Genomic DNA, 57,671 nt, shown 5'->3' on the forward strand with positions numbered 1-57,671 from the left:
CTTTGTTGCCCTCGCGAATCACCTTGTTTTCAGTCATCACGTTGACGCCATCTTTCTCAGCCATTGCGATGGTTTCTGCAAACATGGAGTCATCACGAGTCCATATTTTGTCTGGTTTCACTTTACTGCGATGCACAATCATACAGTCATGCGGTTCAGCAAAAGTTGGCCCATCATGAACCAGTTTCATTTCATCGCCAGAGATATCGATGAGCTGATCGTTTTCGGGGCGTAGTGGCCCTACTGGTAGGAAGCGGTCTTTAGAGAATTTACAAAGTGATACTAACCACTTACCATCGGCATCACGAGTTTCACCTTGTGATGTATGGTTGTGGCCTGGTTGGTAATGAACATCCAATTTTTGGCGAATGTAATTCACTTTTTCGCCGTTGTGCGCTTTGATTGCGTCTTCCACGTTCCACTTAGCAATTTGGCTATCTAGGAATAGAGTGGTGTATGCATTGCCTTTATTATCAAACGCGGTATGCAGAGGACCGAGGCCAAGCTCTGGCTCAGCAACAATAGTGTCGCGTGGTTTGATTTTATCAGCGAACAGGTCATCCAACTTATCAATGGCAATAACCGACACCGTTGGTGATAACTTACCATTGGCAACAAAGTACTTACCGTCAGATGACGTGTTCATACCGTGTGGAGACTTAGGCACAGGGATGTAGCGAGTTAATTCAGAACCTTTGCGTCCATCAAGAACCGGTACATCGTTACCGTTATATGTTTTGAATTCGCCAGCTTTTAATGCAGCTTCACAACGAGCAAGGTTAAATATAACCACATGATCACGCTCTGCTGTGATCATTTCACCCAAGTTCATGCCCATTTCTGAGTTGTAACAAGTAGAGGCAAAGTATTTACCGTCGTAGTCCGCATCGGTGTTATCAAGGTTACCATCTACCATGACTTGGAAAGCCATTTCCATGTTTTCAGCATCAATGACATTGTATAGGGAACGATAACTTCCGACGTCTTCTAGACTGGCTTTACCATCGTTGTTCATTGGAATTTCGAATTCACTATTACACATAACGTATTTGGTGTACGGCACTTTTTGAACTCGTAAACCATGAATGGCTTGCACGTTAGGAATGGTAAGCATTTTGTCTGTTTTCATTACATTACAGCGAATTCGAGCCACACGACTGTTCGCTTTATCGTTGATGAAAACGTACTTACCGTTGTAGTGGCCATCCGTCATACTCATGTGAGGGTGATGTGAATCGCCACAAAGAATATGAGCACTGTCGCCTTTAATGCGCTTACTTTCGTTTGTGAGGCCCCAGCCTGTTGCGCTGTCGGTGTTAAAAACGGGAATACGCATTAATTCGCGCATAGAAGGGACACCAAGGATACGCACTTCACCCGAGTGACCACCACTCCAGAATCCGTAGTATTCATCTTGCTCGCCAGGATGGATGAAAGGGCTGTTTTTTATTTCAGAAGCCTGTGCTTTCGCCATGGAAGCAAACATCGCAGCTGTCATTGGTGCGGCCGCCACACCCAAACCAACAGCAGCACTTTTGCCGAAAAACTTACGCCTTTCCGTGTTTACCGGTGTGTTATCGTCTTCAAGCTTGTTCTTGTCATCACTCATGGTAAATCTCCATTTTACGTTTCTGTACACTGATGGTTTAGTTAACAAACGTGTTATTCAATGGGCTAGTAACTCGTGAACCGTCACTTAAGCCATTTCATATTTCTGTTACGGGGATCTCAGTGCTCTCTTGTTTACGCTTTTTACGTGCCAATTTTTTTAATGGTGGGCACTTGCCATCGTTGTAATAGGTGATTTGACAATCCAAACAATAGTGACACTCACGCATGTTAATGACGCCATCAGGCTGTATGGCTTGGATTTCGCATTCTTTTGCACAGGTTTTGCATGGGGAACCACATTCAGGGCGACGTTTCAGCCAGTCGAATAGGCGTACGCTATTGGATACAGATAGCGCAGCCCCAAGTGGGCAAAGATAACGGCAGAATGTTTTACGATTAAACAAATTGATGACCAATAAGAATACAGCCCAGAGAATGAACGGCCATTCACGATCGAATTTGAGTAAAAAGGTGGTTTTAAACGGCTCGATTTCCGCAAACTGTTCGGCCAGCGCCAGTGAATCGAGTGAAATACCAAACAAAGCCAATAAAATAAGATACTTAATTGCCCACAGCCTCTCGTGAACGGCCCAAGGTAGCTCGTATTGCGGGATCTTAATATAACGGGCGAATTGGTTAATGAGTTCTTGCAGTGCGCCGAAAGGGCATAGCCAACCGCAGTATACGGCTCGTCCCCACAACAACATGGTTACGGCAGCCGCGCACCATAAGATGAAGATGATAGGATCGAGTAAGAACAAATCCCATGAAAAGCCTTTAACCATGGATTGTAAGAAAGTGAAGACATTCACAACCGATAGTTGGCCGCCCCACACCCAACCGATGAAGACAACGGTAACCACAAGGAAGCCGTGTCTTAGGCGATGCATGAAGGTAGGGTGTTTAACTAATACATCTTGGAAAAATAGGATTAACAGCAGTACACCTATTAACGCTAATAAGATATTTATCTTGATGAGATTTTCATCCCATACCTGTTCGGTTAAGCTTAATTCTGGAGGTAGGATGATAGGCTCTGGTGTGTCTACGTAGTGTTCCAGAATGTCGTATCCACCTTTAAAACTGGTAAATACACTGTCAATTGGACCGGTTTGTCTGCGTACAAGCAGCTCGAGTTGCCAGCTAGCCCCAGGATCAAATTCGTGATGGGCTTGGACTCTGAATACCGACATTTCTTTGAATCTCGGTGCATCACTAACGAACAAGTCTGAAATTCTGTTGTGGTCTAGATCTCGAAAGGAGGTTTCGTTATCGTTTTGGTGGATTTGGATACGATCAAAGATCCCGCCACGCACATAGCCAGACCCTTTGTAAGAATAACCATTACCGAATACCGCAATAAGATGTTCGCCAGTTTTAAGCTGCTTCATTTGCCATTCGTACTCGGCATCACCAAACAGGTTTTTGCCTATTGTCGGTATGTCAGCAAGCGTGTAGTAAACTTCGGCAAACATATCGTTCTTTTCTGAATTAGGCACGGTATCGACATTTTCACCGTCTGTGCCGTCAAATGCTTTTTGCACGGTATCATTAGTTAAATACAGTTTTCTGATTGAGCCATCGCCCGTTAAATCTAACCAGCTTTTGGGCTCAAAGACGTCTTTTTTTATCGTGGATATCGGCTGAATGACGTTGCTTTCTCGCTTAATGATACCAAGTGATTCAGCTGCCTTATTCGCGGCTTTTGTTATTGCGACATTCATAACCATGACAGTTACTGTCGCACCAGATAAGCCGTCGATAGGGACATAACCTTGATTAGGTTTCCCGCCAACTTTAATACGGTCTTTAACTGAAAGCCCAACGTATTGGTCACTGAAGTCCCATAGCTTCTGTTCCGGTATTCCCGCCAATATGATGGGTTCGTGATGCTCGAGTACTTTCGATGTTATGTATTCGCCTTCAGGGCTGATGGCAACCAGCATGTTGACTGGCTCGCCTGAGTAGGCTGGAATTCGTGCAATGTCATCGGTTTCGAAAGCGTAGCCAAGTACTGTTTCATCTTTCTTTATTACCCAAAGGAGTGGATCACCTTGTTTATCGGAAATTGTGGTGAGATCTGGAAAGGCATCATGAATCAGTGGAATAGGGTCTTTCGGAGGGCTTACAAACAGCGCATGGCTAGAAAAAGAAACAAGCAATAATAGACTTGTAAAAAATAGGGATATTGGTTGGGCTAATTTGTTTAATATCAAGCTCACTTTTACGCCTATTCTTTCCATTTTCAGCTCCATGCAAGGCACGACAAATACGTGTCTTAAGCGTAGAGGTTTGAATTTATCTCGAATTGATTTGTGTCAATTTATTGATAATGACATGTTTCATAAATGTGATGGCGACAGGGTATTGACGAATACTACCCTAAAGAGGGATGGGTTGGGTGAGGTAGAACTGGGAGTTAACGGCGTAGCTAGGAGATCGAAAGCGAGAAGGATGCCGTAATCCATTGAGTCAATCTTGTTTAATTTATCTGATGAGCCAACACCACCATATATTTATCAATTATTTGAACTTGGTCAGGACTCTGAGTTTTAAAGTGTGAACTGTCGAACACATCTAGATTTTGACGCTTCTGTTTTTTAGTTTTGGATGTTTATTATGTATGATAATAACACATAACGAGGTTGAAAAATGAAACAAGTTCTTATTCTTACAGGCTCACTGTTGCTTGCTCTCCCCGCTGCTGCAGACATCGCAAACAACGGTGTATCTTACCCTGTACCTGCCGATAAATTTGACATGCGCAATTGGAAAATTACCATCCCATCAGACATAAACCAAGATGGTCGTGTTGATGAGATCGAAGGCGTTGCAATGATGAGTTATTCGCACGCAGACTTTTTCCACTTGAATAAAGATGGGAACTTGGTGTTTGAAGTGCATAACAAAGCCATCACGACTAAGAATTCTAAAAACGCTCGTTCTGAATTGCGTCAAATGGCACGTGGTGCAGATTTTTCAATTGGCACGCACGACAACTTGAACAACTGGGCGCTGTCTAGCCACCCTGATGCGAAGACATTCAGCGCTGTTGGCGGTGTTCTAGAAGCAACTCTTAAAGTAGATCATGTTTCTTTGCATGCTAAGCACCCAGAAAAATACCCAGCTCACTCCGTCGTTGTTGGTCAAATCCACGCAGACAAAGATAACGCGCAAATCAAAGCCAAAACAGGTTTTGGGCACGGTAATGAGCCGATTAAAGTCTTCTACAAAAAATTCCCTGGTCATGAAATGGGTTCAGTTTTCTGGAACTACGAGCGCAACCTAGAGAAAAACGATCCTAACCGTGCAGACATTGCATACCCAGTTTGGGGTAACACGTGGGAAAACCAAGCAGAACCAGGTAAAGCGGGTATTGCTCTTGGTGAAGAGTTCAGCTACCGCATTGAAGTGAAAGGCACAATGATGCTATTGACCTTTGAAACCGAGCGACACGATACCGTTAAATATGAAATCGATCTGAGCAAGGGCATTGATAGCAAAGATTACCCAGCAGGCTACGCAAAAGATTCTTTTTACTTTAAAGCCGGCGCTTACGGGCAGTGTAGTGTTCAAGACTCTCACCCAGTGTGGGGCCCTGGTTGTGAAGGTACAGGTGATTTCGCGATTGATAAAAAGAATGGCGATTACAACAGCGTAACTTTCTCTGAACTTAAGCTAAACGTTAAGTAGTAGATCAACAAGGTATCAGTCCTCTGAAACATAGCTAAACAGTAAGCCTTTCATCAGCACTTTGCGCGGTGAAAGGCTTTATTGTATCTGTTATCAAATATTGGTGAATTGACGACAATGTTCAATTTATCGCTCATCGATGTATTATTTTCTAGTAAGGAATAGGCACTAACCTTTACGGGCTTATGACTATTCAATATCGCTATTTGTCTTACAATTAAGCATTAAAACCCCACACTGTACAGTTCGCATTGTACCTGAAAACGCATTCGTTGGTTTTTCCTTACATCGCTTTAGTCGGCAATTATCGTCTTGGGTCTAGTCTAAAAAGAAGCTTGGGTAAGTGTAAATAGGGTGCATAACCAATACATGGGTCTACAATTTCTATAAATGGTAGTGAACACCGCACAGACAGGAATTATCTAGATGAAGCGTTCTATGTATAGGTCTATTCAACGCAACCAGGTTGGTTTACGTGCCTTGTTGTACATAAAGCTTAGAGCTGCTGCCGTATTATTTCTACTTTTTCCATTAGCAGGCTATTCTCAAGAACCGGGAAAACTGACGTGTTATAGCACCGTTTTTTCTCCTTTTGTTATTGAAGATAATGGAGAGATCAAAGGCATCGATGTCGATGTTATCAAAGAAGTCGGACGAAGATTACATCTCGATATTTCCTTTGCTCTAAAACCCTGGAAGAGGCTAGAGCAAGATGTGAAAGACGGGACGGTAAGCTGTGTCGCTGCCTACTTTAGAACTGAAGAGCGACGGGAATACATGGATTTTACCAATGTTCCGTTACATATTACCTCATATACGTTATTTACCAACAAAGCCGAGGTTAAAGCGTTTAAGACGTTTAAAGACCTCAAAGGTTGGGCTATTGGTGTGAACAGAGGCTTTAAAACCACTCCTGAGTTTGAATCCGCGATGAGTCATGGCTTGATTACAAAACACGATGTTAAGTCTGACGAACAAAGTGTAAAGATGGTGTCGTCAAACAGGTTAGATGCCATGTTAACGAATTACCATGTTGGGCTCTATAATATCAAAAAGCTTGGAGCATCTGATGTCAGGCCATTGTTGCCATCGATTCGTTCGACACCCGCGTATTTGGTCTTTTCCAAGAAACAGAATCTAGCCCATTTGGTGCCTAAATTTGATGAAGTCCTATTTTCGGTTATTCAAGACGGCACCTATCAAAGAATCGTTGACCAATATTTGCAAACCGAATAAGGCCGATAACACGCCCAAGCGACTCTATAGTTCGTTGATGTGCCCTTTAGACTCATCGGTTTATCTAGGCTTTCCAGTACCCTGAAAAGTAGGATTTGTCACTGTTGTAGTTACGGTTTTTCTGGATGTATTGGCGGATACCTTTTACTTGCTGAGCGTTTGCAGCGACAAAAATAGCAGGATTAGGCGACTGCCACGTGATGGATTCAAGCTCTTCTAACAGTTTTGGTTGAGATGGGTCACTGTTAATTACCCATTTGAGATTAATCCCTATTGGTATTTTCACTTCCTGTCTATCTGCAAGTGAGGGAACCTGCACAAGTACTTGCCCTTGAGCGCTTTCGGGTAGTTTTTCCAAAATTGCGGCGAGCGCAGGTAGGGCGGTCAGGTCGGCAATTAATAGATGCCAGTCGGCTAAATAGTCGGGATATTTGGCTTTTCCTGGGCCTGCGATGCCTAAGTAATCGCCGATTTGGGCATTGCTAGCCCAACCTGTTGCTAACCCTTGATGATCATTCACAGCAAAATCGAGGGTAAGCTGTTTGGTGATGTCATCGAAAGCTCTAATGGTGTAAGAACGCATTCTTTTCTTCATGCCAAAACTAAAGCCAAGTTTAGGTTTTATTTGACCTGGAGAGGGTAAGACTATCTTAACGTGTGCACTTTCTTGGCCTACCGGGAAGTCATTGAGATCTGATCCTGACAATATAATTCGTCGCATATGAGGTGATAGGTCAATGATATTGTGGACTTGTGTCATTCGCATATTAAAACCCATAGGATTTCCTCTCTGTGTTCAAATTGTGATATAGTTGATGTTGTCATCTATATTTGCGTTAATAGATGATATTATCAACTATTATTTTGGATGAGTATATGAATGACCGAAACATCATGGAGTCACTGTTTAAGCTGATGTATGCCGTTAAGACTGAGCTTTCAGAACAGCTTTCTGCAAGCGGTGTTAGCGTTGCGCCAATGCACATAAAACTATTAAAAATGCTGAGCGTCAAAGCGCCGTGTACAGCTCAGAACCTTGCGGAGTCGTTGAGCCGAGATAAAGCTCAAATAACTCGGCTTGTTCAAGATTTATTGGCGGCACAACTGATCGAACGCACTCCGAATCCGGAAGATAAACGCAGTCAACTGTTGAATTTGAGGCAAGAAGCGTTAGACGTTCTTAAAACGATGGACACCATTGAAAATCGGATAATGGATCGTATGTCTAGCGAGGTTAGTGACGAAGACAAGCAACTGTTTATTATGCTTGCTAATAAGTTTAAGGGTAATCTACGCCCGAATGAGAAATCGCCTTTTCTGTAGGGCTTAGGGAACGGCAGGTTTAAGAAAAACGAAGGTATAGGAGTTTAATGCATATTGTTGAGAGCTTTTCTTTGCTTTAGAAACGGTGAAAGCCCGATGTTGGTAGCATCGGGCTTTCGAATTTTCTAGATTCTCGGATGGTAAGGCCGATAGTCTTATATGCAAAAGATAGGGTTTCTATCTTTGTAAATTCTTTTGGGTAAAAGAATTATACGCGGATGAAATCCATGTGCTCAACTTTTGGCTTGAACGCGTGACGTTGAACGTCTTGTGGCTTAACCTTAACTTCTGCGCCATCAATCACAAGAGTGATTGTTTCGTAGAACTCAGGCTTATCCATTTGCGTGATAACTTCAGAGTGAGTTAACGCGATAGATACAGGTGCTGCTTCACCACCGTAAACAACTGCTGGGAATTGGCCAGCGTGACGTAGGCGGCGGCTCGCACCCTTACCTAGTTCAGTACGTACTACTGCTTCAAATTTCATTGTATTTACTCTCAAAATAGTAAAATTAAACTTCATTACTAACGTAGCGACCCAGTTAGCAATGCGTGGTTCACAATCTTCATTGGTAGTGGAGATTGGAACGAGCGCGGATACTATCACTCAATCCTAACTAGAGCAAGAGTTTCAGCCCGAATCCGCACCAAAATTAGTATTTTTCTGCCCCCTTGCTAATTACTCCCTAATGAAAGCCTGAATCGGTTAGATTACAAACAGTTATTGGCGTTTAAAGTCCGGGGTTTCAGCGGCGATTTTTTGCAATTAAGGCCAAATTATTAGGTCTATTTATGAGTTTGAAGCGTTAATATTGCCTTTAGGCCGCCTCGTTCATTTGAATCTAGATCCAGAGAACCTCGGTAGCTGTGTGCCATTTCGCATACGATATTAAGCCCCAGGCCTGTTCCTGGAGTGCTTTCATCTAAGCGAACACCACGTTTTAATACTTCACGATAGTTGGAAGCATCGATGCCAGGGCCATCATCTTCAATGACTAACTGAACCTGTCTATTGTCGATTGGTTTCGAATGAACTCGGATCTGACTGCGAGCCCATTTATATCCATTTTCGAGTAAATTACCGAGCATTTCGTCTAGGTCGGCTTTTTCAACCGCTACCTGCAAGTCGGTGTCGATTTCATTGATCAGTATGATGTCACGGTGTGCATAAACCTTATCAAAAGCCAACGAGATGGCATCTACCCGCTCACTTGGCAAACTGCTTACCGATAGAATGTTCATCGAACCAGCCATTCGAGCTCGGCCTAAGTGGTAGTCGATGTGCTGTTGCAGTTCCATCAATGGTGGACACATTTTATTTTGCTGATCAGATGGTAACTGAGACACTTCATTTTTTAGAACTGAAATGGGTGTTTTTAACGCATGAGACAAGTTACCGGCATGGTTTCGCGCTCTTGCTAATAGCTCTTGATAGTGGAAGAGTAAGGCGTTGAGATCGGTTAACAGTGGTTGAATTTCTTTTGGGTAATCGCCGTCTAATTGATTTTGCTTGCCGTCTTTAAGTAAATTGAGCTCTCGCTGCATTTTTCCCAGAGGCCTAAGTGACCAAGTGACTTGGAAGCCTATTAAGATAAGCACTCCAGCAAATAGTAAGCTAAGTATCAGCCAGAGTTGACCTGTTAGCGCGTCTAGTGTGTGATCTAGTGCTTCATCATTGGTGCCAATGGTGATGGTGATGGGCTTAGAGAAATCAGGTAAATAAATATCACGCTGGATAGAAATCAGCTTTTCTCCATTGGCACCAATTGCACTGTGAAAACGTTTAAACTTGATGACTTGATCCCATAGTGAGCGCGAGCGCAGTACTTGATGCTCGGAACTCGCCATCCAATAGAGGCCACTGTACGGCTGTGAAAAGCGGGGATCTGATAATCGATAGGGCATAACGAGCTGCCCAGTGTCGGAAACATCAAGGTTCGCGGTAAGCTCATCCATGGCAAGACTTAGCTGGCTTTTTATATCATCTTCCAAGTAGGTTTTAATAAGATTAGGGATGAGCAGACCCGCAATCAAAATCATGACGCCTAGCCATAAAGCGGCGGCGGCAAGAAGTCGATTACGTAGGCTGAGGTGCTTGGCAAATTTGGGCCTAATCGGCATTGAGTCGGTATCCTAGTCCACGAACGGTGGCAATGATCTTTGGGGCTATTTTTTTACGGATACGGCCAATGAACACTTCGATGGTATTTGAATCACGATCAAAGTCCTGCTTGTAAATATGTTCAACCAATTCTGTTCTAGAGATGACCTTGTCTGCGTTATGCATAAAGTAAGCAACTACCTTGTATTCTAGTGCAGTAAGGCTGACTGCTTGACCTTGCCAAAGTACTTTGGAGGTACGGGTATCCAAGCTTAAATCACCGACTTGCATTACAGGAGACGCGTTACCCGAAGCTCGTCTCAGTTGAGCACGAATACGGGCAATGAGTTCAACGGTTTCAAACGGTTTGGTTAGGTAATCGTCTGCACCGGCATTTAAGCCCTCTACACGCTGAGACAGCGTATCGCGTGCGCTCAAGATGATAACAGGTGTATTGATGTTTTCATCGCGGATACCTTTTAGCACCGTTAACCCATCTATCTTTGGTAAACCAAGATCCAACACGATGACGTCCCAAACTTCTGAAGTCGCTCGATACAATGCATCGATGCCATCTTGCGAAAGTTCAGGCACCCAACCGGCTTGTTCTAGGGTGTCCATGATTTGTTGTCCTAGGCGTTGATCGTCTTCTACTACTAGTACTTTCATTTGAATTACCGTTATTTCTTAATGACGCTGTTTAGGTTACGGCCACGCAATTCCATTAACTCTAATGTGGTCGCGTTGTATTCAGCTCGTATGACGCTATCTTCATGCATGAGTTTCAGTTCGTAAACCCACTCATCATCGTCTTCTTCGAGTTCGACTTTTATGACTCGGCCGTTGAGTTGTGCACCGATGGTGGCATACAGTGCTGAAAATGGCTGAATCTTTCCATCTTTCACTGCTTCATACACTTCGTCTTGGTCTTCATCTATTTCAATGCGAGTTCCGTTAGCTGGAACATCGACCACAAGCTTTTCAGCGTCAGATTGAGCTAAAACGGATCCAGATAGGCCGAGCCCTAAAGCACCTATCGATAGTGCTGTTATAATTGATTTGCGAAACATGCAGTTACCTATAAGGCTTAATGTTTTAAAAATTATAATCAAGCTTGTATGAATATAAAGTGAATCAGCGGTTAATTTAGCTCATCGTCAAAAATTTTATCGCGCATTTTCCAAAATCGACCGACTTTTCTGGCGATAACAAATTGAGGCAGCCGAAATCGATGTTGGTTGTTGACGACTTTCGTTGGGCTTGTTGCGTCAAATGGTCGGTGTTTGTCGGCAAGGTGAGGGCGAACAAATTGATTTAAGAAACTTTGTTTTTGCTTTTTGGTGGTGAGTGACCAAAATTGATGCACTTGCGCGTCGTTATCGCCTTTATAGGTCACTTTTAATTGGGTTTTACTTTTATCGTCTTTAAAAACGCTTAACACCATATCGGTGCATTCAAAGACTAATGCATCTTTTAGGTTTAATGCTTCTTTGAGTTTCTTGTCAGGGTCTACCAAGGTAGCGTCGCATTCGTGGCATATCCGCGCGGCAATGTCGTTGTCTGCGCCGCATTCATTACAGTACTTAGCTCTGAACCTGTAGTTACAATGTTCACGTACGCCGTCTTCATCTTCAAAATAGCCTTGGCACTTACGTCCAAAGTGCTCGATTAGGAAACCATTGCTATCGAGTTTGCCCCAAAAATTATTATTGTAGCCACAGGCAGGGCAGGGAATGGTGATGATTTCACTGTCACTATCTGGTTTTGGGTTGCCAACTTCAGGCTGATATAGATCGTAGCTGTTGCCCGCGTAATCCAGAACTAAACACTCTTTCTTACCGTCTGAAAGTCGTAAGCCACGGCCGACTATTTGTTGGTATAAGCTAACGGACTCTGTAGGGCGTAAAATTGCTATCAAATCGACGTGTGGTGCGTCAAACCCCGTGGTTAATACGGAAACGTTGACCAGATATTTGATCTCGCGGTTTTTAAAGGCATTAATGATGCGATCACGCTCTAGGGTATGCGTATCGCCAATCACTAACGCTGATTCAGTTTCTGGTAGTAAGCCTAATATCTCTTGAGCGTGCCGAACGGTAGCGGCAAAGATCATAATGCCTTTGCACGCTTTGGCGTAATTGAGGATTTGCTCGACAATTTGCGGTGTCGCTCTTTTAGACTGCTCAATCACCATGTCCATTTCGGATTCTTTATAGCGGCCAGTGTTGGTTGGTTTGATTTGTGAGAAATCGTAGCTCAATACGGGAGCATCAATTAATTTAGCCGGCGTTAGGAAGCCTTCATCGAGAAGATAATGAATAGGCAACTCAAAAATACAATCTCGAAAGAAGCGTTTCTCTTCACTGCGAACCATACCTCTGGTGTGGTATTGATAGATCCATCCCATGCCTAGGCGATACGGAGTAGCGGTTAATCCTAATACTTTGATGCCTGAGTTGATTGATTGCAAATGACTGATGACTTTGCGATAACTGCTTTTTTCATCGTCTGGTACCCGGTGGCATTCATCGATGACTAGTAAAGAAAATTGATTGGCGAAAGAGTCCAAATTTCGCACAACGGATTGAACCGATGCAAACACAACTTGTTGATCGGTTTCTTTTCGTCCGAGTCCTGCAGAAAATACCGAGCCTTTTAAGTCATAACTTTCATATTTGGCGTGATTTTGTTCTACCAGTTCTTTTACGTGAGCCATGACGAGCACGCGGCCTTTAGCTAAACGCGCAAGCTCCGCAATTACAAGGCTTTTTCCGGCACCTGTGGGCAAAACAATCACCGCTGGAGTGCTGTTTTTTCGGAAGTAATGAATCACCGCTTTAACAGAATCGGCTTGGTACGGGCGAAGAGTAAACATAAAAAGTGTGAAAAGGCTCAACTAATGTGACGAAGCCCTCTATAATAGCGCACTTAGCATTGTGAGGTATTCATGCGTTTAGACAAATTTTTATGTGACTCCCTTGGAGCAACACGACGAGAAGCAACTCGCATCATCAAAAGTGGTGATGTAACAGTAAATGGCGAAAAGAAAAAATCTGGTTCATTTCAGGTAACTGATGAATGCGAAGTGCAGTGGCAAGAGCGTGTTATTGCTAAGCAAGGGCCAAAATTCATCATGTTATTTAAGCCCGATGGCTTTGTTTGTTCTCATGAAGACGGTTCAAACCCAACGGCATTTACTTTATTAGACGAAGTTAAGATGGAGAATTTACATTTTGCAGGTCGTCTAGATGTGGATACGACAGGTTTGGTACTCATTACGGATGACGGTAAGTGGTCTCACCGCATTACGTCTCCTAAGCATAAGTGTGAAAAAACGTATCGCGTTTGGCTTGCTGATCCAGTGAAACCGGAGTATGTTGATCAGTTCCTGCAGGGTATTGAACTGCGAAGTGAAAAAGAACCAACACTTCCTGCTCATCTCGAAGTAATCGACGACCACCAAGTTTTACTTACCATCCATGAGGGTAAGTACCATCAAGTTAAACGCATGTTTGCTGCACTTGGCAACAAAGTAGAAGAACTTCATCGTGAACGCATAGGCGCCATTGAACTGGATGAGTCATTGGAACCGGGCGAATACCGATACCTTACTCAAGAAGAAATCGATTCGGTTTGGAAAAAATAGCCGGTCTATTTTGTTGAACCCTGCACTTTTTTCGTCTCATTTTTGTTAGGAGTGTTATGCCGACTCGACAACCCCCTCAGTTAGGCTGGGTACTGTTCTTTGTATTGGGTGCCATTGGTGCCCTAACACCACTCGCTATTGATATGTATCTTCCTGCAATGCCCTCGATCGCAAAAGATCTGGGTGTGACAGCAGGTGAAGTGCAAATAACTTTAACGGCTTATACGGCAGGTTTTGCCATTGGTCAGCTACTACATGGTCCACTGGCAGACAGTTATGGACGGCGGCCTGTACTCATTATTGGCGTCGTGTTATTTGCGATAGCCTCAATGGTGAGCGCCACCACGACCGGCATAGATTCATTGACCTGGATCCGTGCTGCGCAAGGTTTTGCAGGGGCTGCAGCGGCAGTGGTCATTCAAGCTGTTGTTAGAGATATGTTCGATCGCGAAGATTTTGCCCGAGCTATGTCGTTCGTGACCTTGGTTATGACGGTTGCACCGCTAGTCGCACCGATGATCGGCGGCCACTTAGCCATTTGGTTTGGTTGGCGTTCAATCTTTTGGGTGCTTGCCATTTTCTCGGCGGTTGTTATTGCCGCAGTGATGTGGAAGATTCCAGAGACTCTAGCCGAAGAAAACCGACAACCGCTTAGGGTGCGTTCTACCTTTACCAACTATTTTAAGTTGTTATCTAACCCGGTTGCGATGGGGCTGATATTGTCTAGTTCGTTCTCGTTCGCGGGTATGTTTGCCTTTTTGACCGCAGGCGCGTTTGTCTACATCGGTTTGTATGGCGTAAGCCCTGACGAGTTTGGTTATCTGTTCGGTCTTAATGTGGTTTGTTTGATTGGCATGACTAGTTTAAATGGTCGAATTGTCAAAAAAATGGGCTCACACTGGATGCTGCGCTTCGGGTTGTTTTTACAACTTCTCGCGGGTGTTGGGTTAGTAGTAGGTTGGGTACTTGATTTAGGGCTGTGGGGCATTGTTCCATTTGTTATGCTTTTTGTGGGGACTATTTCTACAATTGGCAGTAACAGTATGGCGCTACTATTGAGTGGATATCCGACCATGGCAGGTACGGCGTCGTCTTTAGCAGGTACGTTGCGTTTTGGTACCGGTTCAATAATTGGGGCAGTAGTGGCGGTGATGCCAAGTGATAGTGCTGCACCTATGGTTTTTGTTATGAGTTTATGTGCGCTTCTATCAGCGCTGTTTTATTGGTTGTTAGGAAGAAAAGCATAATGTCGACATACTACGTTGAAATCCAGAAAGCGGTGAATTCTGCGCTCGAAGAAATGGCCGCAGAGCACCAAAAAGGCCGTTTAATTAATGCGGCAGCGAGTAATACGCACTTTTTGGTTCGTTGGGTGACGAAATCTCTTAAGAGTCATAGGTTTGACCGATGTATTGTTCCTGACCTCACTCGTTGGCAGAAGTCTGGGCGCAGCAAAGGTACTGACGTTGGTTTACAAACCACGTTTGAAAATATTTCTGCGCTATACAATCAGTTAGTACCGCTCGATCAGCCTGTTAAACCCGTTATCGACAAAGAAATCGATGCATTTCTAGACTTTATGGATGAACAAAATTGGTCTGTTTCTACCGAGTTTGAGCTGACTGGCAAGGGCAAAGTTCAGATCTTAACAGAGGGAGATAGCTCTCTGGTATTGTGCGCTGAACAATGTGACAGCTGTTTTGATGGTGGCGAAGAGCTTGTGAAACCAATGAGTTGGTATGTTCGTGGCAATCATGCGGAGTTCGTTCGTTTGGCGGTAGAGCAAGGCTATTTGGTGCATAAAGTAACGGACTACAAATCTATCGTGAAATATCACGGTGAGTATTTGGTTTTCCCTAATAACCATGCCAATCAGTTAGCGGAAATCCCAATCGGCTTTTCTAAAAAAGCGTAGACTTAGGTTTTTTAAACCCCATATATTTCGAAAAGCTCGCACTTTGCGAGCTTTTGTTGTTTAGACACAAATCCCCCGTGTTGCTTGTCAAAGCAAGCCAATTAGAATTTCGCCTCTCGCTCTTAGCTCTTATCCGCCTTTTTAACAATGGCCTTTACCATTCCTTTGAATATAAACAAGTGGGCAGGCATCATTGCAAACCAGTATAGCAATCCGGCAAACCCTTTAGGGTGCCACCATGCAGTCACGTTCAGCTCACGTGTGTTTCCGTGATCAGTAATGGTGAACTCGAGCCGGCCTAACCCTGGCCCCTTCATGCCGAAAAGCAATGAGATGAAACGATGAGTTTGGCAATGAATGACTTTCCATGAATCGATGAAATCACCGGTTTTTAGTTCGGCATCTACAGGCCGGCGTCTTATTGGTTTCCCGCCACCAAAGAAGATATCCAGCCATTCTCTTGTACGCCATAACCCATTGGCAAAAAAGTACCCTTCTTTCTTACTTCCAAGTTGAGCAATGACATCCCATAGCTGTTCTTTCGTTAATGTCGTTTCAATGGATGCGCCTGTCTGCTTAGGGTAGTAACCAAAGCCTGCTTGCCAGCGAGTGAGCGCAGCCGGATCAAAGCCCCAGACATTACTTTTTATATATTCTCCATCATTCGCTACGGTCTGTTCTACAACTTGTTGGTAAGGGATCAATGTTTGCGGGTAATGCATAGATATGGGGTTTATATCCGCAACGTAGTCATGCTCTAGCCCTGAAAGCAACGCTCGGCCTATATTTGAAGGGACGGATGTGATTAAACCTAACCACTGAGATGCCCAGTAAGGGGTCAGTAGAGAACTAGATATGATTTTTTTATTCTTCCCTGTTACCTGGCAAATTATCTCAAATTGTTGGCGATAGGTTAGGGTATCTGGCCCGCCAACTTCGAATATTCGGTCAGAGGCGGGGATCTCATTGACCAGTAAGAGCAAGTAAGCGTTCAAATTTTCCAAAGCGATAGGGTTTGCTTTCGATTCAATGGACTTTGGGGCAATAATAATAGGTAAGTTATAGACGAAATCTCGCATGATTTCAAAAGCAGCGGAGCCCGGGCCAATGATGATACCTGCCCTCAGCTCAGTAACGGGCACAAGAGACTCTCTGAGTACTTTTCCGGTCATTTTTCTTGCTAGTATATGCTCGGAACTTTCGCCTGTCGGCTGAATAGCGCTGAGATAGATCAGATGTTGGAGCTTACTTTTAGTTACGGCGTCACGAAAGTTCTTGGCTAACGATAATTCATATTCAACAAAATCGTGTCCATTCGCCATCCCGTGAACCAAAAAGAAGGCACAATCCATGTCCTGAACGCACAAGTCGGTCTCTACTGGGTCGGCTAAATCGAGGTGTCTAAGCGTTAAATTTGGGTGAGGAGAGGTGCGTAGGTGTAAATAATCTATATGGCGCGCCGCGGCAGTGACGTGGAATCCTTGCGCCAATAATAATGGGATCAGCTGAGAGCCAACGTATCCAGAAGCGCCAACAATCAGTACACGTTTTATCGTCATTTTATCTTGCTCCATTCCCGAGTATTTCTTTAGCCTTTATAGAACCTTAATCCATTGATTGATATGATGCTAGTTACATTTGATATTTGCGGTAAGACTTGTTTACAGAGCATCAAGTTCACACCACGGATGGAAAGGAGTTTAAATGACATCTGTAATTCAACAAGTCTTTCACCATACCAAAGGCGACTTCGTTAAACGTCTTTTTGCTATCGCATTACCGATTACTCTGCAAAGCATCATGTTTTCTAGCCGAGGGTTGGTAGACGTGTTGATGCTCGGTCAGCTCGGTGAGGCTGAAATTTCCGCCGTTGGTGTCGCGAGCCGAGCAATGTTTGTCACGACCATCATGATAGTGGGTATTACAACGGCAGGATCACTATTGACCGCTCAATATTGGGGAGCAGGAGACCGAGACGGTGTGCGCGAAAGCACGGCGCTTACCTGGCTGATCGCGATGCTAGCAGCTGCTGCAACAGTTATCGGTTTCTTAATACTTCCTAACCAAATTATGGGGCTGACGACCGACTCTGAAATCATTAACCAATTGGGCAGTGAATACATCGTTATTACTGCTGTTGGTATGTTTAACGTGGCGTGTATCGCGAGTATGGCGGTAGGGCTGCGTGCAATGCACCAACCAGGGCTGAGTACGTTTTTTAGTGGTATCGGGATTTTATCCAATATCTTCCTTAATTGGGTGTTGATATTTGGTCATTTTGGCGCGCCGGCCCTGGGTATCAAAGGTGCGGCGATTGCAACGGTCGTGAGTGGCCTAATTGAAGTGGGCTGTCTGTTTGGGTATTTGCATTTCAAAAAGCACTTGATGGCGTTTGGTTTACAAGATATTCGCCGCTCTTGTGATTTAACTAAAGTTATCCGCTTTATCAAACTGTCCCTGCCAACGACGCTCAACTTTCTGGCGTGGGCTGGTGGGTTGTTCGCGTACCACGCCATCATGGGGCAAACCGGCCCTCAAGGATTAGCGGCCCTAGCGGTCATGACGCCAGTTGAGTCCATTTCATTGAGTTTGCTTATTGGATTATCTAACGCTTCGGCAGTGCTAGTCGGGAATCAACTTGGTGCTAAAGAATACGATTCCGTCTATTACCGAGCTATTGGCTTAGTCGCCATTAATTTCTTAATTAGTATTGGTGTGGCGTTGGTGCTGTATTTCAGCCAGTCTTATGTGCTCAATGCATTTTCTGCACTGACGGAAGAAACTCGTGAGCTTTCTAATAAATTTATTTTGATCTTATGCGTTGGTGTTGTTTTACGCTCATTGCCAATGGCGCTCATCGTCGGTGTATTACGTGCGGGGGGCGATGTTAAATTCTGTTTATACCAAGATGTGTTTGCACAGTGGGTAATTGGAATTCCTTTGGCGGCGATAGCGGCGATTTACCTAAACTTCGCTCCCGAAACGGTTTACGTACTCTTCTTATTAGAAGAGGTGATTAAATGGTTTGGCTCGATCTATCGAACTAAAAGCAAGAAGTGGATGCGAAATCTTATCGAAAACTAGAAGTTGATCGATTACACTGGTGAAACCTTGTGCATATAATGTGATCTAGATGCCAAATCACTTCCTAGTAACAGGGTTTTAGTGTAGATTCTCATATCAAATTATTATCTAGTAAGTGTGAGTAAATGCATGTTACGCCTGTCAGAACTCTGTAAAGGTTATGTTGATGGTGGGGAATTCCACCCCGTCTTGCAGGGCGCTGAATTGACATTAGAACAAGGTCAGCAACTAGCGTTAATGGGTGAAAGTGGCTCAGGAAAAAGTACATTACTCAATTTAATTGCCGGAATCGATCAGGTCGATTCTGGTCAGATCATGTATTCCAATTTCTCTATGCATGAAGCTTCTGAAATGAAGCGTACCGCTTATCGACGTAATAATATAGGTCATATTTTTCAACAGTTTAATCTTCTTCCTACCTTGAATGTTGCTGATAACATTCGTTTTTGTCGCCAACTCAAAGGGTTGCAAGAAGACAGAGGTTTGTGGCGTCAGATTTTATCTGCACTTGATTTAATGCCTTTGCTTGGCCGTTATCCAGAAGAGATCTCCGGTGGACAACAGCAACGAGCTGCCATTGCTCGGGCTCTGTATATGGAGCCGAAAATACTATTGGCCGATGAGCCGACAGGCAGCTTAGATGAACGAAATGCTGAAGCGGTAATGCGTTTGCTTACTACACTGTCACGCCAGCTAGAATGCACATTACTATTGGTGACTCACAGCCAGAAAGTTGCGGAACACATGCAAGGCTCTATACGCCTACAAGGAGGGCAATTGCATGTTATGGCCCGTAGTTAAAGCGCTACTAGGCCACTATCGTCGTCACCCTGTTCAGATCGTGCTTGTATGGCTTGGTCTGACTTTAGGCGTTTCTTTGCTCGTTGGCGTACTGGCCATCAATCACCATGCTAAGCAAAGTTACAGTGCCGGTGAAAAGCTGTTTACTAATCCTCTTCCTTATCGTATTCGACCAGTTCAAAATGCCAGTAAGATCCCTCAGGGCTTTTATGTACAGTTGCGCCGTGAAGGCTTCCAGCAATGTATGCCATTTGACAGTTACCGAATTGAAACCGCCTCTGATGTTGAGCTTACGATTACAGGTATCGACCCTATTGCGATGCTTGCTATTCAGCCGGGGTCAACACTCAAAGACATTAAAACTCTAAGCTTAAAAGAGCCGCCATACCCGGTTATGATCAGTACTGATTTAGCTGAGTACCTTAGTTGGAGGAATGGCGATTATATTGAATTAAAAGATGGCTCGTTGTTTGGCCCGCTGTTAGTGGATGAAGGTCAGTTATTACGAGGCACCCGGGTCATCGCTGATATTGGTCTGTTGAGAATGCTCAACAAGCGGCCAGGGTTTGAAGTGATTGCTTGTGGCGAGATGCCTGAGAAAAAATTGGAAAGGCTCAAAACCTTGTTGCCTAACGGGATGAAGCTGTCTCAAAATACCCACGCAGAGTTGGATTCTTTGACGTTAGCGTTTCATACCAATTTGACGGCAATGGGAATGCTGGCGTTTTTTGTTGGTTTGTTTATTTTCTATCAAGCCATGTCACTGTCGTTTATACAAAGACAGCCATTGGTTGGGATCCTACGTCAAACCGGTGTGTCAGTGTATCAATTGACGGCAGCTCTGTTACTTGAATTGGTCATTTGGATCTTTGTCTCTTGGATCTGTGGCAATATTTTAGGGTATTTTCTGGCTAATCAACTGCTACCAGCTGTGTCTGCCAGCTTAGAAGATCTTTACAATGCCAATGTCGGTTTGTCTTTAACTTGGGACTGGGAATGGAGCAAACAAAGCCTTCTCGTCGCAATTTTAGGCACATTGTTGGCGTGCAGTTTCCCTCTCATTCGACTACTAAAAACACAACCGATTCGATTAAGTTCTAGGCTGTCGGTTATGCGCTTTGCCGGGCGAGAATTTACTTGGCAAGCGATAGCTGCTTGCATATTTTGTGTGGCTGCTGTTGCTGTCATGCAGACAGAGCAAAGCCAAGAATCAGGTTTTGTTCTTATTGCTCTGATTTTAGTTAGTGCAGGTTTATTAATGCCGTTTCTGATTTGGAAGCTTTTCACTGGCTTATCGTTCTCTTTGCCTTGGGTTAAAGCGCGTTGGTTCTTTTCTGACAGTGCGGCCAGTATGAGCTATCGAGGCGTCGCTTCTATGGCATTTATGCTGGCGCTGGCGACCAATATCGGCGTTGAAACTATGGTCGGCAGTTTTAGAGAAACTACCGATAAATGGCTGACTCAAAGATTGGCTGCCGATGTCTATGTTACTCCTCCAAACAATTTGTCGTCTCGCATTGGTAGTTGGCTTACGGAACAACCAGAAGTGAAAGAAGTTTGGTGGCGTTGGGAGAAAGAGCTCCCAAGCGAAGTTGGGGCGCTGCAGCTTGTGAGTATAGGCGACTCTGATGGAGAGCAGCGAGCACTGACGGTGAAAGTTGCGATCCCAGATTATTGGTTCCACTTACATCATTCGCAAGGCGTAATGGTCAGTGAATCGATGGCGCTGAAACTCAATATTAGAGCGGGTGACTATATTTCATTACCAGAGCCTGCTTCCGGAAACTGGCAAGTGGTCGGCATATATTATGATTACGGTAACCCATACAACCAAGTCATGTTGTCACATCGTAACTGGCTCTATAGTTTCTCAGGTAAAGGCGATGTTGGGTTAGGGGTTATTTTGCATGATGATATCAGTTCCGCTGGTTTACTGCGTCGCTTCCAGCATGCATTTAAACTGTCTCCGGAACGAATATACGACAATAATAATATACACCAACAAGCAATGCGCGTATTTGACCGTACCTTTAGCATCGCCGGTACGCTCGGAAACATCACTCTTGTTATTGCAGTGATAGGTCTGTTTTTCTCAACATTGGCCGGTGAGCTGTCAAGGCAACGGCATATAGCATTATTGAGATGTTTCGGTGTCTCCGGTAAAGAGCTGGTGTTTACTGGTGGACTGCAACTACTTGTTTTGGGCATCTGTTCCGCCCTTATCGCGATCCCGTTAGGGTTACTATTAGCCGATTTGATGATCGATGTTGTACTTAAGCAGTCTTTTGGCTGGACAATGCAATTAGAAGTGATTCCGTGGGAATATGCGTCGACGTTTGCTTGGTCATTCTGTGCGTTGATGATCGCAGGAGCATGGCCAGTCTTTAATATGTTGCGAAGAACGCCGATGAAGTCTTTAAGGGATGCGCTGTAAATGTCTTCACTGATTAATTCCAAAATAATTCAAGTACTCATTGTTTGTATGATCATGTTGGGTATTGCCGCGGTTTTCTATGAATCCTTTTTTGGTGAAATAGAAATTGAAGAGCGTAATGAAGTCAATGCGGTGTTACTAGGATCCAACAATGCGGTGTTTGAACCTGTGCTGCCTAATACGTCGGTGATGTTGCCACAAGACTTTAGGTTGCATCCTGAGTTTCAGCATGAGTGGTGGCACTACTTTGCTAACGTGATTTCTGACGAGGGCGAAGCGTATGGAATTCAATGGAGTTTCTTCAGAGTCGCAAGTGATGAGCGGGAAACGAGAGGCTGGCAAAGCCCACAAATTTATATCGCTCATCTTGTCATTACGACGAAAGATAACATTTGGAAAGAGCAAAGAATTGCACGTGGCGGTATTGGTCAGGCGGGCATGTTGCAAAAGCCATTTAAAATATGGATCGATAATTGGCATTGGCAATCGTTAGGCAGAACGCCTTTTCCAGGCCGTTTAGATGTTGAAACCGATGAGTTCTCTGTTCATTTAGCAAATTATGCCGCAGGCCCTTACGTATTAAATGGCGATCGCGGTTATCAAGCAAAGCATGATTTATTGCCTGTTGCTTCATTCAGTGTAGGTGCGCCGTTTGTGCGCGTGAAAGGTCAGCTTCAGGTGGACGGTAGTTTGGTTCGTGTTGAAGGGAATGCATGGTTAAGCAAAGAGTGGGGCAGTGGCTTACTGGCTGAGGGGCAACAAGGCTGGGATTTGTTTTCGTTGCGTCTTGATAATGGCTCTACATTGATGGTCAATCAATATAGGCATAAGAGTCAACCAGCTTATACGTTCGGGACTTTGGCGAATAAAAAAGGTGATGTATTTGTTCTTACCGAAGAAGATATTCAAATGCTTCCTAAGTCATTATATAAACTGAGTAATGGCCGAGAAGTGCCGTTGCAATGGAGCATAAACGTGCCGCAGTACGGAATTGCGCTTGAAACGGAAGTCATGAGAAAAGAACAGTGGCTGCCATTTGCCATTCCATACTGGGAAGGGCCTATTGACGCTTCAGGCTCGCATCATGCCAAAGGGTTGATGCAGCTGACCGGTTATTGATCTAAACTTAGAATTGACAAAAAACCAGATGTAGAGATGCATCTGGTTTTTTTGTTGATGATAAATATCATGATGATAGCTACACTCATTGATAGCGGTTATTTATAAGGTATTTTGCTTTGAAAATTAATTTTACCTCGGAAATTCCGAAGTGTTAACTCCAAACAAGCGATTTTTCCTTATCCAAAAGTAGGTGTAAACTTTTGTCTATTAGTTGTTAGCATTTTATTAACAAAACCAAATTGGTTGATATAAGGGCGATATCATGAGTGATGTCATTAAAGACTTTTTTAAATTAGAATCCGCGGGTGGTATTCTGTTAGTTATTGCAGCTGCAATTGCAATGATCGTAGCTAACTCTCCGCTAAATGAATTGTACACATCAGTTTTACATACCTACGTAGCTGGTATGTCTATTTCACACTGGATCAATGATGGTCTCATGGCTGTATTCTTCTTGCTTATCGGCTTAGAAGTGAAACGTGAGCTACTTGAAGGTGCATTGAAGTCAAAAGAAACGGCAATCTTCCCAGCTATTGCTGCGGTTGGTGGTATGTTAGCACCAGCATTGGTTTATGTACTGTTCAACAGCGGTGATCCACAGGCTATGCAAGGTTGGGCAATCCCTGCAGCAACCGATATTGCTTTTGCTCTTGGTATCATGGCGCTGCTTGGTAAGCGTGTACCAGTTAGCTTGAAAGTGTTCTTATTAGCACTTGCTATAATCGATGACCTAGGTGTTGTTGTTATTATTGCACTGTTCTACAGCGGCGACCTTTCAACAACAGCACTGTTAGCCGGCTTCCTGGCAACCGCGGCACTGTTCTTCTGTAACATGAAGCACGTAACGAAGCTGCGCTGGTTTATGATCATTGGTTTCATCTTGTGGTTCAGCGTACTTAAATCAGGTGTTCACGCAACGCTTGCCGGTGTTGTGATAGGTTTTGCTATTCCACTTAAGGGCAATCCGGGCGAACGATCTCCGCTGAAACATATGGAGCATACACTTCACCCATACGTAGCATTCCTTATTTTGCCAATCTTCGCATTTGCAAATGCCGGTATCTCGCTAGAAGGCATTTCAATGTCTAGCCTTACGGGTATGCTGCCGTTAGGTATTGCTCTTGGTCTATTAGTTGGTAAGCCACTTGGAATCTTTAGCTTTAGTTGGTTAGCCGTTAAAATGGGCGTCGCTAAGCTGCCTAAAGGCGTGAACTTTAAGCACATCTTTGCTGTTTCCGTTTTATGTGGTATCGGATTCACCATGTCTATCTTCATCTCCTCACTGGCCTTTACAGGAACCAGCGCAGAGTTTGATACGCTCGCTCGTTTAGGTATCTTGATGGGATCGACCACAGCTGCCGTATTGGGTTACTTCTTACTTCACGTCTCTCTACCAAAAGAGCCTGCGAAGATCGAATCATAATCTCCTGATTTAAAATAATGAACCCGCCTAAATTAGGCGGGTTTTTTTGTGCCCGAAGTTCTTGCTCAGTTTTATCTGTTCTCTATTTTTACCTTCCGCCTTCCGCCTTCCACCTTCCGCCTTCCGCCTTTTTTACCAATATCAAACAAAATAGATTCCATGAGTTGAGTCGGATCAACACAAATTTTGGACAAAAAAAAGCCCAAACTAATCAGGTTTGGGCGGATACAAATATAGGAGTTAAATATGAATTAGCAGTGGTGTAGCGAAACCAGTGTGAATACAGTCTGACGGCCGTGAGACTCTAAATTCTCTGCTTGCTACATACTTTATGACCGGAGTTATTCGATACAGTTCAATTTATCTCAAATTATATTCATTTTTTTTCTTATGATTTTAATGGGCATACAAGCGTAAGTTAAAAACTGTGATGTTAGATGCTTGTTAATAATATGTTGTCGATGTATATTTCAAACAGTTGTTTAATACGGATGATTCAAATGACAAGTCGAATGAGAACGAAAGACAAAATTCTCGATGTTGCGGAAGGTTTATTTGCTGAGCATGGCTTCAACGATACTTCACTACGAGCAATTACCAGTAAAGCCAATGTAAACCTTGCATCAGTCAATTACCATTTTGGCGACAAGAAGACTTTAATACGTGCGGTAATCGACCGTTATCTAGAAGCATTCATGCCTGCATTGTTAGATGAATTGAACCGACTCAATGAAAAAGACAGCTATTGTATGGAGCAAGTGTTCACCACATTAAAGCAACCACTGCTTGATTTGAACGGCGTAAGGCCTGAGGGCGCTAGTCGATTCATGTCATTACTCGGACGAGGGTATACAGACGTGCAGGGTCACTTACGTTGGTTTATCACAACACGCTACTCAGACGTTTTAAGCTTGTTCACTGAGTCTGTCAGTAAGGCAAACCCGGAACTAACACCGCAAACGCTGTTTTGGCGTTTGCACTTTACATTGGGCACGTGCGTATTTACTACCGCGTCAAGCCGAGCATTGGCAGACATCGCCTACAACGATTTTGATCAAAAGGTGGACTCTGAAGCCATCATCAATCAACTGATACCTTATTTGGCGGCGGGAGTCGCGGCCAAATAGAAGAAAAGTAAACCCTACAACTTACTAATAACAATAACGCGATTAATGAACAAAAGGACTGTATCTATGAGCTCTCAAATTGGTTTAAGAAGGAAGTTGCTAAGCGATCCGGCGTTTAAGATGTTTAAAAAAGTACTGCCGCCGCTATCAAATACTGAAAAAGAAGCAATGGAAGCGGGAAGTGTTTGGTGGGACGGAGAGCTATTTGCAGGTTCTCCTGACTGGAAAAAGCTGCACAGCTATCCAAAACCAGAGCTTACGGAAGAAGAGCAAGCTTTCATGGATAACCAGTTAGAGACATTTCTGGAAATGCTAGACGATGACCATATCGTTCGCAAAGATCGTGATCTCACTCCTGAAGCATGGGATTACCTACGTAAAGAACGTTTCCTTTCATTAATTATCTCAAAAGAATACGGCGGGAGAGCGTTTTCATCGTTAGCTAACTCCACCATCGTATCTCGTATCGCAACGAAGAGTGTGAGTGCTGCTGTTTCAGTAATGGTGCCAAACTCTCTTGGGCCTGGTGAGCTTTTGTCTCACTACGGTACTCAAGAGCAAAAAGACTACTGGCTGCCAAGACTCGCCGATGGTACTGACGTGCCTTGTTTTGCATTGACGGGCCCTGAAGCGGGTTCAGATGCAGGAGGTATTCCAGATATGGGCACCGTATGTAAAGGCGAATACAACGGCGAAGAAGTTCTGGGTATCCGTTTGAGCTGGAACAAACGCTACATTACGCTTGCACCTGTAGCGACGGTACTTGGCCTAGCGTTTAAATTAAAAGATCCAGAGGGTCTACTGGGCGATACTGAAGATCTTGGCATTACGTGTGCGTTGGTACCATCAGATCACGAGGGTGTTGACTTAGGTGACCGCCACGACCCACTTGGTCTGGCGTTTATGAATGGACCTACACGTGGCGATGACGTCTTCATTCCAATTGATTGGATCATTGGTGGTCCAGATTTCGCTGGTAAAGGCTGGCGCATGTTGGTTGAGTGTCTGTCTGCAGGTCGTGGTATTTCATTGCCAGCGTTAGGCGCATCAATTGGCCACTTAACAGCTCGGACTACTGGCGCGTATGCTTATGTTCGAAAACAGTTTGGTATGTCGATTGGTAAGTTTGAGGGTGTCGCAGAATGTATGGGCCGAATTGGCGGTATGACATACCTTCTAGAAGCGGCGCGTACTTTAACAACAACGTCACTCGATTTAAAAGAAAAACCAGGTATTGTTACTGCGATTGCTAAATACCACATGACGGAAATTGGCCGTACTATTTTGAACGACTCAATGGATATCCATGCAGGTCGAGCGATTCAAACCGGGCCTATGAACTACCTTGCTAATGCTTACGCAGGTATCCCGGTTGCCATCACGGTAGAGGGCGCCAATATCCTTACTCGTAACTTAATGATCTTTGGTCAAGGTGCAACACGTTGTCACCCATTCGTACTTAAAGAAATGCAAGCGGCAGCAAATCCAGATCAAGAACAAGGCGCGAAAGAGTTTGATGGCTTGTTGTTCAAACACATCGGTTATGCGACAAAGAATGCATTTGGTGCGTTCGGTGCAGCGTTAACTGGTTCTAAGTCTGTGTCTGCGTTCATGAGTGGCCCAACAAAAGGTTATTACCAAGATCTTACTCGTATGAGCCGTGCGTTGGCGACGAGTTCAGATATCGCTATGGCAACGTTAGGCGGTGATCTGAAGCGTAAAGAGATGATTTCGGCGCGTTTGGGTGATGCTCTGAGTCATTTGTACCTAGGTTCAGCAGTACTTAAGAAATACGAAGACGATGGGCGCCAGCAAGGTGATCTAAACTACGTTCACTATGCGATGCAACATTGCTTGTTCCACACAGCGAAAGCACTTCAAGAGACTTTTACTAACTTCCCGAACAGAGCGGCAGGAAATTTACTTAAAGTGTTGGTGTTCCCATTTGGTAATAACTATAAAAAACCATCGGATAACTTAGCGTTAGATATTTCTAAAAGCTTGATGATTCCTGGTGCGGAGCGTGATCGACTTACGAGCTTATGTTATGTTGGTAAGGCAGATAAAGATCCTGTCGGTCTTATCGAAGAAGCTTTCTTAGCCATGTATAGCGTTCGTGGGTTAGAGGGTAAAATCTTTGCTGCGATTAAAGAGGGCAAGATCGATAAAAAAGCACTACTTGTCGATAAACTAGCGCAAGCACTCGAGCAGAATATCCTGAACCAAGACGAGATTGACGAAATACTGGCGGCGGATGCCTTGCGTTATAAAGCCATTCAGGTTGACCACTTTAGCCATGACATGAGCGAAGTGAAGACCAATGAAGTGAGAAAGCCAAAGCTAAATAACGTCGCATAACCAAGTTATAGTGATAGAAAAAAGCGTTGCTCAAGCAACGCTTTTTTATGTCTTATGGCTAAGAGCTTTGAGTTACAAGGAACTCAGTGGTACCCGTAGCCCATCATTTGATGTAACTCGCCTTGATTGACGTCAGAAATGACTCTGTCGAAAGTACCATCAAACACAAACTGCAATAGAAGCTCTTGTATAATAGGGGTTACTTCCTCCTGCGTCATACCTGCTTTTACGCTAGGATCATAAAGCAATTTCAAGAGTAATCCATCGAGGGGAGACAACAAGTCTTCAGGTGAGTGATCATTAAAAATAGACGGGTAGGCCTGATCGCTATCATTCGGAAGCCCCATTATCTGAGTCACTTCTTCTACAACGCATGCGAGTAACTTTCCATGATCTCTGGCTTGGTCAACGGGGATAATAATATTCGCTCTAACCAATTCATCTCGCGAGTTTGTAGCAAAGTTCGCCATGCAAAGTGCACTTTTTACGTGCTGCACTGATTTTTCACCCATCATACTTCGAACCGACTCTTCCCATTTGGACTGACGAGTGTATTGCCATATGACGTTAGCTTGTTCTGCGGTGTCCACAAAGTTTATTGGGTGGTTAGTGAGCTTAGTTAGGTGTTCGATCTGCATTCTAGCGAGATCGGTATGTAATTCCTCGTCAGGAACTTGGTGATCTAGATAAATGTGGATAGGTTGAGCCCATTTACGAATTTTTTGTTGACCCTGGCTATATTCGTTATGCAACGCAACCAGGTAAAATACTTGTTCGACTATTTCTGGGTCTTTCCAACGAGGCTCGGCAGCATTTGCCCAATGGCTCGATAACCCTAAACATAAGGCCCATGCTGATTTCTTTAAAGTGCGTGTGGTTATCGAGAGGTTCTTTAGTTTGGATATCATCCTTGATACATCCTAGTGGTCTATTTAATCGGTTCGCTGAGCGTGAATTAATGCGTTGGTGCTTTATTGAAATGGCTGTCGACGAGCCGTCTGGTAATTTGATGACGAGGGTTGTTAATCACTTCTTGCGTGTCACCCGCTTCCACAACGCAGCCTTCATGCATGACGATGATTTTGTCTGTAATGTGTTTGATGATGCCAATATGTTGAGATACGTAGACAAAAGACAGCCCCATCTCTTCTTGCAATTCTAAGAACAAATTGATGATCTGAGAACGCATGGCCATATCTAAGCCGTTAAGTGCTTCATCTGCGACGATAATTGATGGTTGAAGTATCAAAGCTCGCGCTAAGCAAACACGTTGCTTTTGCCCGGTCGCCAGCATTTGTGGATAGAAATACGCATGTTCAGGTAATAACCCAACTCGCTGAAGTGTGGCTTTCACTCTGTTGCGACGAGCTTCAGGGGACATATTGGTGTTTCGTTTTAGCGGGCCTTCTAAAATGCGACCAATTTGAATTCTAGGATTCAAAGATGTGTTCGGATCTTGGAAAATCATTCGAATCACTTTACAGCGCGTAGAGTAATCTGCATGTTCTAGTAACTCACCGTTTACCCGTATCTCACCAGAAGTCGGCTCTACTACGCCGGCCAGCATTTTAGCCAAGGTCGATTTTCCGGAGCCATTTTGGCCAATAAATCCGATGGTTTGCCCGGCTTCGAGGGTAAAGCTTAGCGGTTTGACGGCTTGCTGCACGGTTTTTCGGAACAGCCCTGATCGGCTGACAAAGTCTTTGCTCAGATTGTCTATTTCAAGCAATGCACTCATGATTTCTTCTCCATATTCAGCGGGAAGTGGCAGCTAAATTTATGACTTTTTATTTTTTTATTATTTGGGGTCTCAACACATTGCCTCTGGGCGTGTGGGCATCTTGGCCCCAAACGACAGCCGATGGGTAAATGTTGCAACGGAGGAATAGAACCCGGTAAGGACGCCAGTTTGGATTTATGAGGAATGCCTTCACTGAAATCTGGCATAGCATGCAAAAGTGCAACGGTATAAGGGTGCTTCGGTTTTTCTAAAATCTGTTTGGTTGCCGCCGATTCAACCGATTGTCCACAGTACATAACCGTAATACGAGTAGCCCATTGGGTAATGGTTGTTAGGTCATGTCCGATCAATAAAATCGTGGTGTTATTAAGCTGATTCATTCGGCTTAGTAAACGCAGGATCTGAGATTGTGTGATCGGATCCAAATCATTGGTTGGCTCATCGGCAATCAGCACTTTAGGCTTAGTAGCGATGGCCATCGCGATCATGATTTTTTGGCACTCACCATCCGTCAACTCGTACGGATACGCGCGCATAACTCGACGGTGATCTTTGATGCCCACTTTATGGAGTAGGGCAATGGCTTGCTTTTTACGCCACTTCCATCGCTGCCACCAGAAGCCCTTAAACGTTGTGGCAGGTATAGACTCGGCCAATTGATGACCAACCCACTCTGACGGGTCAAGACAAGAGGACGGCTCTTGGAAAATCATCGCGATATCGCGGGCGATGACACGGCGACGCTCTTTCGGTGTAAGCTGAAGAAGGTCAATAGAACCAAGGCGAAGCCTGTCTGCGGTCACTCGCATATTGTCTTTAGTGATGCCGACAATTGCTTTAGCAACAAGGCTTTTTCCAGAACCAGACTCACCAACTAACCCGCGAATTTCACCTTCGTTGAGTGTTAAGCTCATGCGATCGACGGCTTTCACCATGCCTTGAGGGGTGTCGATTTCGATGGTCAGGTGTCTAATATCTAAGAGAGGCATTATTCAATCCCTGCGTTAAGAGATTGTCGAGTGCCTTCGCCTACCAGGTTAATAACAACAATAGTGAACATAATAACGAGGCCCGGTAGGGTAACAGTCCATGGTGCGAGGTAAATAAGTTCAACAGAGTCGCCCAATATTGCTCCCCACTCAGTGCTTGGCGCTTGTGCCCCTAAACCTAAGAATCCAAGTGCTGTGATGTCTAAGATGGCGATGGTCAGTGCCATGGTAAATTCGGCTGCGAATATCGGTAATATATTCGGGAAGATTGAATTCCAAAGTAAGTAGAAGCGATTCGCACCATCAAGACGAGCTGCGATGATGTAGTCTTGTTCTATTTCATGGTGAACAGCGACATAAATTGACCGAATGAATCGAGGCACCAACGCAAGGCAAATCGCCAGTAATACGTTGAACTCACCAAACCCTAAAAATGCCACAAAAATGATGGCTAACAATAGCGATGGAATCGACATAACGGTATCTAGCAAGTGGTTCAGCGTACTGGAGATCAGCCCTCGAGTCATACCCGCAAGAATACCAATAAAGCCACCGACGACAGTGGCGATCACCGTGATGATTATCGATGCGCCCAACGTCAAACGAGAGCCTTCAATCAGTCGAGATAGAATATCTCGGCCAAGATCATCAGTACCGAGAAAGTACTCCACAGTGCCATTAACATTCCATGACGGCGGTACCAATAAAAAGCTGGTTTGAAGTTGTGGATCATGTGGTGTCAACCAAGGGGATAGCATTGTAATCAGCAATAAAATGATCAAACACCAAAGCCCAAACATCGCCAGCGTATTGTTGCGATAGCTGCGCCAAAATCGCTCAAATTGTGTCGGAATGTGCTCTTCTTGGTAAATATTATCGGACAGCATACCATTCCTTTCTAATCAATGGGTTAGCGATAGCCCCTACCAGGTCTGATAGAATATTGGCCATCAATACGAATACTGCAACAACCATGACCCCGGCTTGGATTGCCACATAATCTTGATTGGAAAGCGCATCTAGTAGCCATCTTCCTATGCCAGGCCAGTTAAAAATCGACTCTGTAATTACAGCAAACGTAATCATGCTAGAGAGTTGAACTCCAAACTTAGGAATGATGGGAGGTAACGCATTTCTTATCGCATGTTCAATGACAATCTCATACTTGGACAACCCGTTAATTTTTGCCGCACGAATGTAGTTTTGTTGCATGACTTCAGCGACGGACGCTCTCATTAGTACGATAATCTGCGTTGTCGGCGCCAATGCTAGAACGATACAAGGTAACATCAGGTGCTCTAACACACTTTGCAAAGCTTCGGCTTTCAATGGCTTGGTGGAAATGAGCGCGTCAATGATCGCAAACCCTGTTACGTGCTCAATCTGATAAAGTAAGTCATATCGTCCCGCGACTGGAAACCAACCTAGATCGAGAGAAAAGAACATGATCAACATGAGGGCGACCCAGAAAAGCGGAGCAGAGTAGCCAGACATTGAAATAAATGAAATCACAGTATCTACCCACTTACCTTGCCTTGTGCCAGCAACGGTTCCAAGAGGAAGACCTATGATCAGTGCAATTATAAACGCAAAGAAACACAATTCTAACGTCGCAGGAAAGACGACTTTAATGTCGTCCCAAATCGGTTCGCCATATTGATTCATACCAAAATTGAATTGGCTGATATCGCTTAGGTAATAAAACCAACCTTGACCAAAGTCACTCAACGCGGCAGGTGACGTCGGGTCAAGACGTAAAATGCTGTATCCAATGAGCGAAAGGAAAAGCAAAGTAATGATGAACAGATTTAATCGTCGAATTATATAAACGAGCATTACTTCTCCCTTTCCACATTGTGAAATGAGCTGGTATTAAACGGGCTCATGTTAAACCCAGTTAATGACTTATGGTTCGCTTGATATTGAACACCATGAGCAAGCGGAATAACGGGCATTTCCTCATTTAAAAGGTTCTGCGCTTGGCGATATAAGTTGTTTCGGTATCTTGGTTGATTCGTCTCGCGAGAAAGGTCTAGCAAGAAATCAAAATCTGAATTACACCACATTGAAACGTTCAAGCCTGCACGTTCAGCGCTGCAAGAAAGCAAAGGACGTAAAAAGTTGTCTGGATCGCCCGTATTGGCGTTCCATCCGGTTAACACCATATCGACATTACCGAGCGTACTTAACTCTGAACGCGCAAACCTGTCATCGGTAAACAGGTTGAGACTGACGCCGATATCCGCAAAACTGGATTGAATTAGCTCAGCCGTCTTACGGGGGCTAGGATTGTATGCTTGTGGCTCTAAAGGTACCCACATGGATAATTCGAGCCCGTCTTTAAAACCCGCTTCACGCAATAATGCCAATGCATAGTTTTTGTCATATCGAATTTGGATGCTGTCTTTTTGGTAAGCCCAAGACGTGGGTGGCAGCAGAGTATAAGCAATCGAGCCAGTACCGTAGTAGACGGAATCTAAGATTACTTGGCGATTGATAGCCAAGTTGAGCGCTTTTCGTACTCGCTGATCGTTGAGTGCCGGATGAGAGGTGTTAAGAGCAATAAATGCAACGTTCATAGCTGGTTTAGCATTAACGACTAAACTTGGTGTTTCTAAAATGATGGGTAACTGGCTAGACACGGGAGAAGACAACACATCGCACTCGTTACGTAGCAATTTTGCGAGAGTGCCTGTACCTCGGGTGGAAATATCAAAGACGACTTGTTCCATTTTTGGCTCGCCCTGCCAGTATTTAACGTTTTTACGCAGGCGGATCAAATCACCGACTTGATATTCGTCCAAATAAAATGGGCCCGTACCGATAGGACGGTTATCAAGGTTTTGTTTATCGTCGATCAGCTGTAATTGACGTGCGTATTCAGCCGAATGAATCACCGCATAAGGGGTCGATATATTAGGCAAAAAGCTGTTGTCTGGCCGAGTTAACGTAAAGCGAATGAGGTGTGGCTCAAGAACTTCAATTTCTTCGATCAAAGATTGGAAATCAATGGCCTCGAAAAAAGGGTATCGGCCGTGGCCATTATAGTGGAATGGATTATGGCTATTGAGGATGCGGTCAAAGCTGAACTTAACATCTGTCGCGTCCATCACTCTGTGTGGCGTAAACCATGGCGTCGTTTGAAATCTCACATCATCGCGCAGAGTGAAAGTGTATTGGGTACCTTCGGCGTTAACTTCCCAGCTAGACGCCAAGCTTGAAATCGGCTTATGAGTTTCAGGCTCTAGGGTGAGCAAGGTATTGAAGATTTGACGGCTCAATGCGTTGGCGGTAATTCCGCTATCAGCTTGCTGCGGATTGAACGTATTCGGGTGACCTTGGCCACAATATACGAAGCCTTGATTACGGATTTTGCCATGATCGATCTCTTCACTACAGGCTGTTAATAACAGGCTGCCAAGTAAAGATAATGATATTTGTAAGAATGCCTTCATTGGGATGAAAATTTCTGTGGTAAATGAGGCTTCTGATTTCGTTGTCATCGCTACCTCTCGATCAGCACAATTTAACACTTTTTTACAGGTACACCAAATGATTAGGTAGGGTTATTCAGCTTGGGGCCCAACCAAATTGTACTTACGTAACATTCCTCTCAATTGATGGTAGCTTAGGCCAAGCATTTTTGCTGCTTGACGCTGGTTATGCTTTGCTTCTTCTAACGTAAATGTGAGTAAGGCAATGTCTTGTTGTTCTTGCCAGTTCTTATAATCGAGAGGGAGTGAATAGTGACCCGATGGCGCGGGAGTGGCATCGGAACAGTGCTCTTCGTTTTGCAAAGCGACCTCGGCTTCTTCTGTCCAATCGGCAACAAACGGGTCAAATACCATATGCTCAATGGGATCACTGTTATTCCCTTGTTGGTAAATAGCGCGCTCAATGGCATTTTTCAATTCTCGTACATTCCCAGGCCAAGGGTAATCCAACATTTGTTCTTGTACTTCTAATGAAAACCCTGCGAATAAAGGGAGCTGTAATTCGCGGCACATCTTCATTGCGTAGTGATCCGCCAATAGTAATATATCTTGCTTGCGTACTCTGAGAGGCGGCAGTTGGATAACATCAAATGCTAGACGATCGAGTAAATCGGCTCGAAATTCGCCTTGATCAGCCATTTTAGGTAAGTTGGCGTTGGTTGCACATACCAGCCTGACGTTGGCCGACAAGGTTTTATTACCGCCAACACGTTCGTATTCACCATATTCGATGACTCTTAGTAACTTCTCTTGGACAGAGGGCGGAGTGGTAGCAAGCTCATCCAAAAATAGCGTGCCGTTTTCTGCGCGTTCGAAGCGGCCTTGGTGCTTGCCTTTCGAACCGGTAAACGAACCAGACTCATGGCCGAATAATTCAGAGTCAATTAAACCTTCGCTTAAAGTAGAGCAGTTCATAGAGACCAGCGGTTGATCCCAACGTTTTGATAAATAGTGTAACCTTTGTGCGATCAGCTCTTTGCCTGTACCTCGTTCACCGATAATTAGAACGGGACGCTCGATGGGAGCTAGGCGAGATACTTTATCAAGTACGGCGAGAAAGGCAGGGGACTCCCCAATCAAATTTTGTTGTTTCACACTAAGCTCCCGGTGTTACATGAATCATGTCTAAATCGATATGGCGAAATTTACCAAAAGTTGGCTTAGCTAATCATAACACAATCAATATTGATTTTCGTTTTAACTTAACTTGTTGTAAATTAAAGGATTAAAAGTTGGCACGCATTGTGAATAGTGAATAGTAACCAACGCAAAGCAAACGTCTTATGCGGATCATGTAAACCATCATCATTAGGAGAACAGTCATGGGTATTTTCTCTCGTTTCGCCGACATCGTAAATTCAAACATCAGTGCTTTATTAGATAAAGCAGAAGATCCAGAAAAAATGATTCGTTTGATCATTCAAGAAATGGAAGACACACTGGTCGAAGTTAGAACGAACTCGGCTCGCGCTATTGCAGATAAAAAAGAGCTATCTCGCCGCGTTGATGCCATTGAAGCGCAAATCATGGAATGGCAACAAAAGGCGACACTTGCCCTTACCAAGCAAAGAGAAGATCTAGCGCGTTCGGCGCTGATTGAAAAACAAAAGCTGCAAGATTCCGTTAAAGGCCTGCGCACTGAGCAAACATTGGTGGAAGAAACCATTGAGAAACTCACCGGAGAATTAGGTAAGCTAGAAACTAAGATTCAGGAAACTCGTGCTAAGCAACAAGCGATGGTTATTCGCCGCCAAACTGCGGGTAACCGCCGGGATGTGCAAAAGCATTTACATGCTGGTCGTACCGCGGAAGCCATGTCAAAGTTCGAACAGTACGAGCGAAAAATCGATGAGTTAGAGGCAGAAGCTGACAGCTACACAGCAACAGGACGTTCGCTTGATCAAGAATTTGCAGACTTACAAGCTCAAGATGATATTGAACAAGAGCTTGCTAAAATGAAGCAAGAAATGAACAAGCAAGACAAATAATTTAGATTACAAGGAGCCTTCATATGTCTGCCGCGTTTTTAACAGCACCACTGGTTGTATTTTTGATTTTCGTTGCGCCACTTTGGCTGGCTTTGCATTATCGAAGCAAACGTAAAAGTGGCCAAGGATTGTCAGAAGAAGATTTTGAGAAGCTCCAAGGTCTGACTCGCAAAGCGGAAAATATGCAGCAGCGAGTGCAAACTTTGGAACGAATCCTTGATGAAGAATCACCAAACTGGAGGCAGAAATTATGAGTGGAAAATCGCTCTATCGTGACCCCGTTAATGGTAAGTTAGCCGGTGTATGTGCCGGTGTGGCTAACTACTTTGGTGTAGAAACTTGGTTGGTCAGGATTATTGCAGTAACAGCCGGATTGTTAGGCGCGGGCTTCTTCGTTGTTGTGGCTTACATTGCACTGGCTTTGATGCTAGAAAAGCAGCCGTACCAAGCGCAACCAGAAGCACAACATTACGATCATAAACTGAAAAGTAAACCGTGGCAGTCTGGTGGTTCACCAAGCCAAGTTGTTGAAAATTTAGAAAAAGAGTTTGTTGAATTAGAGGGGAGCATTCAAACAATGGAAGCTTACGTTACCTCTGAAACATTCAAGGTCAATCGAGAGTTTAGCAAGCTTTAGTGACTTAACTCGAAGTGCTCCTACAAAAGAGTTGGCTTCCGCCAACTCTTTCTATTCCAGCTCATTGTCAAATCATTAGCTACATAACTTTCAAGTCTATGAAAATCAATGCCTTTTATTCATCCAATTAGTGGCAGCCTTAGTTGATCTCTACTATGTTGAGTAATAGTGATCATGCATGGATGATGTGAATATGAGATTTAAAGGCTGTCTAATACCTTTACTTGCCCTTGGCCTCTTCGGCTGCGAAAAAGAACTTCCACCCGTTCCTGAACCAGAATCAAGACCTGCTAAGGTGTTTACCGTTTCATTGAATGATACCAATACGGTACGTGAATTTCCCGCAGTTGCCGAAGCCGGCGACAAAGCCGCCCTCGCTTTTAGGGTGCAAGGTCAGTTGATGTCTTTACCCGTTGTTGCAGGAAAATATGTGCAAAAAGGCGACGTGCTGGCTCAACTGAATCCCGATGAATACGTGCAGTTAATGAAACAAGCTAAAGCTCAGTTTTTACTCGCGGATGTTCAATACAAGCGTTACAAGCAATTGCGTAAAGACAAAGTGGTGTCAGAGCAAGATTTTGATAAAGCCGTCGCTAACCACAAGTCGGCACAGTCTAATCTCGACCAAGCGCAAGCCAACGTGGATTACACCACTCTAAAAGCGCCGTACGACGGCAACATATCTCTCATCAATATTGAAAACCATGAATTCGTAGCGGCGCAACAAGGTGTAATGAATATTCAAACGAGCAGTGTATTGAAGGTGGTGTTTTTATTGCCCGAATATTTGCTACGCCGGTTCGGTGAAAACGAGGTGGTTCGTGCTGAAATGCTGTTTGATACCTTTCCGAATCAAAAATTTCCGATCGAATTTCTAGAAATAGACACTGAAGCTGATGCCAAAACCAATAGTTATAAAGTGACTATGGTGATGGAAAGGCCTCAAGACGTAGGTTTGTTACCCGGAATGTCGGGTATTGTCGAGCTTGAAATTCCACAGGCTAATGCCTCACGTTTACCCGCAGGAGCTGTCGAAGGTGAGGGCAGTCAAACGTGGGTATGGCGGCTAAATGGTGACAATGTTGTTGAAAAAACAGAGGTAAAACTGGATGAAGCGAATCACGTTCTTGATGGGCTAAGCGATGGTGATCGAATTGTTGTCGCGGGTGGTTACCCATTAGAGGACGGAATGGTTATTCGAGAGTGGGTTAAGGAGAGAGGGCTATGAGGATGAATAAGTACGTGTTGATCAGTTCTTCATTGGCCTTCTTACTGTCGGCGTGTGGCCAAGTGGTGATTGAACCCCGAGAGTATACCCCAAATGTTAAAGCATTAACGGTAGGAGAAGATGGCAACGAAAGCGGTTTGTACTATCCAGCTATTGCCAGAGCTGCCGACCGATCCATGCTTAGCTTCAGAGTGCCTGGAGAAGTCAGTAAGTTGGTTGTTAAAGAAGGAACTCGCGTTAGTGAAGGGGATGTCATTGCAGAGTTAGACACCACTGATTATCGATTGAAAGTTGAGAACTCGCAGGCCAAATATAATGTTGCTGACAGCCAATATAAGCGATCAGCCAAATTGGTTAAGCAAGGCTATTTGGCGCAATCTCAATTTGACGAACTGGCGGCTCAACGAGCGATGGCCAAAGCAGAATTGGACTTGGTGAAACTGCGCTTGTCTTATACCCAGTTGAAGTCGCCTATTGATGGCATTATTTCTCGGGTTGCGGTTGATCAATTTGAAAACGTACAAGTCGGGCAACCTGTGGTCAATGTTCACCGAATTGATGTGGTCGAAGTCGTGGTTCAAGTGCCAGACCGTATATTTGTTAGTCAACCGAAGGACATGGATTTTTCTACGGTTGCCGTTAACGTTCGAGTGAGTAAGGGGCTGGAATATAGTGCTCATATTAAAGAATTCACAACAGAACCAGACCCAGAAACGGCCACCTATAACTTAACGTTAGTGATGCCGATGCCTGAAGAGAGTCCAATTCTAGATGGTTCTGCGGTTGAAGTGGCAGCAAAAAGCAATAAAGCGGCGATCAGTTTCAATAGAGGCATCACGGTGCCACTGGAGGCCATATTTAATCAAGATGGTGACACTCTAGATCGGAGCAACAAATTTGTTTGGGTGCTCAATGAAGATCAAACGGTGACGAAAACTCAAATAAAAACAGGGAAAGTGTCTATTGACCAAGTTCAAGTATTAGAAGGATTAACCGCGGGTCAACAAGTCATAATTGCAGGCGTGGCGAGGTTGCGTGATGGGATGAGCGTAGAGTTAATAGAGCAGGAGGCTTCACTATGAGTGATCAACAGTCGCAGCTAAGCAAAACACAAGCACAGGAAGAAACAGGAATTGCCGCCTATTTCATTAAGAATCGCGTCATTAGCTGGATGTTAGCGCTGATTTTTATGATTGGCGGTACGTCGGCCTTCTTTGGGTTAGGGCGCTTGGAAGATCCTGCATTCACCATCAAAGACGCTATGGTCGTAACAACCTACCCGGGAGCCACGCCTCTTCAAGTGGAAGAAGAAGTCAGTTACCCGCTTGAAAAAGCCATTGGTCAACTCACTTACGTTGACGAAATAAAGTCGGTTTCCACGCGTGGCTTATCTCAAATCACCGTAACGATGAAAAACAATTATGGGCCCGATGACCTGCCGCAGATATGGGACGAACTTCGCCGAAAGGTTAACGATATTCAACCACAGTTACCTCCCGGTGTGAATGCACCACAAGTTATCGATGACTTTGGTGATGTTTACGGAATATTACTGGCGGTCACTGGCGACAGTTATTCTTATAAAGAACTGCTCGACTATGTGGACTATTTACGACGAGAACTCGAGTTAATCGACGGTATTGGTAAAGTGAATGTGTCGGGTCAGCAGCAAGAGCAAGTGTTCATCGAAATTTCGATGAAGCGGATGAATACGTTAGGAATCTCCCCCAACTCAATCTATAACTTGTTGGCAACTCAGAACGTCGTGTCTGATGCGGGAGCAATAAAAATAGGTGAAGAATATATACGGATTCAACCAACGGGTGAATTTGACGATGTCGATAAACTGGGAGACTTAATACTGACCGAAAGCGGCTCTAAAGGGCTTATTTACCTTAGAGATGTCGCAGAGGTGAAACGAGGGTACATAGAAGTACCGAGCAATATTGTGAACTTCAATGGCGCGCTGGCCGTTAATATAGGGGTGTCGTTTAGCCAAGGCGTTAACGTTGTAAAAATTGGACAGCAATTCGATCGGCGTTTGGCTGAGTTAAAATTCCAGCAACCGGTAGGCATTGATATTGCCGAAATATACAGCCAACCAAAGGAAGTGGACAAATCAGTAAAAGGCTTTGTGGTGAGTTTAGGGCAAGCCGTCGCGATTGTTATCGTGGTGCTATTGTTCTTTATGGGGGTTAGGTCGGGTATTTTAATTGGCCTTATCTTGCTAGTTACCGTGCTTGGTACCTTTATTTTCATGCAGTATTTGGCCATCGACCTCCAACGAATTTCACTAGGAGCATTGGTTATCGCGCTTGGTATGCTGGTTGATAATGCCATTGTGGTGGTCGAAGGAATATTGATAGGGACACAGAAAGGTCGAACGAGGTTGCAAGCCGCCGGAGATATTGTCACGCAGACCAAATGGCCTTTACTCGGTGCAACCGTAATCGCAGTTACTGCTTTTGCTCCTATTGGGCTTTCAGACGATGCAACGGGTGAATACTGTGGAACCTTGTTTACCGTTTTATTGATTTCTCTGATGTTAAGTTGGTTTACCGCGATTTCTTTGACGCCATTTTTTGCTGATTTATTTTTCAAAGAGACCAAAGGTGAGGCACAAGGCGAAGATCAAGACCCCTATAAAGGCATGGTGTTTGTTGTTTATAAAAACTTCTTAGAATTTTGTATGAAACGGGCATGGATGACGGTCATTGTCTTGGTCGTTGCATTAGTCGTCTCTTTATATGGTTTTACTCAACTTAAACAATCTTTCTTTCCCTCTTCTACGACCCCGATGTTCATGGTAGACGTTTGGATGCCGGAAGGGACAGACATTCGAGCAACCAATACTCAGCTTAAAGTACTGGCAGATTGGTTAGAGCAGAAAGAAGAAGTTGCTCATATCACGACCACCGCAGGTAAAGGCCTACAACGCTTTATGTTAACTTACGCTCCCGGTCAGTCCTTTGCGTCTTACGGAGAAATTGTTACTCGCGTGAAGAGTTTTGACCAACTTGATTCACTCATGAAAGAGTTCCGTGACCACCTTGAAAGTAACTTCCCTCAAATAGATTATAAACTTAAGCGTGTTGAACTAGGCCCTGGTGGCGGAGCCAAGATAGAAGCGAGAGTCATTGGCTCAGATCCGACGGTATTGCGAACCATTGCAGGTCAAGTCGTTGATATTATGCGAGCCGACCCTGGTGCATTTAATATTCGTCATGATTGGCGTGAAAGAACGAAAGTACTGGAGCCAGAATTTAATGAAAGCCAAGCTAGGCGTTATGGCATAACCAAAGCCGATGTTGATCAGATGCTGAGTATGTCTTTTTCTGGTAAATCGATTGGTGTATATCGAGATGGTACAACATTAATGCCAATTGTTGCGCGCTTACCTGATGAAGAACGCGTTGATGTACGAAGCATGGAAGGCATGAAAATTTGGAGTCCTGCTTTAAGCGAATACGTGCCACTACAACAAGTTATGCTTGGTTACGACTTACGTTGGGAAGATCCAGTCATTGCACGTAAAGATCGGAAACGTATTCTCACCGTAATGGCAGACCCAGATACATTCGGTGAGGAAACCGCCGCGACGCTGCAACAGCGCTTGATGACAACCATAGATCAAATTGAGTTACCCTCTGGATACTTTATTGAATGGGGCGGTGAATATGAGTCATCCAATGATGCGCAAGCATCCTTGTTTAAGACGATGCCACTTGGCTATTTGTTCATGTTCTTAATTACCGTGTTTCTGTTCAATTCAGTAAAAGAGCCGCTCATTGTTTGGTTAACCGTGCCATTAGCGGTCATCGGTGTGACAACAGGGTTACTGATGTTTGATACGCCGTTTGGTTTTATGGCGTTACTCGGCTTCTTGAGTTTATCTGGCATGTTACTTAAAAATGGCATTGTGTTACTTGATCAAATTGAAATCGAAATGAAGACCGGTAAGGAACCCTATTTAGCTGTTGTTGATGCTTCTCTAAGTCGGGTTCGTCCGGTTTGTATGGCTGCGATAACAACGATACTTGGCTTAGTGCCGCTGTTGCCAGATATTTTCTTTAAGCCAATGGCGGTAACGATTATGTTTGGGTTGGGTTTTGCAACTGTTCTAACGTTAATTGTTGTGCCGGTGTTGTATCGTATCTTCCATCGAATCAAACTGGTTGACTAATAATATGACTGACCAAACTTGTGCATGGGCGGTGACCCACCCTTTGGATCGTGTTTATCATGATACAGAGTGGGGAGTGCCCATGTATGAAGATAAAGATCTATTTGAATTTATCACTCTAGAAGGTGCTCAAGCCGGGTTAAGTTGGCTGACCATTCTAAAAAAGCGAGAAGGATATCGACAGGCGTTTGAAGAATACGATATCGATAAGTTGGCTCTATATGATGAAGAGCGCGTTTCATTTATAATTGAGCATTTTGATGTCGTGAAACACAAAGGAAAAATTGCGTCTGTATTTGGCAACGCGAGAGCGGCGCAGGGTCTTCAGAAAGAGTATGGTTCCTTCTCTAAAGCACTGTGGCAATTTGTTGATGGTGAGCCAATTGTGAATCATTGGCAAGACATGAGCGAAGTTCCTGCATCTACCGAGCGTTCAAAAGCAATGAGTGTGTTTTTGAAGAAAAAAGGCTTTAAGTTTGTCGGCGAAACCATTTGCTACGCTTTCATGCAAGCCACTGGCATGGTGAATGATCACCTCGTAGGCTGCCCGGCTCGAAAAATAGAAGAATTTGGAAAGTAGGGAGGCTCTAAGAAGTGAGACAAAGAGTGGTTTGAGTGAAATCAGAATAACTGACTAACGACAAAAAAAAGCGAGCCTTGAGCTTAATGCCACTCGCTTAAGAGCGAGTGGCATGTTTATTAGGATATCGGGCTGGTTTTTTTAAAACCGCTCTGGGGTATGGTTTCCTTTTCCGTTTCTTTGGGAGAATAAGCCGTTTCCCATTGTCCCTGAGAGCTTTTAAGTTTTTTGGTATCGCTCCTGGACTTCGAGTATGGCTCGCCCAAATCATCTCATCCATAATCAAAAATAATGCATTAATGAAGCTGATCCGTAGGGGCTCTACTTCATGTTGTTTAGCCATCTCAGCCATCTCAGCCATCTCAGCCATTTCCAGCCTCACGATGTTATAGCTGGTTAATATTCCCCATAGTTCCTGATATATCCCGACTTTTTTCTTACTTCGTAATGTTGGTTTGTTTTGTAACTGATACTGCTTTAGTTCGCCGTAACTGCGTTCGATTTCCCAACGCTCCCAATACACTTTAACTAGGTCATCAAACGGATAGCGCTCGGGACATAGGCACGAAGTAATAAAGCCTTTGATTTCACCTTTAGGTGTTGGGATTAGAATAAGGCGGGCTTGCCAATTCTTGCCAAGATAGGGAGCCTTCTTTTGCGCTTGTGGTGACACAGGTATATCAATGAGATGATCATATTCAGTATAACTCTCGACTATGTCATAGCGCATTTTGGCTTTGATTGGTGTTAACCAGTGGCTGTTACTGCTAGCACCCTGCCAACTGGTAAATAATTCCGCTGAAGTAAACCCTCTATCAAAAAGTGTCAATGAGTCATCTGGTGCTGAACCCACAAGTTGTTGCGCATATGATATTTCACTGTTTGTTACTGGCCCAAAAGCAGCATCGGACACTAGGTGGCTATGTGTAGACATCAATGTTACTGCCAACACGCTTGGAAGTGATGCACCTTTTTGAGCAAACCCAAAGTGCTGATTTTCTTCGGTATTGTGAGTTTTAAAATACGTTCCATCGACACTAAGAAGCTTCAAGCCACAAACTTCGTCAAAGTCTGATTGCCGCTCCCACTGTTGCGCTGTCGTTTTAAACAAGTAACGCATAGGTTTATCACCGAGGCGCTCTTTGCCCTTGATAATACTGCTTGTTGCCATAGGTGTGAGTTCACCACCCACATCTGGGAATGCCAACTCCAACTTGTCGCAGACATCTTGAATGGAGCGATTACGTTGGAGCCCAATCCCTAATACTAACCAAACAGCTTGCTCTGCGGGGAGCCGTCGCTTTCTGAGTGATACTCGGCCAGTTTGTTGAACAGCTTCTTCAACCCATTCCAAAGGAATGTGTTTATTAAACACATCGATTGGACGTTCGTGGCAAAACTCTGCGGTAACCTGTAACTCTTTTGAAAACTCAGACATAAAAAATCGGCCGTAACTTACGTTACGACCGATTATGAGGCCTCTGGAGGATCGTTCAAGTAGCTAAACGATCGGCATTAAGCCTTGAGCTCGCTTTTTTGTTTACGCCTGTCTTTTGTTTACAGCTGTCTATGTATTTACAATGACCTATTTTGTGGCGTGTTCTTCTACTAATTCAGTGTATCTGTTGAGCCCAGCTTCTAAATCGGCGATAAGATCGTCGGTGTCTTCAAGCCCAATATGCACTCTTATGAGCGTACCTTCAAAGTTTGGGTTGGCCACGGTTCTAAGGGCGTTAAAGCTTTTAGGTTCGTTAGCTAAGATCAAGCTCTCGTAACCGCCCCAAGAATACCCCATGCTGAAGTGTTCCATACCATCGAGTAATGCAGTGGTTGCTCGTGGGTAGCTGGTTTTTAATACGAACGAGAATAGGCCATTACACCCACTAAAATCGCGTTGGTAAACGTCATGGCCAGGGCAACTCTCAAGTGCAGGGTGACGTACGTGATCGACTTCAGGGCGAGTCGCCAGCCAGTTTGCAATTTTTACACTATTTTCTTGGTGTTGTTTCAAGCGAACATCTAGCGTTCTTAAGCCACGTAGACCTAAGTAAGCGTCATCAGGAGAGACACATTGCCCCATCAGGTAGCTTTGTTCACGTAGTTGGGGCCAGTGTTTTTCATTGGCAACTGCAGTTCCCAGCATGACATCGGAATGTCCAACGATGTACTTAGTAGCGGCTTGAATGGAGATATCGACACCAAATTCAAACGGAGAAAACAAGACACCGGCAGCCCAAGTATTATCGAGCATCACGACAATATCATGTTGGTGAGCAATACGCGCAAGAGTTGGGATGTCTTGCACTTCCATGGTGATGGAGCCCGGGGATTCGGTGAATAGAACGGTTGTATTGGGTTGGATCAACTCAGAGATACCTTCGCCAATCATTGGGTCGTAATACGTGGTCTCTACTCCCATTTTCTTCAAAATGGTGTTGCAGTAATCTCTGGTTGGTTCATAACAGGTGTCGACCATCAAAATATGGTCTCCGGTTGATACGAATGACAAAATGGCATTGGCGATAGCAGCCGTACCACATGGGTACAAAGCACAACCTGCACCGCCTTCAACTTGCACCATAGCATCTTGGAACGCAAAGTGAGTTTGAGTGCCGCGGCGGCCATAAAAAAGAGTAGAGCTTTGGCGCTCTAGAGCGGCTTTGTTCTTTTCGGCTACTGTATCAAACACGACAGTAGATGCGCGTTGAACCGGCGGGTTAACCACGCCGTGAGTCCATTTTTTGTTACGGCCGGCTGTCACCAGTTTGGTTTGCTTTTTCTCGCTCATCGACTTTCCTTGTTCTCGATATCTTAATAGGGGTATAAGCGCTATTTAAAGCCTATATTAGGGCTAATATAAAAGCGTTTGCGTGGCTGGAACGCAAGTAATAATTCACAAATTTAAAGTAATGGGCTAAACAAGAAGTAAGCTCGCTCAAAAAATCGATGAATCAGTCCACGCTCTGACCAAGTGGCAGATTCGATTTTATGCGCACTATCAATGTACGATTGTTGTAACCAGTACAGCTCTTGAGTGAATGCGGTATCGTCAACCGCTAACGTTACTTCAAAGTTGAGCCAGAGGCTTCGCATGTCTAGGTTCACCGTTCCGATCAAGCAATATTGTTGATCGATAACGACGGATTTTGTATGCAGCAATCCACCACTGAACTCGTAAATTCCTATGCCGGCATTGAGCAGCTCAGTATAAAAAGCTTTAGAGGCCCACTTGACCATAATGGAATCGTTTCGATGAGGAATGATCAGTTCAACTTTCACACCACGTTGTGCAGTCATCTTTAAAGTATTTAGGAGATCTTCGCTGGGCACGAAATAAGGCGTTGTGATGCGAACAGACTCTTTTGCTTGGTTAATGGCAAGAATAAGCACCTGCTGAATGAGGTTTTCTGGCATGCCCGGGCCAGAGGGCACTACTTGAACGGGATGCAATCCAGCACTTTTGTCGACCGAGCAGGTAGGGTACATGGGTAAGATCCGCTCACCGGTTTCTACCTCCCAATCCCAAGCATGGATCGCTGCTAATACGTTAACGGTTGGCCCTGTAACACGAACCATCACATCAATCCATTGTCCGACGCCTGCATTTTGTTTGAAGTGAGCTGGGTCAACTAAGTTCATCGAACCTGTGTAACCAATGGCGTCATCAATGACGATGATCTTTCGGTGTTGTCGTAAATCTAGACGGCGTAGGAACACCCTAAATGGCGAGACGGCTAAAGCTTGTACAACATCAACCCCCGCATCAAGTAACATCTTGTTCCAATGACTTTTGAAAAAACGGTGGCTGCCGGCAGAGTCCAGTAGTACTTGCACGGTTACTCCGCGCTTAGCTGCTCGTATTAATGCGCTGGCGACAGAGTCAGCTAATCCGCCGGGATGCCATATATAGAACTCGACTCGGATACTGATGGAGGCTTGTTCTATGTCTTCAATAATGGAATGAAGAATGTCATCAGGTGAGGTCTGCAATGATAATGTATTGCCACTTAAGGCCGGAATTCCTGTCCTGTTTAAACACAAATCATGAATTTGAGTCATTTGCTCATTGAGCAACTCTGGGTGATGAGCTTGGCAATCATGCAGCTGCTTGAACCAGAATTCGTACGGGGTGAACATCTGCTTCGCACGTTCTGCGCGTTTTCTGCCGAGATTTAGCTCACCAAATAAGAAATAACAGAACACACCAACTACAGGAATGATGTAGATAATCATTAGCCAAGCTAACGACACACTGACAGGTCGGCGTTTCATCACCACTCGAATGGTGACACCTGCAACTAACACCCAGTAGAGAACAAGGCCAGCTAACGCGACCAATTGGTAAAATTTATCCATTATTTCAGTAAGTAACCTAGTGAATATTCACTCCAATACTATCATCAAAATTGAGAAACAAATATCGAGAAAGTATTACTGATAGTGTCTTTATGACGGCTGGTCGGTGAGAGAGCGACTAACTAGATGAAAGGATACGTTAATAAAGATTAGTGGATGTTGCTTAAATATGGATTGAGTGTGGGAAAAAATGTTTGGATTGGCTGAAATATCAGCATATGGTTCGAAAAAGTAGATTTTTGGCGATTAAATATGCCATCTCCTCTTTTAATTTTATTCTCAAACTGTTCTACTTACCATCTTTGGAAGTAAACACGAAATTGCTTGTGGTGTAATTAAAAGTTTACACTGCAAGTCATCAACACAAATTGGTAATGATTTATGGCAAGTAGTTCTCGAGGTCAGTTCTCTTCTAAACTGGGCTTCATTATGGCAGCGGCAGGTTCTGCGGTTGGTCTAGGCAATATTTGGGGCTTCCCAACTCAAGCAGCAAGCAATGGCGGCGCAGTATTCCTTCTCACCTACCTAGTTATGGTGTTCATTTTAGCTTGCCCAATGCTTATTGCTGAATTGACGATTGGTCGATACGGTCAATCTAACCCAATCCAGTCTCTTAAAGCGATTTGGCCTAATGGTAAGTTAGGAGCGGTTTTGCTGGGCATCACTGCAATGGTGACGGTATCGTTGATTTTGAGCTTTTACGCCATTATCGCAGGCTGGTTGATTGGTGAGTTTGCTGGTAGCACATTTGATTTGATTGGGCTAGGTAGCGTATCAACGTGGGTGACCAGCTTTGGATTAGAACGCAACCTGTTGTTGATGGTCCTGTTTATGGCATTGACCATGTATGTGGTTCGAGCTGGTGTAGCGAATGGTATCGAGCGTTGGTCTACTCGCTTAATGCCTGCATTGCTATTGCTATTTGGATTGATGATCACATACATCTTATTTCAAGATGGTGCGATTGAAGGCCTAAAAATGTACCTCGTGCCTGATTTTTCACATTTTGATGCGGATCTTCTGGTCAGTGCGATGGGGCAAGCATTTTTCTCCTTGTCACTTGGTGTCGGTACCATGATGGTATACGGGTCTTACCTGAAAAAAGACACCAATATTCCTAAAACGGCGATTCAAGTGGCCTTAGTGGATACGGGTATCGCATTTGGCGCGGGACTGTTGGTTTTGCCAGCCATGTTTGTAGCAAAGCATAATGGCGTAGAAATTTTCTCCGACGCGGGCGAATTACTAAGTTCTGACACGCTTGTATTTGCGGTGCTTCCTGCCATGTTTGATACTATGGGCGGGCTAGGCATTTTGGCTAGCATGTTATTTTTTGCATTAATGATGATCGCAGCGCTCACTTCTTCTATCTCTATGCTTGAAGTACCAGTCGCGTGCGCCATTGAAGAACTTAAACAAAATCGAAACTTCGCCGTGTTATGGATTGGAGCGGTCATCACAGTCATTTCTGGGCTGATCGTGTTTAACTTTGGCACTTTGTTTGGTTTGGTTATTGAAACTACAACGGTTTATGCACAGCCAATTTTGGGTATGTTGTATGCGCTACTCGTCGGTTGGGTATGGCACAGAAACCAAGTGTTGGAAGAACTCAAGCAGGGTAACCCTGAAATTGAGAACAGCTGGTTCTGGAAAATATGGCCAACATACGTACGCGTAGTGTGTCCATTGATGATGCTGTTGGTGTTTTTTGCTTAAACCATAAGTAAAAGTTAGTCGTACAACAAAGCCCTAATTATTTAGGGCTTTGTTGCTTTTAAAAGGGATCAAAGGCTGGAATAATTACTTGATCTGGCTATACTCTAGCGCCTGCGCATCTTGCGGCTAACCGACAAACCTGCATTGGTAATTTATGTTTGATATCTTGTTTACCCATCCCGATTTTTACATTATCAACAAACATCCCGGAGTGAGTGTCCACAAGGATGATGGTGATACTTCTTTATTGATCGAAGTGGCGAAGCACACCGGTGATGCAAAGTTATACTTGGTACATCGCTTAGATAAAATGACATCTGGCATGCTGATTTTAGGCCGACATAGCAACGCTGCTCGCGACTTATCAGCGCTATTTTCAGAAAGAAAAATCAGTAAATTCTATCTCGCTCTGGGTGCTAAGAAGCCTAAGAAGAAGCAGGGCTTGGTAAGTGGCGACATGGAACGTTCTCGACGCGCAAGTTGGAAGCTACTGACGACTAAAAACAACCCAGCAGTGACACAATTCTTCTCTGTTGCGGGAGAAAACGGCGAACGTGTATTTTTATGTAAACCGCACACTGGGAAAACTCACCAAATACGCGTTGCCTTAAAGTCGGTCGGTTCTGCTATTGTCGGTGATGACATCTATAATGCGGGTAATAAAGCAGATCGAGGGTATTTACATGCCTATGCTTTGCGCTTTGACTACCAAGGTGAAACGTTCCAAATCGTGTGTAACCCGAGCGAGATCCCAGACCTTGGTCAGAAATGGTCAAGTGACGCCGTTCAACAAGCGTTGTTAGAATGGCAAACTCCTTGGCAACTCGCATGGCCTGCAATCAAATGAGTGAAATGATGAACAAAGAAGCGTTACCCCAACTTTGGCCACTTCTTGAAGAAGCGCTAGAACAAGCCCCAAATGAATTACGTCGATTATTTCACGGTCGCGGTCAATGTTATGCGGGTTTAGAGCAAATGACGATAGACTGGCTTCAAGGTCAGTTGGTCGTGCACATTTTTAAGCCGACTGAAGACCGCTTTTTGGCGGAACTTAATAACGGTTTATTGGCATTTACGAAAACCGCTGCGTGGGAAAACAAATCAGGCCGTGCCGTCTTGGTCCAGCACCGTTACCTTGAGGGTTCGCCATTTGAAACGGTTTTTGGAGAGCCAGAGCTAAAACCCGTCGTCGAAGAGCTCGGTTTGAAATACCAACTTGAATTAGGAAAAAACCAAAACTTTGGTTTGTTTCTAGATATGCGCTTAGGCCGAGAGTGGGTGGGTGAACGTTCTAAGCAAAAGAAAGTACTGAACCTGTTTTCTTACACTTGTGGATTCTCCGTTGCCGCTGTCGCTGGTGGGGCTGACCAAGTGGTTAACGTTGACATGGCAAAAGGCGCGTTAAGCCGAGGACGAGAGAACCATCGTCTAAACGGTCATAATACTAATCAAGTTGCGTTTCTTGGACATGATATCTTTAAGTCATGGGGCAAAATCAAAAAGTATGGCCCATACGATGTGATCATTATTGATCCGCCGTCTTTCCAAAAAGGCAGTTTTGCGTTGACGAAAGATTATCAAAAAATCCTCCGTCGCTTACCTAGCTTGTTAGAGCAAGGTGGCGAAGTGCTGGCTTGCGTAAATGCACCAAGTGTAACTCCAGATTTTCTGATCGACTCGATGAAAGAAGAGGCTCCAGAGCTTACGTTCCAGTACCGCCTAGACAACCCTCCAGAGTTTGAAGATAAAGATCTTAACTCATCACTTAAGGCGTTGGTCTTTAGCTAGTTCACAACACAATCATTAAATATTAATGCCTCCAAACTGCTCGGGTTTGGAGGTTTTTTTTGCTCCATGACAAGGCTGAGTTTCTCCTAAGTGGTAGATCACGCTCATGGCAATTACATTGCACCTTGTTGGTTGGGAAGCGTTTGGTTAAAAACACGGCGAGAATGTGAGAAGAAGAGAGCATGATTTCAACTGAAATTGAAAGACTCGCTGTCGAAGTAAAGTAACCCAAGTCACATATGTGCAAAATATCATTAATATAAATACGCAGTAACTACGTAGGTAGTTTGTGGGCGATTCATTTTATATGTATTTATTAATTTGTTTAAATACAGTTGATTAAGATTTTTAATAACATTTATCTAAGTATTAATACGTAGGTTAGTATGTTGATGGTTGTTTCCGTTTTCTAATTTCTGCGTGGTCTCGCTGATTTTATTTAGAGTGCTTCTGTTTCAAGGTTGGTGTACTGCGTTATGCAAAATAGATTGCAATAGCGTAAGTGAATTGAATCTAGCAAGGATGGAAACATGAACTTGATTAACCAATCAGTAAAACGAGTACTGAAAACAGTACTGGTTGTCGCAACGACCAGTATTGCGATGCTTTCGTTAAATGCTCAAGCTGCAGATAAAGTATATCGCTTAAAGCTTGCGGAGACATGGGGACCTAATTTCCCAGTATTTGGTGATGCTACTAAAAACATGGCAGCAATGGCTGAAAAAATGTCCAATGGCCGCCTGAAAATTCGTATTGATTCTGCGAACAAACATAAAGCTCCTCTAGGTGTGTTTGATATGGTGAAATCTGGCCAATACGATATGGGCCACTCAGGTTCGTACTATTGGAAGGGTAAAGTGCCTAACACACTCTACTTTACTTCAATGCCGTTTGGTATGACTCCAGCAGAACAGTACGCATGGTTTTACCACGGTGGTGGTATGGAACTGATGGATCAAGTTTACTCGCCTCACAATCTTTTATCCTTTCCTGGCGGTAATACAGACATCCAAATGGGCGGCTGGTTTCAAAAAGAAATCAACAGCGTAGAAGACCTTAAAGGCCTGAAAATGCGTATCCCAGGCTTTGCGGGTGAAATCCTAGCAGAACTTGGCGCTAAGCCAACCAACATTGCACCTGGCGAGCTATACACCTCTTTAGAGCGTCGTACTATCGATGCACTTGAGTGGGTTGGTCCGTCATTGGATTTACGTATGGGCTTCCACAAAATTGCGCCTTACTACTACACGGGTTGGCATGAGCCGGGTTCTGAGCTTCAATTCCTGGTGAACAAACGTACGTGGAACAAACTGCCAGAAGACTTGCGTGAAATCTTACGTGTGGCAATGCGCACCGCCGCTTACGATATGTACACTCAAGCAACGCACGAAAGTGGTAAGAACTGGGTTTCTATGAAAACGGAATACCCTGACGTACAAGTTAAAAACTTCCCACCGTCTGTAATGGCAGCACTAAAAGAAGCGAATGATCGTTTACTTACTAAGCATGCAGAAAAAGATGAATTAGCAAAAGAGATCCAAAAATCTCAAGCGGATTACTTACAACAAGTACGTTCGTGGACGGATATTTCTCATAGAGCTTACCTAAACAGCCAAGCAAAATAACGAACTGAAAAAAAATAATGCCAGCAATAATGCGTAAGCCTGCGCTGGCATAGCAATCTCATTTGCAATAAAAATAACAACAGTCGTTAAGAATCAACAAGCCCAAGATTAGGAGCACGATATCGTGCTCCGCCTTTAATTTCCCAGGGAGTACGGAATGAGAAGTTTGATAGTTGTCGAACGTATGTTCAACCGCATCGGAGATGTACTAGGTTGGCTGTCCAGCATACTATTTTTGCTGCTATTAGCGAACGTAGTATACGACGTAGTCATGCGATATGCCTTTAATGACGTGTCCATCGGATTTCAAGAAATGGAGTGGCACCTGTTTGCCAGCGTATTTTTGCTAGGCGTGCCATACGCGATTAAAGCCGGAGGACACGTTCGTGTTGACGTCTTCTATGAACGCCTTTCTATGAAAGCTCAAGCCATTATCGACATTCTAGGCACCCTCATTTTCCTCATTCCTTTTTGCCTCTCGGTGGCTTGGTTTGGTGTCGACTTTGCCAAAGAAAGTTTCGCATTAGGGGAAACATCGGGCGACCCTGGTGGCTTACCTTATCGCTGGATTATTAAAGCGATGATTCCACTTTCATTCTTTTTCATGGCGGTAAGTGGCATAGGATTGTTGCTTCACTCCCTGAATAAACTGGTTAACCCAAGATTGCTTTACCAAGCAGAGAAGTAAGGAAGCGAGATCATGATTGGAATAGTAATGTTTTTTGTCGCACTGGTTGCGCTACTACTAGGTTTCCCTGTTGCGTTTACGTTTGGTGGAATTGCATTAATTTTTGGCGTGTGGGCGGAAGGCATTGAAATGTTTGCATTCATGCCATACCGAATTCAATCCATTATGGAAAATACGGTACTCATGGCCGTACCACTGTTTGTTTTTATGGGCCTAGTCCTACAAAAAACCAAACTGGCAGAACAACTTCTTGAGTCCATGGGGCGCCTCTTTGGTGGCGTTCGTGGCGGTATCGCCATTTCAACGGTATTGGTCGGCGCTTTGCTTGCTGCATCTACCGGTGTTGTTGGAGCATCCGTGGTGGCTATGGGGCTTATATCACTACCGGTGATGTTGAAATACAATTACGATAAAGGGCTTGCTTGCGGCACCATTTGTGCGTCGGGTACGCTTGGCCAAATCATTCCCCCGTCTATTGTTCTCATTTTGCTTGGTGATGTTTTAGGTGTGCCTGTTGGGGACTTATTCCAAGCCGCTATAGGCCCTGGCTTTATGCTGGTAGCAGCCTACATAGCGTACATTCTATTTTATGCCTACCGTAATCCTGAAGCCGCGCCAGTGATTGAGCGTGACGAGACGATTAGCCGCCGCAAGGAAGTGATCACAGCACTTAAAGCCGTTGTTCCGCCTCTCGCGCTCATTGTCGTTGTGCTGGGTTCTATTTTCGCGGGTGTTGCCACGCCAACTGAATCAGCCGCTCTAGGTGGCGCAGGCGCTATCGTTCTCGCTCTTTTGTACCGTGAATTTAGCTTTAAAATGGTTTATGAAGCATCAAAAGAAACCGTCAAGGTTACTGCCATGGTTTTTGCTATTTTATTAGGTGCGACCGCGTTTTCGATGGCGTTTACTTACACCGGTGGCGATATACTAGTAGAAGAGTGGATGCTTGAATTACCTGGCGAAAAGTGGGGCTTCCTTGTTATTACCATGCTGGTTATCTTGATTCTTGGTTTCTTTATCGATTTTGTTGAAATCTGTTTCATCATCGTGCCGATCTTAGCTCCCATTGCTGAGTTGATGGGTATTAACATGACCTGGTTCGCAATACTTGTTGCGATGAACCTGCAAACGTCATTCTTAACACCGCCGTTTGGTTTTAGCTTGTTCTATCTCAAAGGCGTTGCACCTAAGGGAGTTACTACTCGAGATATTTACCGAGGAGTAATGCCATTCATCGGTATTCAGATATTGGTTCTTGGTTCGATACTGGCGTTCCCAGCATTTTATGGAATGTGACAGGCTTCGAGGTTGTGAATAACAAGTTTTAACAATGTAACAAATATTGATAAATTGAACGTGCCTATCTTAACTGTTAGATAGGCCGTTTTTTATTTGGAGGATAGGGAATGCCTCTTAAAGCTAAATTGATTTTGTTGACTTTATTGCCGTTGATGTTAGTTACGGCGAGCATTAGTTGGGTGTCATTTCATCAGGCGAAAACCTTAGGTGAACGTGAAGTTGAAACCCTAAGAAGCTCGTTGATAAAGTCACGAGAACAAGCCTTAAAAGACAGCGTCGATCTCGCCTTTGACGCGATTCGTCATGTCTATCAAGATCCCAGCCTTGAAGAGCAGCAAGCCAAATTACAAGTCAGACAAATACTCACTCGACTGCGTTATGGTAGCGATGGTTACTTCTTTGCCTACGACAGCAACGGCATTAACCTTGTCCACCCTATACAGCCCGAGTTAGTGGGTAAAAACTTACTGCATATCCAAGACGAGAATGGCAACTTTCTGATTGAGTCCTTGCTTGACCAAGCCCAGAGTGGCGGTGGTTTTCATCAATACTTATGGCAAAAGCCGTCAACTGGTGAAACAGTACCCAAACTCAGTTATGCCGCGTGGCTTGATAAATGGAATTGGATGATAGGCACTGGTTTGTATATTGAAGACGTCAGCTTAGAGGTCGCAAATATGCAGGCGGCGATAGGTAAAAATATTGAAACGACGGTGTTTTCGATTGTGGTCATATTAGTGGTTACTGTGGGTGTGATTATTGTTTTGACGTTGGCAATAAACTTACACGAACATCGGTTGGCTGATAAAAACCTTAAAGAACTGGCGCACAAAACGGTGATGTTTCAAGAGGACGAAAAAAAGCATCTAGCTCGAGAGCTACATGATGGCATTAATCAGTTACTGGTTTCAAGTAAGTGCCATTTAGAGTTACTTGGAGATAATCTAACAGACGTTAAATATTCGAAACACTTGGAACAATCGCAGCAATCTATCATGACTGCGATCAGTGAGGTCAGGCGAATCTCCCATAACTTAAGACCAAGTGCTTTAGATGATATTGGTTTAGAGGCGGCTTTGACGACGTTACTGCAAGATTATCAAGCACACTCAGGTGTTCAAATTGAAACGCTTTTTGACACCCAAAAGGGGCGATTAAAGTCTGAAGCCGCGACTACCTTGTATCGAGTAGCACAAGAATCGCTAAATAATATCGAGAAGCATGCCAGAGCAACTAAAATTACCATCATATTGCAACAGATGGGAAATTTACTACAGCTAGTGGTCAGAGACGATGGTATCGGGTTCAACCCTAGGCAGATTCGAGGGCTTGATGGCATTGGGTTAAGGAACATGCGCGAACGGGTCGAGTTCATTGGTGGTGAATTTGAACTGGAAAGTGAACCCGAGATAGGAACAGAGATTACCGTGTTACTCAATTTAGAAGGATTAGTTGGATGAGTAAATCAATTACCGTCGTCATAGCTGATGATCATCAAGTGGTATTAGATGGCTTTATCGCTCGTCTTGAACGTGAGCCAGAAATAAAGGTGATTGGTACCGCTAGTAATGGGGTTGAAGCGTTGGAAGTCGTGAAGCAACAAAAGCCCGACGTCACCTTGATGGACATTAGTATGCCCGTCATGAACGGTATTGATGCAACTCGATTAATTAAAGAAGAATTACCGGATGCGAAAGTCTTGATGCTTACTATGCATGACAACCGTGAGTACATCATGCAGGTGATGCAAGTTGGTGCGATGGGGTACATGCTTAAAGAAATCAGTGCAGAGAAAATGATCCAAGCGATCAAAACGGTGAATCAAGGTTCAACGTATTTTTGTGAGTCTGTTACCCAAACGCTCTTCACTCAACAAGTGGCTCCTGCACCCTCGGTGAGTAACCCGTTAACACGACGTGAAGAGTCGGTGTTGAGGCTGGTAGCAACCGGATGTAGCAGCAAAAAGGTGGCGAGTTTGTTGAATATCAGTTACCGCACCGTCGAGACGCATCGTCAAAACATTAAACATAAGTTGGATTTACATTCGACAGCAGAATTAGCGAAATACGCATTAGAACAAGGATTGATAGAGTAAGACAGTGTGTCTAAATTGACCATTGATAAGGCATCAATGGTCATAACAGATGTTTGGTTCGGTTTAGCTATATTCGAATGGACTAGAGCGTTATTCTGGCTTGGTAATACTGCCGATTTCTAGTAGAGGAGCCACATCGTAGTTTTCAGCGTTCATCATGGATGAGATACGTTGAACAGACGACAACAGTAAGCTCTGTTCCCATTCTTCCAGCTCTTGAAACTGGTTGATGAAGTTTTCTTGCAGCGGCAAAGGTGACTTTTGTAGGATTTCTTTACCCGCATCGGTAAGATGGGCATGAACCTTTCTTTTGTCGGTTAAATTACGTTGACGCAGCACATAACCATTACGCTCGAGACGATCTAATATGGTCGTTGCGGTGGCTTGGCTCATATTGGTATGGTTGGCTAGGCTGCGTATTGTTACTTCGCCTAACTCTCGAATTGAACGCATTAAGATTAGCTGAGGACCGGTTAATCCAGACTCTTTACTTAACTTCTTAGAGTGCAGATCTATGGCTCTAATAATTTGCCTAATCGACACGAGCACTTCTTCGTGTTTTTCCACCACAATATCCTATAAATTTTTTTGCCAAAACTACACTAAAAACCCTTGTCTGAAAAGGCTGAAATCGTATTTCTATCATCAAAAAAGTGAATAATTTTGACAACTGTGATCCGCTTGATAATCAGGAAACGTTTCGTACACGAATGAAATTGATGAGACCCCTTGTAGATAAAGTAGACGCTTGATTCAAGAATACAAGGATAAGCGGTTAATTGCTGGGCAAAAGCTAGCGTTCTTGTCTGTCATTGTTTAGAATTTACCTATCGAATTAGTGGCTAAATGTTATGTTCACTAACTATTACACGGCAAATTTGCAGTTTAATAGTTATGTAATCATAGAATTTCACCTTATAAAAACGTCAAAATACGTCAAATTTATTGACAGAGAGGACAAATGACAAAGGGAATCGATAAGTACAGTATCGACAGTACCGACTATACCGTCGGTCAAGATAACGTACAAAAATGGGGGTTTGATGTTCATAACCCAGTATTCGGGATCAGTGCTGGTTTAATTGCATTGTTCTTGGTTGCTATCATGGTTGCGGATGCAGATGCTGCAAAAGCAACATTAGACGGTATTAAGTGGCAGATCATCGGCGCATTTGATGGTTTGTTTATGTGGGCGGGTAACATCTTTGTTATTTTTTGCTTAGGTTTGATTGTTTCTCCTTACGGTAAAATTCGTTTAGGTGGGCAAGAAGCAACGTCTGATTATTCATTCTTTTCATGGCTGTCTATGTTGTTCGCAGCAGGGATGGGCATCGGCCTTATGTTCTGGAGTGTGGCAGAACCTGTGGCTTATTTCACCGGTTGGTTTGAA

The 57,671-nt window shown here is 44.1% G+C and carries 49 protein-coding genes (2 of these 49 cut by a window edge); 29 read left to right on the forward strand and 20 right to left on the reverse strand.

The genetic code is table 11. From position 1 onward, the window contains the following. Together nosZ and nosR are read right to left on the reverse strand one after the other, a co-directional pair. Positions 1-1,609: the 5' portion of a TAT-dependent nitrous-oxide reductase gene (gene nosZ / locus QWZ04_RS19315; RefSeq protein ID WP_290329877.1), read on the reverse strand. The gene continues 284 nt to the left of window position 1, outside the view; only the first 1,609 of its 1,893 coding nucleotides appear in the window; it begins with the start codon at positions 1,607-1,609; its stop codon lies beyond the left edge, outside the window. Between the two features lie 97 nt (positions 1,610-1,706). Next, positions 1,707-3,854 (reverse strand): transcriptional regulator NosR, encoded by a 2,148-nt coding sequence (nosR, locus tag QWZ04_RS19320; RefSeq protein WP_290329878.1) that lies wholly within the window; start codon positions 3,852-3,854, stop codon positions 1,707-1,709. Positions 3,855-4,263: 409 nt separating this feature from the next. Here nosR and QWZ04_RS19325 point away from each other — a divergent pair, with 409 nt between their 5' ends. Together QWZ04_RS19325 and QWZ04_RS19330 are read left to right on the forward strand one after the other, a co-directional pair. Continuing rightward, positions 4,264-5,304 (forward strand): polysaccharide lyase family 7 protein, encoded by a 1,041-nt coding sequence (locus QWZ04_RS19325; protein WP_290329879.1) that lies wholly within the window; start codon positions 4,264-4,266, stop codon positions 5,302-5,304. 438 nt (positions 5,305-5,742) lie between these two features. Continuing rightward, on the forward strand, positions 5,743-6,540 hold the full coding sequence (locus tag QWZ04_RS19330) for a substrate-binding periplasmic protein (RefSeq protein ID WP_290329880.1): 798 nt from the start codon (positions 5,743-5,745) through the stop codon (positions 6,538-6,540). 64 nt (positions 6,541-6,604) lie between these two features. Here QWZ04_RS19330 and QWZ04_RS19335 read toward each other — a convergent pair whose 3' ends face one another. Then, positions 6,605-7,318, reverse strand: a complete 714-nt coding sequence (locus QWZ04_RS19335; protein ID WP_290329881.1) for a siderophore-interacting protein — start codon at positions 7,316-7,318, stop codon at positions 6,605-6,607. Positions 7,319-7,416: 98 nt separating this feature from the next. On the opposite strand from QWZ04_RS19335, the gene QWZ04_RS19340 reads away from it, so the two are divergent. Further along, complete coding sequence (locus QWZ04_RS19340) at positions 7,417-7,863, forward strand: MarR family winged helix-turn-helix transcriptional regulator (protein WP_290329882.1); 447 nt, start codon at positions 7,417-7,419, stop codon at positions 7,861-7,863. A gap of 208 nt (positions 7,864-8,071) precedes the next feature. Here QWZ04_RS19340 and rplY read toward each other — a convergent pair whose 3' ends face one another. From rplY to radD, 5 genes are all read right to left on the reverse strand, one after another. Beyond that, positions 8,072-8,350, reverse strand: coding sequence for a 50S ribosomal protein L25 (gene rplY / locus QWZ04_RS19345; RefSeq protein ID WP_102523899.1), 279 nt, complete (start codon positions 8,348-8,350; stop codon positions 8,072-8,074). Positions 8,351-8,649: 299 nt separating this feature from the next. After that, positions 8,650-9,984 (reverse strand): ATP-binding protein, encoded by a 1,335-nt coding sequence (locus QWZ04_RS19350; RefSeq protein WP_290329883.1) that lies wholly within the window; start codon positions 9,982-9,984, stop codon positions 8,650-8,652. Continuing rightward, positions 9,974-10,633, reverse strand: coding sequence for a response regulator transcription factor (locus QWZ04_RS19355; RefSeq protein WP_290329884.1), 660 nt, complete (start codon positions 10,631-10,633; stop codon positions 9,974-9,976). Before QWZ04_RS19355 ends, QWZ04_RS19350 begins: the two co-directional genes overlap by 11 nt. Before the next feature lie 11 nt (positions 10,634-10,644). Further along, positions 10,645-11,034, reverse strand: a complete 390-nt coding sequence (locus QWZ04_RS19360; RefSeq protein ID WP_290329885.1) for a PepSY domain-containing protein — start codon at positions 11,032-11,034, stop codon at positions 10,645-10,647. A gap of 71 nt (positions 11,035-11,105) precedes the next feature. After that, positions 11,106-12,839 (reverse strand): DNA repair helicase RadD, encoded by a 1,734-nt coding sequence (gene radD / locus QWZ04_RS19365; RefSeq protein WP_290329886.1) that lies wholly within the window; start codon positions 12,837-12,839, stop codon positions 11,106-11,108. Between the two features lie 72 nt (positions 12,840-12,911). Here radD and rsuA point away from each other — a divergent pair, with 72 nt between their 5' ends. From rsuA to QWZ04_RS19380, 3 genes are read left to right on the forward strand one after another with little or no spacing between them, the layout of a single operon-like run. After that, entirely contained in the window at positions 12,912-13,610 is a 699-nt protein-coding gene (gene rsuA / locus QWZ04_RS19370) for a 16S rRNA pseudouridine(516) synthase RsuA (protein ID WP_290329887.1), read from the forward strand. A 56-nt stretch (positions 13,611-13,666) separates the two neighbouring features. Beyond that, positions 13,667-14,857 (forward strand): Bcr/CflA family multidrug efflux MFS transporter, encoded by a 1,191-nt coding sequence (locus QWZ04_RS19375; RefSeq protein ID WP_290329888.1) that lies wholly within the window; start codon positions 13,667-13,669, stop codon positions 14,855-14,857. Further along, positions 14,857-15,525, forward strand: coding sequence for a DUF2913 family protein (locus tag QWZ04_RS19380; RefSeq protein WP_290329889.1), 669 nt, complete (start codon positions 14,857-14,859; stop codon positions 15,523-15,525). Before QWZ04_RS19375 ends, QWZ04_RS19380 begins: the two co-directional genes overlap by 1 nt. 122 nt (positions 15,526-15,647) lie before the next feature. On the opposite strand, the gene QWZ04_RS19385 is transcribed toward QWZ04_RS19380, so the two are convergent. Then, positions 15,648-17,078: a DUF2867 domain-containing protein gene (locus QWZ04_RS19385; RefSeq protein WP_290330006.1), complete on the reverse strand. Its 1,431-nt coding sequence runs from the start codon at positions 17,076-17,078 to the stop codon at positions 15,648-15,650. 151 nt (positions 17,079-17,229) lie between these two features. Here QWZ04_RS19385 and QWZ04_RS19390 point away from each other — a divergent pair, with 151 nt between their 5' ends. The 7 genes from QWZ04_RS19390 (at position 17,230) to QWZ04_RS19420 (ending at position 27,874) form a co-directional block, all read left to right on the forward strand. Then, complete coding sequence (locus tag QWZ04_RS19390; protein ID WP_290329890.1) at positions 17,230-18,609, forward strand: MATE family efflux transporter; 1,380 nt, start codon at positions 17,230-17,232, stop codon at positions 18,607-18,609. 129 nt (positions 18,610-18,738) lie between these two features. Further along, a complete protein-coding gene (locus tag QWZ04_RS19395) occupies positions 18,739-19,410 on the forward strand; it encodes an ABC transporter ATP-binding protein (protein ID WP_290329891.1) in 672 nt (223 codons plus the stop codon). Further along, entirely contained in the window at positions 19,391-21,844 is a 2,454-nt protein-coding gene (locus QWZ04_RS19400) for an ABC transporter permease (RefSeq protein ID WP_290329892.1), read from the forward strand. The genes QWZ04_RS19395 and QWZ04_RS19400 overlap by 20 nt, the downstream gene beginning before the upstream one ends. Further along, complete coding sequence (locus tag QWZ04_RS19405) at positions 21,845-22,963, forward strand: lipocalin-like domain-containing protein (RefSeq protein ID WP_290329893.1); 1,119 nt, start codon at positions 21,845-21,847, stop codon at positions 22,961-22,963. It abuts the gene before it with no gap. Between the two features lie 265 nt (positions 22,964-23,228). Further along, on the forward strand, positions 23,229-24,389 hold the full coding sequence (nhaA, locus tag QWZ04_RS19410) for a Na+/H+ antiporter NhaA (RefSeq protein ID WP_290329894.1): 1,161 nt from the start codon (positions 23,229-23,231) through the stop codon (positions 24,387-24,389). A gap of 500 nt (positions 24,390-24,889) precedes the next feature. Then, entirely contained in the window at positions 24,890-25,516 is a 627-nt protein-coding gene (psrA, locus tag QWZ04_RS19415) for a TetR family transcriptional repressor PsrA (protein ID WP_435433634.1), read from the forward strand. A gap of 66 nt (positions 25,517-25,582) precedes the next feature. Continuing rightward, the gene (locus QWZ04_RS19420) at positions 25,583-27,874 is read left to right on the forward strand and encodes an acyl-CoA dehydrogenase (protein ID WP_290329896.1); all 2,292 of its coding nucleotides are present in this window, start codon (positions 25,583-25,585) and stop codon (positions 27,872-27,874) included. Between the two features lie 83 nt (positions 27,875-27,957). Here the strand turns inward: QWZ04_RS19420 and QWZ04_RS19425 are convergent, their stop codons facing one another. The 7 genes from QWZ04_RS19425 to pspF all read right to left on the reverse strand — a co-directional run bounded on the left by QWZ04_RS19425 (position 27,958) and on the right by pspF (position 35,193). After that, complete coding sequence (locus QWZ04_RS19425) at positions 27,958-28,782, reverse strand: DUF2927 domain-containing protein (protein ID WP_290329897.1); 825 nt, start codon at positions 28,780-28,782, stop codon at positions 27,958-27,960. A 47-nt stretch (positions 28,783-28,829) separates the two neighbouring features. Continuing rightward, entirely contained in the window at positions 28,830-29,612 is a 783-nt protein-coding gene (locus tag QWZ04_RS19430; RefSeq protein ID WP_290329898.1) for a peptide ABC transporter ATP-binding protein, read from the reverse strand. Then, a complete protein-coding gene (locus QWZ04_RS19435; RefSeq protein WP_290329899.1) occupies positions 29,609-30,604 on the reverse strand; it encodes a peptide ABC transporter ATP-binding protein in 996 nt (331 codons plus the stop codon). The genes QWZ04_RS19430 and QWZ04_RS19435 overlap by 4 nt, the downstream gene beginning before the upstream one ends. Continuing rightward, positions 30,604-31,491, reverse strand: a complete 888-nt coding sequence (locus QWZ04_RS19440) for an ABC transporter permease subunit (RefSeq protein WP_290329900.1) — start codon at positions 31,489-31,491, stop codon at positions 30,604-30,606. The genes QWZ04_RS19435 and QWZ04_RS19440 overlap by 1 nt, the downstream gene beginning before the upstream one ends. Next, on the reverse strand, positions 31,478-32,440 hold the full coding sequence (locus QWZ04_RS19445; RefSeq protein WP_290329902.1) for an ABC transporter permease: 963 nt from the start codon (positions 32,438-32,440) through the stop codon (positions 31,478-31,480). Before QWZ04_RS19445 ends, QWZ04_RS19440 begins: the two co-directional genes overlap by 14 nt. Beyond that, on the reverse strand, positions 32,440-34,059 hold the full coding sequence (sapA, locus tag QWZ04_RS19450) for an ABC transporter substrate-binding protein SapA (RefSeq protein WP_290330007.1): 1,620 nt from the start codon (positions 34,057-34,059) through the stop codon (positions 32,440-32,442). Before sapA ends, QWZ04_RS19445 begins: the two co-directional genes overlap by 1 nt. 111 nt (positions 34,060-34,170) lie before the next feature. Continuing rightward, positions 34,171-35,193, reverse strand: a complete 1,023-nt coding sequence (gene pspF / locus QWZ04_RS19455) for a phage shock protein operon transcriptional activator (RefSeq protein WP_290329903.1) — start codon at positions 35,191-35,193, stop codon at positions 34,171-34,173. A gap of 227 nt (positions 35,194-35,420) precedes the next feature. On the opposite strand from pspF, the gene pspA reads away from it, so the two are divergent. The 7 genes from pspA to QWZ04_RS19490 all read left to right on the forward strand — a co-directional run bounded on the left by pspA (position 35,421) and on the right by QWZ04_RS19490 (position 42,714). Beyond that, entirely contained in the window at positions 35,421-36,086 is a 666-nt protein-coding gene (gene pspA / locus QWZ04_RS19460) for a phage shock protein PspA (protein ID WP_102521632.1), read from the forward strand. 23 nt (positions 36,087-36,109) lie between these two features. Next, positions 36,110-36,340: an envelope stress response membrane protein PspB gene (pspB, locus tag QWZ04_RS19465; RefSeq protein ID WP_102521631.1), complete on the forward strand. Its 231-nt coding sequence runs from the start codon at positions 36,110-36,112 to the stop codon at positions 36,338-36,340. After that, complete coding sequence (pspC, locus tag QWZ04_RS19470) at positions 36,337-36,723, forward strand: envelope stress response membrane protein PspC (protein WP_290329905.1); 387 nt, start codon at positions 36,337-36,339, stop codon at positions 36,721-36,723. Before pspB ends, pspC begins: the two co-directional genes overlap by 4 nt. A 193-nt stretch (positions 36,724-36,916) precedes the next feature. Further along, a complete protein-coding gene (locus QWZ04_RS19475; RefSeq protein WP_290329906.1) occupies positions 36,917-37,951 on the forward strand; it encodes an efflux RND transporter periplasmic adaptor subunit in 1,035 nt (344 codons plus the stop codon). Beyond that, positions 37,948-39,033: an efflux RND transporter periplasmic adaptor subunit gene (locus QWZ04_RS19480; RefSeq protein ID WP_435433635.1), complete on the forward strand. Its 1,086-nt coding sequence runs from the start codon at positions 37,948-37,950 to the stop codon at positions 39,031-39,033. Before QWZ04_RS19475 ends, QWZ04_RS19480 begins: the two co-directional genes overlap by 4 nt. Beyond that, positions 39,030-42,134, forward strand: a complete 3,105-nt coding sequence (locus QWZ04_RS19485) for an efflux RND transporter permease subunit (RefSeq protein ID WP_290329907.1) — start codon at positions 39,030-39,032, stop codon at positions 42,132-42,134. Before QWZ04_RS19480 ends, QWZ04_RS19485 begins: the two co-directional genes overlap by 4 nt. Before the next feature lie 4 nt (positions 42,135-42,138). Further along, positions 42,139-42,714, forward strand: coding sequence for a DNA-3-methyladenine glycosylase I (locus QWZ04_RS19490; protein ID WP_290329908.1), 576 nt, complete (start codon positions 42,139-42,141; stop codon positions 42,712-42,714). Positions 42,715-42,811: 97 nt separating this feature from the next. Here QWZ04_RS19490 and QWZ04_RS19495 read toward each other — a convergent pair whose 3' ends face one another. From QWZ04_RS19495 to cls, 3 genes are all read right to left on the reverse strand, one after another. Further along, positions 42,812-44,152 (reverse strand): IS4 family transposase, encoded by a 1,341-nt coding sequence (locus QWZ04_RS19495; protein WP_290329909.1) that lies wholly within the window; start codon positions 44,150-44,152, stop codon positions 42,812-42,814. A 147-nt stretch (positions 44,153-44,299) separates the two neighbouring features. Next, on the reverse strand, positions 44,300-45,502 hold the full coding sequence (locus tag QWZ04_RS19500) for a cystathionine beta-lyase (RefSeq protein WP_290329910.1): 1,203 nt from the start codon (positions 45,500-45,502) through the stop codon (positions 44,300-44,302). Between the two features lie 113 nt (positions 45,503-45,615). Beyond that, positions 45,616-47,070 carry a cardiolipin synthase gene (gene cls, locus QWZ04_RS19505; RefSeq protein WP_290329911.1) on the reverse strand — a complete coding sequence of 485 codons (1,455 nt, stop codon included), beginning with the start codon at positions 47,068-47,070 and terminating at the stop codon, positions 45,616-45,618. Between the two features lie 381 nt (positions 47,071-47,451). Here cls and QWZ04_RS19510 point away from each other — a divergent pair, with 381 nt between their 5' ends. The 8 genes from QWZ04_RS19510 (at position 47,452) to QWZ04_RS19545 (ending at position 56,281) form a co-directional block, all read left to right on the forward strand. After that, positions 47,452-48,786 (forward strand): sodium-dependent transporter, encoded by a 1,335-nt coding sequence (locus QWZ04_RS19510; RefSeq protein ID WP_290329912.1) that lies wholly within the window; start codon positions 47,452-47,454, stop codon positions 48,784-48,786. A 154-nt stretch (positions 48,787-48,940) separates the two neighbouring features. Next, on the forward strand, positions 48,941-49,633 hold the full coding sequence (locus QWZ04_RS19515; RefSeq protein WP_290329913.1) for a TIGR01621 family pseudouridine synthase: 693 nt from the start codon (positions 48,941-48,943) through the stop codon (positions 49,631-49,633). An 8-nt stretch (positions 49,634-49,641) separates the two neighbouring features. Continuing rightward, entirely contained in the window at positions 49,642-50,574 is a 933-nt protein-coding gene (locus QWZ04_RS19520) for a class I SAM-dependent methyltransferase (protein WP_290330009.1), read from the forward strand. 530 nt (positions 50,575-51,104) lie between these two features. Next, positions 51,105-52,199: a TRAP transporter substrate-binding protein gene (locus QWZ04_RS19525; protein WP_290329914.1), complete on the forward strand. Its 1,095-nt coding sequence runs from the start codon at positions 51,105-51,107 to the stop codon at positions 52,197-52,199. 157 nt (positions 52,200-52,356) lie between these two features. Then, positions 52,357-52,887, forward strand: a complete 531-nt coding sequence (locus QWZ04_RS19530; RefSeq protein ID WP_290329915.1) for a TRAP transporter small permease subunit — start codon at positions 52,357-52,359, stop codon at positions 52,885-52,887. A 12-nt stretch (positions 52,888-52,899) separates the two neighbouring features. Next, entirely contained in the window at positions 52,900-54,183 is a 1,284-nt protein-coding gene (locus QWZ04_RS19535) for a TRAP transporter large permease (protein WP_290329916.1), read from the forward strand. A gap of 110 nt (positions 54,184-54,293) precedes the next feature. After that, positions 54,294-55,646 (forward strand): cache domain-containing protein, encoded by a 1,353-nt coding sequence (locus tag QWZ04_RS19540; protein WP_290329917.1) that lies wholly within the window; start codon positions 54,294-54,296, stop codon positions 55,644-55,646. Further along, positions 55,643-56,281, forward strand: a complete 639-nt coding sequence (locus tag QWZ04_RS19545) for a response regulator transcription factor (protein WP_290329918.1) — start codon at positions 55,643-55,645, stop codon at positions 56,279-56,281. The genes QWZ04_RS19540 and QWZ04_RS19545 overlap by 4 nt, the downstream gene beginning before the upstream one ends. Positions 56,282-56,371: 90 nt before the next feature. Here QWZ04_RS19545 and QWZ04_RS19550 read toward each other — a convergent pair whose 3' ends face one another. Then, the gene (locus QWZ04_RS19550) at positions 56,372-56,848 is read right to left on the reverse strand and encodes a MarR family winged helix-turn-helix transcriptional regulator (RefSeq protein WP_102521619.1); all 477 of its coding nucleotides are present in this window, start codon (positions 56,846-56,848) and stop codon (positions 56,372-56,374) included. 394 nt (positions 56,849-57,242) lie between these two features. On the opposite strand from QWZ04_RS19550, the gene QWZ04_RS19555 reads away from it, so the two are divergent. Next, positions 57,243-57,671 carry the 5' portion of a BCCT family transporter gene (locus QWZ04_RS19555; protein ID WP_290329919.1) on the forward strand. 1,149 nt of this gene lie beyond the right edge of the window, so the window shows 429 of its 1,578 coding nt (coding positions 1-429); it begins with the start codon at positions 57,243-57,245; its stop codon lies off the right edge, out of view.

The organism is Vibrio tapetis subsp. quintayensis (assembly GCF_030409945.1).
Taxonomy (GTDB): Bacteria; Pseudomonadota; Gammaproteobacteria; order Enterobacterales; family Vibrionaceae; genus Vibrio; species Vibrio quintayensis.

Coding starts and splice junctions, on each gene's coding strand:
- nosR (WP_290329878.1), bottom strand. CDS start 3,854: ATGGAAAGAATAGGCGTAAAAGTGAGCTTGATATTAAACAAATTAGCC.
- QWZ04_RS19325 (WP_290329879.1), top strand. CDS start 4,264: ATGAAACAAGTTCTTATTCTTACAGGCTCACTGTTGCTTGCTCTCCCC.
- QWZ04_RS19330 (WP_290329880.1), top strand. CDS start 5,743: ATGTATAGGTCTATTCAACGCAACCAGGTTGGTTTACGTGCCTTGTTG.
- QWZ04_RS19335 (WP_290329881.1), bottom strand. CDS start 7,318: ATGGGTTTTAATATGCGAATGACACAAGTCCACAATATCATTGACCTA.
- QWZ04_RS19340 (WP_290329882.1), top strand. CDS start 7,417: ATGAATGACCGAAACATCATGGAGTCACTGTTTAAGCTGATGTATGCC.
- rplY (WP_102523899.1), bottom strand. CDS start 8,350: ATGAAATTTGAAGCAGTAGTACGTACTGAACTAGGTAAGGGTGCGAGC.
- QWZ04_RS19350 (WP_290329883.1), bottom strand. CDS start 9,984: ATGCCGATTAGGCCCAAATTTGCCAAGCACCTCAGCCTACGTAATCGA.
- QWZ04_RS19355 (WP_290329884.1), bottom strand. CDS start 10,633: ATGAAAGTACTAGTAGTAGAAGACGATCAACGCCTAGGACAACAAATC.
- QWZ04_RS19360 (WP_290329885.1), bottom strand. CDS start 11,034: ATGTTTCGCAAATCAATTATAACAGCACTATCGATAGGTGCTTTAGGG.
- radD (WP_290329886.1), bottom strand. CDS start 12,839: ATGTTTACTCTTCGCCCGTACCAAGCCGATTCTGTTAAAGCGGTGATT.
- rsuA (WP_290329887.1), top strand. CDS start 12,912: ATGCGTTTAGACAAATTTTTATGTGACTCCCTTGGAGCAACACGACGA.
- QWZ04_RS19375 (WP_290329888.1), top strand. CDS start 13,667: ATGCCGACTCGACAACCCCCTCAGTTAGGCTGGGTACTGTTCTTTGTA.
- QWZ04_RS19380 (WP_290329889.1), top strand. CDS start 14,857: ATGTCGACATACTACGTTGAAATCCAGAAAGCGGTGAATTCTGCGCTC.
- QWZ04_RS19390 (WP_290329890.1), top strand. CDS start 17,230: ATGACATCTGTAATTCAACAAGTCTTTCACCATACCAAAGGCGACTTC.
- QWZ04_RS19395 (WP_290329891.1), top strand. CDS start 18,739: ATGTTACGCCTGTCAGAACTCTGTAAAGGTTATGTTGATGGTGGGGAA.
- QWZ04_RS19400 (WP_290329892.1), top strand. CDS start 19,391: ATGTTATGGCCCGTAGTTAAAGCGCTACTAGGCCACTATCGTCGTCAC.
- QWZ04_RS19405 (WP_290329893.1), top strand. CDS start 21,845: ATGTCTTCACTGATTAATTCCAAAATAATTCAAGTACTCATTGTTTGT.
- nhaA (WP_290329894.1), top strand. CDS start 23,229: ATGAGTGATGTCATTAAAGACTTTTTTAAATTAGAATCCGCGGGTGGT.
- psrA (WP_435433634.1), top strand. CDS start 24,890: ATGACAAGTCGAATGAGAACGAAAGACAAAATTCTCGATGTTGCGGAA.
- QWZ04_RS19420 (WP_290329896.1), top strand. CDS start 25,583: ATGAGCTCTCAAATTGGTTTAAGAAGGAAGTTGCTAAGCGATCCGGCG.
- QWZ04_RS19425 (WP_290329897.1), bottom strand. CDS start 28,782: ATGATATCCAAACTAAAGAACCTCTCGATAACCACACGCACTTTAAAG.
- QWZ04_RS19430 (WP_290329898.1), bottom strand. CDS start 29,612: ATGAGTGCATTGCTTGAAATAGACAATCTGAGCAAAGACTTTGTCAGC.
- QWZ04_RS19435 (WP_290329899.1), bottom strand. CDS start 30,604: ATGCCTCTCTTAGATATTAGACACCTGACCATCGAAATCGACACCCCT.
- QWZ04_RS19440 (WP_290329900.1), bottom strand. CDS start 31,491: ATGCTGTCCGATAATATTTACCAAGAAGAGCACATTCCGACACAATTT.
- QWZ04_RS19445 (WP_290329902.1), bottom strand. CDS start 32,440: ATGCTCGTTTATATAATTCGACGATTAAATCTGTTCATCATTACTTTG.
- sapA (WP_290330007.1), bottom strand. CDS start 34,059: ATGAAGGCATTCTTACAAATATCATTATCTTTACTTGGCAGCCTGTTA.
- pspA (WP_102521632.1), top strand. CDS start 35,421: ATGGGTATTTTCTCTCGTTTCGCCGACATCGTAAATTCAAACATCAGT.
- pspB (WP_102521631.1), top strand. CDS start 36,110: ATGTCTGCCGCGTTTTTAACAGCACCACTGGTTGTATTTTTGATTTTC.
- pspC (WP_290329905.1), top strand. CDS start 36,337: ATGAGTGGAAAATCGCTCTATCGTGACCCCGTTAATGGTAAGTTAGCC.
- QWZ04_RS19475 (WP_290329906.1), top strand. CDS start 36,917: ATGAGATTTAAAGGCTGTCTAATACCTTTACTTGCCCTTGGCCTCTTC.
- QWZ04_RS19480 (WP_435433635.1), top strand. CDS start 37,948: ATGAGGATGAATAAGTACGTGTTGATCAGTTCTTCATTGGCCTTCTTA.
- QWZ04_RS19485 (WP_290329907.1), top strand. CDS start 39,030: ATGAGTGATCAACAGTCGCAGCTAAGCAAAACACAAGCACAGGAAGAA.
- QWZ04_RS19490 (WP_290329908.1), top strand. CDS start 42,139: ATGACTGACCAAACTTGTGCATGGGCGGTGACCCACCCTTTGGATCGT.
- QWZ04_RS19495 (WP_290329909.1), bottom strand. CDS start 44,152: ATGTCTGAGTTTTCAAAAGAGTTACAGGTTACCGCAGAGTTTTGCCAC.
- QWZ04_RS19500 (WP_290329910.1), bottom strand. CDS start 45,502: ATGAGCGAGAAAAAGCAAACCAAACTGGTGACAGCCGGCCGTAACAAA.
- cls (WP_290329911.1), bottom strand. CDS start 47,070: ATGGATAAATTTTACCAATTGGTCGCGTTAGCTGGCCTTGTTCTCTAC.
- QWZ04_RS19510 (WP_290329912.1), top strand. CDS start 47,452: ATGGCAAGTAGTTCTCGAGGTCAGTTCTCTTCTAAACTGGGCTTCATT.
- QWZ04_RS19515 (WP_290329913.1), top strand. CDS start 48,941: ATGTTTGATATCTTGTTTACCCATCCCGATTTTTACATTATCAACAAA.
- QWZ04_RS19520 (WP_290330009.1), top strand. CDS start 49,642: ATGAACAAAGAAGCGTTACCCCAACTTTGGCCACTTCTTGAAGAAGCG.
- QWZ04_RS19525 (WP_290329914.1), top strand. CDS start 51,105: ATGAACTTGATTAACCAATCAGTAAAACGAGTACTGAAAACAGTACTG.
- QWZ04_RS19530 (WP_290329915.1), top strand. CDS start 52,357: ATGAGAAGTTTGATAGTTGTCGAACGTATGTTCAACCGCATCGGAGAT.
- QWZ04_RS19535 (WP_290329916.1), top strand. CDS start 52,900: ATGATTGGAATAGTAATGTTTTTTGTCGCACTGGTTGCGCTACTACTA.
- QWZ04_RS19540 (WP_290329917.1), top strand. CDS start 54,294: ATGCCTCTTAAAGCTAAATTGATTTTGTTGACTTTATTGCCGTTGATG.
- QWZ04_RS19545 (WP_290329918.1), top strand. CDS start 55,643: ATGAGTAAATCAATTACCGTCGTCATAGCTGATGATCATCAAGTGGTA.